The organism is Marinococcus halotolerans DSM 16375, assembly GCF_000420725.1.
GTDB lineage: Bacteria > Bacillota > Bacilli > Bacillales > Marinococcaceae > Marinococcus > Marinococcus halotolerans.
In genome coordinates, this window is record NZ_ATVM01000004.1 from 115,344 (window position 1) to 171,429 (window position 56,086).

59 protein-coding genes and 4 tRNA genes (2 of these 63 only partly in view) are annotated in these 56,086 nt (G+C 47.4%); 49 read left to right on the forward strand and 14 right to left on the reverse strand.

What is annotated here, in order from left to right; all coding sequences use genetic code 11:
• The 6 genes from mnmE to G548_RS0104495 all read left to right on the forward strand — a co-directional run.
• Positions 1-923: the 3' portion of a tRNA uridine-5-carboxymethylaminomethyl(34) synthesis GTPase MnmE gene (gene mnmE / locus G548_RS0104470; RefSeq protein WP_022792949.1), read on the forward strand. It extends 454 nt beyond the left edge of the window; 923 of the gene's 1,377 nt are visible here — the last part of the coding sequence; the start codon falls outside the window, past its left edge; its stop codon occupies positions 921-923.
• A gap of 46 nt (positions 924-969) precedes the next feature.
• Positions 970-2,850: a tRNA uridine-5-carboxymethylaminomethyl(34) synthesis enzyme MnmG gene (gene mnmG / locus G548_RS0104475; protein WP_022792950.1), complete on the forward strand. Its 1,881-nt coding sequence runs from the start codon at positions 970-972 to the stop codon at positions 2,848-2,850.
• Positions 2,851-2,979: 129 nt separating this feature from the next.
• On the forward strand, positions 2,980-3,693 hold the full coding sequence (gene rsmG, locus G548_RS0104480; protein WP_022792951.1) for a 16S rRNA (guanine(527)-N(7))-methyltransferase RsmG: 714 nt from the start codon (positions 2,980-2,982) through the stop codon (positions 3,691-3,693).
• A 117-nt stretch (positions 3,694-3,810) separates the two neighbouring features.
• The gene (gene noc, locus G548_RS0104485; RefSeq protein ID WP_022792952.1) at positions 3,811-4,653 is read left to right on the forward strand and encodes a nucleoid occlusion protein; all 843 of its coding nucleotides are present in this window, start codon (positions 3,811-3,813) and stop codon (positions 4,651-4,653) included.
• Between the two features lie 40 nt (positions 4,654-4,693).
• Positions 4,694-5,467 carry a ParA family protein gene (locus G548_RS0104490; protein ID WP_022792953.1) on the forward strand — a complete coding sequence of 258 codons (774 nt, stop codon included), beginning with the start codon at positions 4,694-4,696 and terminating at the stop codon, positions 5,465-5,467.
• Positions 5,448-6,296: a ParB/RepB/Spo0J family partition protein gene (locus tag G548_RS0104495; protein ID WP_022792954.1), complete on the forward strand. Its 849-nt coding sequence runs from the start codon at positions 5,448-5,450 to the stop codon at positions 6,294-6,296. The genes G548_RS0104490 and G548_RS0104495 overlap by 20 nt, the downstream gene beginning before the upstream one ends.
• A 75-nt stretch (positions 6,297-6,371) precedes the next feature.
• On the opposite strand, the gene G548_RS0104500 is transcribed toward G548_RS0104495, so the two are convergent.
• On the reverse strand, positions 6,372-6,830 hold the full coding sequence (locus G548_RS0104500; RefSeq protein ID WP_022792955.1) for a GNAT family N-acetyltransferase: 459 nt from the start codon (positions 6,828-6,830) through the stop codon (positions 6,372-6,374).
• Positions 6,831-7,196: 366 nt separating this feature from the next.
• Here G548_RS0104500 and G548_RS0104510 point away from each other — a divergent pair, with 366 nt between their 5' ends.
• Positions 7,197-7,907, forward strand: coding sequence for a DUF554 domain-containing protein (locus G548_RS0104510; protein WP_022792957.1), 711 nt, complete (start codon positions 7,197-7,199; stop codon positions 7,905-7,907).
• Here G548_RS0104510 and yyaC read toward each other — a convergent pair.
• Complete coding sequence (yyaC, locus tag G548_RS17365) at positions 7,845-8,567, reverse strand: spore protease YyaC (protein WP_022792958.1); 723 nt, start codon at positions 8,565-8,567, stop codon at positions 7,845-7,847. The genes G548_RS0104510 and yyaC overlap by 63 nt on opposite strands.
• Before the next feature lie 208 nt (positions 8,568-8,775).
• Between yyaC and G548_RS0104520 the strand changes: the two genes are divergently transcribed.
• The 22 genes from G548_RS0104520 to rlmH all read left to right on the forward strand — a co-directional run bounded on the left by G548_RS0104520 (position 8,776) and on the right by rlmH (position 27,211).
• A complete protein-coding gene (locus G548_RS0104520; RefSeq protein ID WP_022792959.1) occupies positions 8,776-8,964 on the forward strand; it encodes a DUF951 domain-containing protein in 189 nt (62 codons plus the stop codon).
• A gap of 154 nt (positions 8,965-9,118) precedes the next feature.
• Positions 9,119-10,219, forward strand: a complete 1,101-nt coding sequence (gene ychF / locus G548_RS0104525) for a redox-regulated ATPase YchF (protein ID WP_022792960.1) — start codon at positions 9,119-9,121, stop codon at positions 10,217-10,219.
• Between the two features lie 138 nt (positions 10,220-10,357).
• Complete coding sequence (rpsF, locus tag G548_RS0104530; RefSeq protein WP_022792961.1) at positions 10,358-10,645, forward strand: 30S ribosomal protein S6; 288 nt, start codon at positions 10,358-10,360, stop codon at positions 10,643-10,645.
• A gap of 27 nt (positions 10,646-10,672) precedes the next feature.
• Positions 10,673-11,161, forward strand: a complete 489-nt coding sequence (gene ssb / locus G548_RS0104535; RefSeq protein ID WP_022792962.1) for a single-stranded DNA-binding protein — start codon at positions 10,673-10,675, stop codon at positions 11,159-11,161.
• 44 nt (positions 11,162-11,205) lie between these two features.
• On the forward strand, positions 11,206-11,442 hold the full coding sequence (rpsR, locus tag G548_RS0104540) for a 30S ribosomal protein S18 (protein WP_022792963.1): 237 nt from the start codon (positions 11,206-11,208) through the stop codon (positions 11,440-11,442).
• A gap of 152 nt (positions 11,443-11,594) precedes the next feature.
• Positions 11,595-11,732 carry a hypothetical protein gene (locus tag G548_RS19130; RefSeq protein WP_022792964.1) on the forward strand — a complete coding sequence of 46 codons (138 nt, stop codon included), beginning with the start codon at positions 11,595-11,597 and terminating at the stop codon, positions 11,730-11,732.
• A 250-nt stretch (positions 11,733-11,982) separates the two neighbouring features.
• Positions 11,983-12,921, forward strand: a complete 939-nt coding sequence (locus G548_RS0104550; RefSeq protein ID WP_022792965.1) for a YybS family protein — start codon at positions 11,983-11,985, stop codon at positions 12,919-12,921.
• A gap of 12 nt (positions 12,922-12,933) precedes the next feature.
• Positions 12,934-14,904, forward strand: a complete 1,971-nt coding sequence (locus G548_RS0104555) for a DHH family phosphoesterase (RefSeq protein ID WP_022792966.1) — start codon at positions 12,934-12,936, stop codon at positions 14,902-14,904.
• A complete protein-coding gene (gene rplI, locus G548_RS0104560; RefSeq protein WP_022792967.1) occupies positions 14,901-15,344 on the forward strand; it encodes a 50S ribosomal protein L9 in 444 nt (147 codons plus the stop codon). Before G548_RS0104555 ends, rplI begins: the two co-directional genes overlap by 4 nt.
• Positions 15,345-15,440: 96 nt before the next feature.
• Positions 15,441-16,805 (forward strand): replicative DNA helicase, encoded by a 1,365-nt coding sequence (dnaB, locus tag G548_RS0104565; RefSeq protein WP_022792968.1) that lies wholly within the window; start codon positions 15,441-15,443, stop codon positions 16,803-16,805.
• Between the two features lie 219 nt (positions 16,806-17,024).
• Positions 17,025-18,317, forward strand: a complete 1,293-nt coding sequence (locus tag G548_RS0104570) for an adenylosuccinate synthase (RefSeq protein ID WP_027847204.1) — start codon at positions 17,025-17,027, stop codon at positions 18,315-18,317.
• A gap of 142 nt (positions 18,318-18,459) precedes the next feature.
• Positions 18,460-18,535 (forward strand) — tRNA-Lys (locus tag G548_RS0104575).
• 5 nt (positions 18,536-18,540) lie between these two features.
• Positions 18,541-18,615 (forward strand) — tRNA-Glu (locus G548_RS0104580).
• 61 nt (positions 18,616-18,676) lie between these two features.
• Positions 18,677-18,752: transfer RNA gene (locus G548_RS0104585), tRNA-Asp, on the forward strand.
• Between the two features lie 208 nt (positions 18,753-18,960).
• Positions 18,961-19,036: transfer RNA gene (locus G548_RS0104590), tRNA-Phe, on the forward strand.
• A 227-nt stretch (positions 19,037-19,263) separates the two neighbouring features.
• Positions 19,264-19,974, forward strand: coding sequence for a response regulator YycF (gene yycF, locus G548_RS0104595; RefSeq protein ID WP_022792970.1), 711 nt, complete (start codon positions 19,264-19,266; stop codon positions 19,972-19,974).
• A 3-nt stretch (positions 19,975-19,977) separates the two neighbouring features.
• A complete protein-coding gene (gene walK, locus G548_RS0104600; protein WP_022792971.1) occupies positions 19,978-21,828 on the forward strand; it encodes a cell wall metabolism sensor histidine kinase WalK in 1,851 nt (616 codons plus the stop codon).
• The gene (locus G548_RS0104605; RefSeq protein ID WP_022792972.1) at positions 21,825-23,177 is read left to right on the forward strand and encodes a YycH family regulatory protein; all 1,353 of its coding nucleotides are present in this window, start codon (positions 21,825-21,827) and stop codon (positions 23,175-23,177) included. Before walK ends, G548_RS0104605 begins: the two co-directional genes overlap by 4 nt.
• A 1-nt stretch (position 23,178) precedes the next feature.
• On the forward strand, positions 23,179-24,102 hold the full coding sequence (gene yycI / locus G548_RS0104610; RefSeq protein ID WP_022792973.1) for a two-component system regulatory protein YycI: 924 nt from the start codon (positions 23,179-23,181) through the stop codon (positions 24,100-24,102).
• 18 nt (positions 24,103-24,120) lie between these two features.
• Positions 24,121-24,915 (forward strand): MBL fold metallo-hydrolase, encoded by a 795-nt coding sequence (locus tag G548_RS0104615; protein WP_022792974.1) that lies wholly within the window; start codon positions 24,121-24,123, stop codon positions 24,913-24,915.
• 213 nt (positions 24,916-25,128) lie between these two features.
• Complete coding sequence (locus tag G548_RS0104620) at positions 25,129-26,376, forward strand: S1C family serine protease (protein ID WP_022792975.1); 1,248 nt, start codon at positions 25,129-25,131, stop codon at positions 26,374-26,376.
• A gap of 355 nt (positions 26,377-26,731) precedes the next feature.
• Positions 26,732-27,211: a 23S rRNA (pseudouridine(1915)-N(3))-methyltransferase RlmH gene (rlmH, locus tag G548_RS0104630; RefSeq protein ID WP_022792977.1), complete on the forward strand. Its 480-nt coding sequence runs from the start codon at positions 26,732-26,734 to the stop codon at positions 27,209-27,211.
• A 51-nt stretch (positions 27,212-27,262) separates the two neighbouring features.
• Here rlmH and G548_RS0104635 read toward each other — a convergent pair whose 3' ends face one another.
• Both G548_RS0104635 and G548_RS0104640 read right to left on the reverse strand, forming a co-directional pair.
• Positions 27,263-27,898 carry an SH3 domain-containing protein gene (locus tag G548_RS0104635; RefSeq protein ID WP_022792978.1) on the reverse strand — a complete coding sequence of 212 codons (636 nt, stop codon included), beginning with the start codon at positions 27,896-27,898 and terminating at the stop codon, positions 27,263-27,265.
• Positions 27,899-28,077: 179 nt separating this feature from the next.
• A complete protein-coding gene (locus G548_RS0104640; RefSeq protein ID WP_022792979.1) occupies positions 28,078-28,344 on the reverse strand; it encodes a DUF4190 domain-containing protein in 267 nt (88 codons plus the stop codon).
• A gap of 200 nt (positions 28,345-28,544) precedes the next feature.
• Between G548_RS0104640 and G548_RS0104645 the strand changes: the two genes are divergently transcribed.
• Together G548_RS0104645 and G548_RS0104650 are read left to right on the forward strand one after the other, a co-directional pair.
• Entirely contained in the window at positions 28,545-29,234 is a 690-nt protein-coding gene (locus G548_RS0104645; protein ID WP_022792980.1) for a uracil-DNA glycosylase, read from the forward strand.
• Positions 29,231-30,073, forward strand: a complete 843-nt coding sequence (locus G548_RS0104650) for an aldo/keto reductase (protein WP_022792981.1) — start codon at positions 29,231-29,233, stop codon at positions 30,071-30,073. Before G548_RS0104645 ends, G548_RS0104650 begins: the two co-directional genes overlap by 4 nt.
• Before the next feature lie 48 nt (positions 30,074-30,121).
• On the opposite strand, the gene G548_RS0104655 is transcribed toward G548_RS0104650, so the two are convergent.
• On the reverse strand, positions 30,122-30,619 hold the full coding sequence (locus G548_RS0104655) for a glutathione peroxidase (RefSeq protein ID WP_027847205.1): 498 nt from the start codon (positions 30,617-30,619) through the stop codon (positions 30,122-30,124).
• A 179-nt stretch (positions 30,620-30,798) separates the two neighbouring features.
• Between G548_RS0104655 and G548_RS17370 the strand changes: the two genes are divergently transcribed.
• From G548_RS17370 to G548_RS0104700, 9 genes are all read left to right on the forward strand, one after another.
• Positions 30,799-31,848 carry an AbrB family transcriptional regulator gene (locus tag G548_RS17370; protein WP_022792983.1) on the forward strand — a complete coding sequence of 350 codons (1,050 nt, stop codon included), beginning with the start codon at positions 30,799-30,801 and terminating at the stop codon, positions 31,846-31,848.
• Positions 31,849-32,185: 337 nt separating this feature from the next.
• A complete protein-coding gene (locus G548_RS0104665) occupies positions 32,186-33,466 on the forward strand; it encodes an ammonium transporter (protein WP_022792984.1) in 1,281 nt (426 codons plus the stop codon).
• 3 nt (positions 33,467-33,469) lie between these two features.
• Complete coding sequence (locus G548_RS0104670) at positions 33,470-34,483, forward strand: DUF294 nucleotidyltransferase-like domain-containing protein (protein WP_022792985.1); 1,014 nt, start codon at positions 33,470-33,472, stop codon at positions 34,481-34,483.
• On the forward strand, positions 34,484-35,191 hold the full coding sequence (locus tag G548_RS0104675; protein ID WP_022792986.1) for an exonuclease domain-containing protein: 708 nt from the start codon (positions 34,484-34,486) through the stop codon (positions 35,189-35,191).
• A gap of 44 nt (positions 35,192-35,235) precedes the next feature.
• On the forward strand, positions 35,236-35,493 hold the full coding sequence (locus G548_RS17375) for a MerR family transcriptional regulator (RefSeq protein WP_022792987.1): 258 nt from the start codon (positions 35,236-35,238) through the stop codon (positions 35,491-35,493).
• A 117-nt stretch (positions 35,494-35,610) separates the two neighbouring features.
• Entirely contained in the window at positions 35,611-35,796 is a 186-nt protein-coding gene (locus tag G548_RS0104685; protein WP_022792988.1) for a hypothetical protein, read from the forward strand.
• A 178-nt stretch (positions 35,797-35,974) separates the two neighbouring features.
• Positions 35,975-37,444: a nicotinate phosphoribosyltransferase gene (locus G548_RS0104690; protein ID WP_022792989.1), complete on the forward strand. Its 1,470-nt coding sequence runs from the start codon at positions 35,975-35,977 to the stop codon at positions 37,442-37,444.
• A 181-nt stretch (positions 37,445-37,625) separates the two neighbouring features.
• Positions 37,626-37,922 carry a DUF5327 family protein gene (locus tag G548_RS0104695; RefSeq protein ID WP_022792990.1) on the forward strand — a complete coding sequence of 99 codons (297 nt, stop codon included), beginning with the start codon at positions 37,626-37,628 and terminating at the stop codon, positions 37,920-37,922.
• Positions 37,923-37,941: 19 nt separating this feature from the next.
• Positions 37,942-38,319 (forward strand): DUF423 domain-containing protein, encoded by a 378-nt coding sequence (locus G548_RS0104700; protein ID WP_022792991.1) that lies wholly within the window; start codon positions 37,942-37,944, stop codon positions 38,317-38,319.
• A gap of 57 nt (positions 38,320-38,376) precedes the next feature.
• Here G548_RS0104700 and G548_RS0104705 read toward each other — a convergent pair whose 3' ends face one another.
• From G548_RS0104705 to G548_RS0104725, 5 genes are all read right to left on the reverse strand, one after another.
• Positions 38,377-39,204, reverse strand: coding sequence for a DUF368 domain-containing protein (locus tag G548_RS0104705; protein WP_022792992.1), 828 nt, complete (start codon positions 39,202-39,204; stop codon positions 38,377-38,379).
• A gap of 144 nt (positions 39,205-39,348) precedes the next feature.
• Positions 39,349-39,663 (reverse strand): DUF3817 domain-containing protein, encoded by a 315-nt coding sequence (locus G548_RS0104710; protein WP_022792993.1) that lies wholly within the window; start codon positions 39,661-39,663, stop codon positions 39,349-39,351.
• A gap of 99 nt (positions 39,664-39,762) precedes the next feature.
• Positions 39,763-40,320, reverse strand: coding sequence for a GNAT family N-acetyltransferase (locus G548_RS0104715; protein WP_084687277.1), 558 nt, complete (start codon positions 40,318-40,320; stop codon positions 39,763-39,765).
• A gap of 12 nt (positions 40,321-40,332) precedes the next feature.
• Positions 40,333-41,382 (reverse strand): NAD(P)/FAD-dependent oxidoreductase, encoded by a 1,050-nt coding sequence (locus G548_RS0104720; RefSeq protein WP_022792995.1) that lies wholly within the window; start codon positions 41,380-41,382, stop codon positions 40,333-40,335.
• Between the two features lie 458 nt (positions 41,383-41,840).
• Positions 41,841-44,021: an ATP-dependent Clp protease ATP-binding subunit gene (locus tag G548_RS0104725; RefSeq protein WP_027847208.1), complete on the reverse strand. Its 2,181-nt coding sequence runs from the start codon at positions 44,019-44,021 to the stop codon at positions 41,841-41,843.
• A 403-nt stretch (positions 44,022-44,424) separates the two neighbouring features.
• On the opposite strand from G548_RS0104725, the gene G548_RS0104730 reads away from it, so the two are divergent.
• The 6 genes from G548_RS0104730 to G548_RS0104755 all read left to right on the forward strand — a co-directional run bounded on the left by G548_RS0104730 (position 44,425) and on the right by G548_RS0104755 (position 49,024).
• Positions 44,425-44,691, forward strand: a complete 267-nt coding sequence (locus tag G548_RS0104730; RefSeq protein WP_022792997.1) for a hypothetical protein — start codon at positions 44,425-44,427, stop codon at positions 44,689-44,691.
• Between the two features lie 149 nt (positions 44,692-44,840).
• Complete coding sequence (locus tag G548_RS0104735) at positions 44,841-46,196, forward strand: aspartate aminotransferase family protein (RefSeq protein WP_022792998.1); 1,356 nt, start codon at positions 44,841-44,843, stop codon at positions 46,194-46,196.
• A 159-nt stretch (positions 46,197-46,355) separates the two neighbouring features.
• The gene (locus tag G548_RS0104740; RefSeq protein ID WP_022792999.1) at positions 46,356-47,156 is read left to right on the forward strand and encodes a helix-turn-helix domain-containing protein; all 801 of its coding nucleotides are present in this window, start codon (positions 46,356-46,358) and stop codon (positions 47,154-47,156) included.
• 57 nt (positions 47,157-47,213) lie between these two features.
• Positions 47,214-47,639 carry a VOC family protein gene (locus G548_RS0104745; protein WP_022793000.1) on the forward strand — a complete coding sequence of 142 codons (426 nt, stop codon included), beginning with the start codon at positions 47,214-47,216 and terminating at the stop codon, positions 47,637-47,639.
• 22 nt (positions 47,640-47,661) lie between these two features.
• Entirely contained in the window at positions 47,662-48,069 is a 408-nt protein-coding gene (locus tag G548_RS0104750; protein WP_022793001.1) for a VOC family protein, read from the forward strand.
• A gap of 55 nt (positions 48,070-48,124) precedes the next feature.
• The gene (locus G548_RS0104755; RefSeq protein ID WP_022793002.1) at positions 48,125-49,024 is read left to right on the forward strand and encodes a DUF5996 family protein; all 900 of its coding nucleotides are present in this window, start codon (positions 48,125-48,127) and stop codon (positions 49,022-49,024) included.
• 38 nt (positions 49,025-49,062) lie between these two features.
• Here the strand turns inward: G548_RS0104755 and G548_RS0104760 are convergent, their stop codons facing one another.
• Both G548_RS0104760 and G548_RS0104765 read right to left on the reverse strand, forming a co-directional pair.
• Entirely contained in the window at positions 49,063-49,383 is a 321-nt protein-coding gene (locus tag G548_RS0104760) for a hypothetical protein (protein WP_022793003.1), read from the reverse strand.
• A 178-nt stretch (positions 49,384-49,561) separates the two neighbouring features.
• Positions 49,562-50,098, reverse strand: coding sequence for a macro domain-containing protein (locus G548_RS0104765; protein WP_022793004.1), 537 nt, complete (start codon positions 50,096-50,098; stop codon positions 49,562-49,564).
• Between the two features lie 137 nt (positions 50,099-50,235).
• Here G548_RS0104765 and G548_RS0104770 point away from each other — a divergent pair, with 137 nt between their 5' ends.
• Positions 50,236-52,257, forward strand: coding sequence for a heavy metal translocating P-type ATPase (locus tag G548_RS0104770; protein ID WP_022793005.1), 2,022 nt, complete (start codon positions 50,236-50,238; stop codon positions 52,255-52,257).
• Between the two features lie 58 nt (positions 52,258-52,315).
• On the opposite strand, the gene rpiA is transcribed toward G548_RS0104770, so the two are convergent.
• Positions 52,316-52,999 carry a ribose-5-phosphate isomerase RpiA gene (gene rpiA / locus G548_RS0104775; protein WP_022793006.1) on the reverse strand — a complete coding sequence of 228 codons (684 nt, stop codon included), beginning with the start codon at positions 52,997-52,999 and terminating at the stop codon, positions 52,316-52,318.
• A 197-nt stretch (positions 53,000-53,196) separates the two neighbouring features.
• On the opposite strand from rpiA, the gene G548_RS0104785 reads away from it, so the two are divergent.
• Positions 53,197-54,255 carry a sulfotransferase gene (locus tag G548_RS0104785; RefSeq protein ID WP_022793008.1) on the forward strand — a complete coding sequence of 353 codons (1,059 nt, stop codon included), beginning with the start codon at positions 53,197-53,199 and terminating at the stop codon, positions 54,253-54,255.
• A 93-nt stretch (positions 54,256-54,348) separates the two neighbouring features.
• The gene (locus G548_RS0104790) at positions 54,349-55,482 is read left to right on the forward strand and encodes an alcohol dehydrogenase catalytic domain-containing protein (protein ID WP_022793009.1); all 1,134 of its coding nucleotides are present in this window, start codon (positions 54,349-54,351) and stop codon (positions 55,480-55,482) included.
• A 135-nt stretch (positions 55,483-55,617) separates the two neighbouring features.
• Here G548_RS0104790 and G548_RS0104795 read toward each other — a convergent pair whose 3' ends face one another.
• A protein-coding gene (locus G548_RS0104795) for a GNAT family N-acetyltransferase (RefSeq protein WP_022793010.1) crosses the window boundary here: on the reverse strand, positions 55,618-56,086 show its 3' portion. The gene runs 80 nt beyond the window's last position; 469 of the gene's 549 nt are visible here — the last part of the coding sequence; the start codon falls outside the window, past its right edge; it ends in the stop codon at positions 55,618-55,620.

The following is a 56,086-nucleotide window of genomic DNA, read 5'->3' on the forward strand; positions in this document are numbered from 1 at the left end:
TGGAAGGAAGACTTTCCGAACGGATCCGTAAGCTTCGCCAAAAGCTTCTCGAAACAGTGGCCAATGTGGAAGTGAATATTGACTACCCTGAATTTGATGCTGATGTTGTGACGACGAATGTTTTAAAGGAAAATGTAGCGTTTGTCGGCGAAGAGATCGACCAGCTGCTCGTAACGGCGAGACAGGGGAAAATTATGCGGGAAGGGCTCGGCACAGCGATTATCGGCCGGCCAAACGTAGGAAAATCCTCCCTGATGAATAATTTGGTACATGAAAATAAAGCAATTGTAACGGAAGTGCCCGGCACTACAAGAGACGTGCTCGAAGAGTATGTAAACGTCCGGGGTGTGCCTCTTCGTTTAATTGATACCGCCGGCATACGTGAAACTGAGGATATTGTGGAAAAGATCGGCGTAGAACGCTCCCGCCAGGTGCTTCAGGAAGCGGAGCTGATCCTTCTTGTCATCAACAGCGCAGAGCCGCTGTCCGATGAAGACCGAGCATTATTTCAGGCAGTTCAGGGCATGAATGTTATTGTTATAATGAATAAAACGGATCTTCCCAAACAGGTGGATGAGGAAGAACTCCGGGAGTATACATCCGGCCGGCCGATTATTGCCGCTTCTTTTCTGAATGATGAAGGCATCGACAGTCTTGAAGAAGCAATCGCCCATCTCTTTTTTGATGAAGGAGTAGAGGCAGCAGACATGAATTATTTGTCCAATGCCCGTCATATTGGGTTGTTGAACCAGGCAAAACGTTCGGTAAATGACGCTTTGGAAGCCGTGGAAATGGGAGTGCCGGTAGACATGGTACAAATTGATATTACCCGGGCCTGGGAACAGCTCGGAGAAATTGTCGGAGAAAACGTGCACGACGGATTAATTGATCAGCTGTTTGCCCAGTTTTGTCTCGGAAAATAGATACGTCCGCTGCAGGCGGAGGGTAATACTAGAAGGAGGAACCGTAATGAGTTACAACGGAGGAAATTATGACACGATTGTCATCGGCGCCGGACATGCGGGCGTAGAAGCAGGGCTTGCTTCTGCACGCATGGGAGCCAGCACATTGATGCTGACGCTGAACCTCGACGCCGTAGCGTTTATGCCGTGCAACCCGTCTGTAGGAGGGCCGGCAAAAGGGATTGTCGTTCGCGAAATTGATGCGCTCGGCGGAGAAATGGCTAAAAATATTGATAAAACGCATATCCAGATGCGGATGCTTAATACAGGAAAGGGACCGGCTGTTCAGGCACTCCGTGCCCAGGCCGATAAATTTCTTTATCAGCAGGAAATGAAGCGGACCCTTGAGAACACAGAAAATTTAACGATCCGCCAGGGTCTGGTGGAGGAGTTGATCGTTGAAGATAACGTATGCAAGGGTGTAGTTACTAACACTGGCGCGAGCTACTACGCTTCATCGGTCGTAGTGACAACAGGAACTTATCTGCGCGGCAAGATTATTCTCGGAGAACTCGCGTATGAAAGCGGCCCGAATAACATGCAGCCTTCCATCAATTTGTCGGACAGCATTAAAGCGCTCGGCCTTGACATGGTCCGGTTCAAAACCGGAACGCCGCCGCGGGTAAACAGTAATTCCATCGATTACAGCAAAACAGAGATTCAGCCCGGTGATGAACAGCCGCGGGCCTTTTCCTATGAAACGGTGGAATTCATTACCGATCAGCTGCCATGCTGGCTCACCTATACCGGCGCAGAAACGCATGAGCTGATCACGAACAATCTGCAGCGTTCCCCAATGTATTCCGGTATGATAGAAGGAACCGGTCCGAGATACTGTCCTTCAATTGAGGACAAAATTGTCCGTTTTAATGACAAGCCGAAGCACCAGATTTTCCTCGAGCCTGAAGGCCGAAATACAGATGAAGTATACGTGCAGGGGCTCTCAACCAGTCTTCCGGAGGACATTCAGTTTGGCATACTCAAAACAATTCCGGGGCTTGAAAACGTAAAAATGATGCGCCCGGGATATGCGATCGAATACGATGCCATCGTACCGACGCAGCTGTGGCCGACCCTTGAAACAAAAACCGTGGAAGGTCTCTTCACGGCCGGTCAGATTAACGGCACGTCCGGATATGAGGAAGCTGCCGGCCAGGGAATTATGGCCGGAATCAACGCAGCCCGCAAAGCACAGGGCAGGGAAGGCGTCATCCTCGACCGTTCGGATGCTTATATCGGGGTATTGATCGACGATCTGGTCACTAAAGGCACTAACGAACCATACCGTCTGTTAACGTCGAGGGCGGAATATCGCCTGCTTCTCCGTCATGATAACGCCGACCTGCGTTTAACCGAAATCGGCCGGGAGATCGGATTGGTTCCGGAGGCCCGCTACGAACGATTTGTGCATAAAAAAGAATCGATCGAGGCCGAGAAAAAACGATTGGAAAGCTTTACCCTGAAGCCGAATGAAGAAATCAATGACATGCTTATTTCCCGTGGCTCGACAGCGATGAAGGAAGCAGCTTCGGCGGCTCACCTGATGAAGCGGCCGGAAATCGGTTATGCTGATGTCGCTCCATTTGCAGACGCACCGTCGTCTATTGCGCCGGATGTAACTGAGCAGGTGGAAATCCAGGTGAAATACGAAGGGTATATTTCCAAACAGCTTGAACAGGTCGAGCGGATGAAGAAAATGGAAGAGAAGAAGATTCCGGAGAGCATCGATTACCATTCCATTTCCGGTATTGCAATTGAAGCGAGACAAAAGCTTTCAGAAGTACGTCCGCTTTCTGTCGGTCAGGCGTCCCGTGTATCCGGGGTAAATCCGTCCGATATATCTATACTGCTTGTGTATATTGAACAGGGCCGTATGGCAACAACGTAACAGTGCGTGATAAAGCCCCTGCTTAGCGAAAGCAGGGGCTTTTTTTCAAGATACGCCGTCTTTCTGCGGTGCAGATACCAGGAGTATGGGCGTGATCGTATTATCCAGTGAAGGGCAGGAAAGACAAGAATGAGTAAAGAAAATTTTCCCGAATGGCTTGAAGCCATACATATCTCTTTGAACACTAAACAGAAAAAGCAGTTCGAGCAGTATTATCAGCTGCTTGTCGAATGGAATGAGCGCATGAACCTGACAGGCATTACTGAAGAACGGGAGGTGTATGAAAAACATTTTTATGATTCCCTTACCGGAGCTTCCCTGGCGGCCTTTAAGGAAGAGGGAAGCCTGATCGATGTCGGTTCAGGAGCCGGCTTCCCGAGTCTGCCTCTTAAGATTTGCTTTCCAGGGCTTCAGGTTACCATTGTCGACTCTTTAAAAAAACGCATCGGTTTTTTAGAGGAAATCGTGAGTGAACTCGGGCTTGAAGGAGTGACTCTCATCCATGACCGGGCCGAGCAGCTCGCGCGTCAAAAGGCATACCGGGATCAGTTTGACGCAGCCAGTGCCCGGGCTGTGGCCAAGCTTCCAGTGCTGCTCGAGCTCTGTTTGCCGTTTGTAAAGCCGGGAGGTGTTTTCATTGCGTGGAAGGGTGCAAGTGGAGAAGAGGAACTGCATGAGGCGGAAAACGCCCTCGTAAAATTAGAAGCAGAAGCAGCAGCCCCGAAGAAAATGAAGCTCCCGGAAGAACAGAGCGAGCGGGTACTTTTAACATTCGAAAAAAAGAAAAAAACCCCAAAAACGTATCCGAGAAAACCAGGAACCCCGGCGAAAAATCCTTTATAATCACTCACGGCTCATTCGACAACCCTTAGAAACGTGATAGAATGAAAATAGCAAATGTACGAACTCAACGAGTGAAGCATCAAGGGCCGCAGTTTTTAAGTGAGGTGATATACGGGTATGAAACAGTCTATTCAAAAATGGTTCGGCCTGGGGGACAACCAGGCCGAAAAAAGCGGCATTAATGAACACGAAGTCAAAATGATTCCTATTCATCAAATCATGGCCAATCCTTTTCAGCCGCGTACGATCTTTTCAGATGAAAAGCTTTCGGAACTAGCCCAGTCGCTGCAGACGCACGGCCTTCTACAGCCAATAACAGTCAGAAAGCAGTCCGGCGGCTATGAAATTATTGCTGGCGAAAGGCGCTGGCGCGCTTCGCAGAAGCTTGGATGGAAAGAGATACCGGCACTGGTGAAAGAATTTAATGACACCCAGACGGCTTCAATTGCGCTCATTGAAAACCTGCAGCGGGAAGCATTAACAGCGCTTGAAGAGGCAGCCGCATATGCCAGGCTGCTGGAAATGAACCAGCTTACACAGGCGAGTCTGGCGCAGCGGCTGGGGAAAAGTCAGTCCACCATTGCTAATAAGCTTCGTCTTTTGCATCTGTCTGAATACGTTCAGGAGAAGCTCTCCGAAAAAGAAATTACCGAACGGCATGCCAGAGCACTTCTGAAGCTGCCGGAGGCGGAGCGTCAGGATCGTATCGTTGATGAAGCCATTGAAAAGGACTGGAACGTAAAACAGACGGAAGATAAGATTGCGGCGTTGCTTGATCCAAAGCCGAAAAAGACAAAGCAGCCGAAAAAACACGTATCCAGGGATACCCGTATTGCCTTAAATACGATCCGGGAGTCGATAGACATGGTGACAAAAAGCGGCATGGCAATTGATACGGATGAAGAAGACTATGATGGTTATTATCAGGTGACCATTCGAATACCAAAATCGAAGCAGTAAACAAGAAGAACAGCAAGGAATTGGGAAAGTAGGTGTATCGATGGCAAAAACTGTTGCTATCGCCAACCAGAAAGGCGGCGTTGGGAAAACAACAACAGCAGTGAACATTAGTGCCTGTCTGGCACATGTGGGTCAGCGGGTGCTTCTCGTAGACATTGACCCGCAGGGCAACGCCACCAGCGGGGCCGGCATTGAAAAAGGGGACGTTGAAAAATGCGTATATAACGTCCTCGTTGAAGATACAGATATTCGTGATATTGTCCGGGGCACAGCTTTGGAACAACTGGACGTAGTACCTGCCACTATACAGCTGTCTGGGGCAGAAATTGAACTGGTCTCCACCATTTCCCGGGAAATAAGGCTGAAAAATGCGTTGGAGGATGTGGCTGCGCAGTACGACTACATAATAATCGATTGCCCGCCCTCCCTTGGACTTTTAACGATCAACGCGCTTTCCGCTTCGGACTCGATTTTAATCCCTGTGCAGTGTGAGTACTACGCCCTGGAGGGATTGAGCCAGCTGCTCAATACGGTCCGGCTCGTCCAAAAGCACTTAAATCATGATCTGGAAATCGAAGGGGTCCTTCTTACAATGCTCGACGCAAGGACCAATCTTGGATTTCAGGTTATAGAAGAAGTGAAAAAATATTTTCAGGAAAAAGTATTCGAAACGATCATTCCCCGGAATATACGTCTTGGGGAAGCTCCAAGCCACGGTCTTCCAATTATTATGTATGACGCAAAGTCTAAGGGTGCCGAGGTCTATTTAGAATTAGCAAAGGAAGTGGTTGCTGGTGGCCAAAGGTCTAGGTAGAGGATTGAACGCTTTTTTCCCGGAAGAAACAGGCGGCAACGAAGATCAAATCACTGCCGTACCAGTACAGGAATTACGGCCGAACCCTTATCAGCCGAGAAAACAATTTGAACAGGAAGCAATTGAAGAGCTGAAGCACTCTGTGGCGGAGTTCGGGGTTTTGCAGCCAATTCTCGTCCGCAAAAGTATTAAAGGGTACGATATTGTTACTGGAGAACGGCGGTTCCGTGCTGCCTCAGCGGCAGGTTTAAAAGAAATTCCGGCGATCGTAAAGGATTTAAGCGATGAGCGGATGATGGAAGTCGCGTTAATTGAAAATCTGCAGCGCGAAGACCTGAATCCATTAGAAGAAGCCCATGCGTATCAGCGTCTGGTGGATTCCCTCAGTATTACGCAGGATGAACTGTCCAAGCGGCTCGGAAAGAGCAGGCCGCACATTGCCAACTATATCCGGCTTCTGCAGCTTCCGACAGAAGTGCAAAAGCTTGTTGAGACCAAGGAGATTTCCATGGGGCACGCCAGAACGCTTCTTGGATTGAAAAAGAAAGAGCTGGCAGTGAAGGTGAGCGAACAAATTGTCAAACAGGCACTCAATGTCAGGCAGACGGAAGCTCTTGTTCAGCAGATGAACGAGGGTGTTCCACGTGAAACAAAGCAAAAACAGCCGGCCTCTCCTTTCCTTGAACAAAAAGCGGAGGAGCTCCAATCGTATTTTGGTACCTCTGTTTCTATTCAGCAGGGAAAAAATAAAGGAAAGATTGAGATCGAATTCTTTTCGGACGAGGACCTGGATCGGATTCTTCAGCTTCTGAGTGAAGAAAAAGAATAGAGCAAGGGCTTCCGGTTCATCAACCGGGAGCCTTTGTAATTTGTTTGGTCCCAAAGATAGAAGCCGGTGAAGATATCAGGAATAGGAGGAATGGCGCTCAAGCACCACTATTGGGTGCCCGTCGGAAAGGCTGAATGTGCGGGTAATGGCAAACCCGAACGAATAGTAAAGGTCGATTGCCGGCTGGTTCTTTTCGCTGGTGCAGGCGTAGATTAAAGTATCGAGATGATGATTTAATAGATATTTCAGCAGATAAGAGGCAAAGCCCCGCCGGAAAAAATCCGGGTGGACGACGAGCCGTGTAATTTGCAGTTTTTTCTCTTGATATTCATAAGCAATAAAAGCGCGTAGCTCGCCTTCCACAAAGTAGCCGATAAAGGTTTCCTTTGATGAACGGATAGCTTCCACGGTTTCATTCAGAGCAGGAATATCAAAATTGTCTATAAGCAAAGCTTCTGTATAATAGGACTGCTGTTGCAAAGCAAGTATACTTTTAGCGGTATCGTATTTGTGATTAGGTAAGAGGATGATCATCATAATCTCTCCTTAAAATGAGAGAAGCGGAATGAACGATAAAAGACATCAGCTATGTAACCTTTGCCGTTTAGGGCAAGCCCGCTCCAGTTCATTTTGTAGTAAAATATTTAAAGCTCACTTGTTACTGAAAAAGGGGAGCGCACATTTTGGCGTTTATGCCATTCTTTGAGCAAAAAGGAAAAAATTTTTATTTAATAAGAATAAAGCGGAAAAATACACAAATAACACCCAAAAGAACAATGGAGGGAAAAAACGAGCGACGCTTTTGGCAGCTGGACAGCTTTTTATCAGCGTACCTTCAAAATCTTTAAAGAGTATACATAGGGAAATAAAGAAACAAACGGGAAAAGGGAGCGGACATTTATGGTGCTGACTGGAACATTGGTCAACGGAGTGACTATTATTATTGGATCGTTAATGGGGTTATTGTTTCACCGCATACCAGAAAGAATGAAAACTACTATTATGCAGGCGCTCGCGCTTGCAGTTGTTCTTCTCGGGATCCAGATGGGGCTGCAGACAGAGCAATTTTTAATTGTCGTAGGCAGTCTGGTGACTGGAGCCTGGGCAGGAGAGCGTCTGCGAATCGAAGACGGGCTGGAATCAATTGGCCAGTGGGTGGAAAAACGAATGGGAAGCCGGGGTACAGAGAATACAGTAGCCAAAGGTTTTGTAACTGCCACGCTGGTATATGTGGTGGGAGCGATGGCAGTACTTGGAGCAATGGACAGCGGTTTGCGCCAGGAGCACGATGTTTTATTTACAAAATCGATGCTCGACGGGTTTTCTGCGCTTATTTTTACAACGACGATGGGGATTGGTGTGCTATTTTCGTTTATTCCGGTTGTTATTTACCAGGGGTCCATTGCTCTTTTTGCTGTCCAGATTGACAGGCTGGTGCCGCAGGAGGCCATGGATACCTTTATTACTGAAATGACGGCTACTGGCGGCGTGATGATTATCGCTATTGGATTAAAGCTGGCAGGCCTTTTAGAAATCCGGGTGGCAAATCTACTTCCGGCGATACCGATGGTGGCTTTTTTTGTGTTTATTATCCGTCTGTTCGGCGGATGAAGCCTCCCGGAGAAAGCGCGCATGGTCGTCGTCATTGTGGAAAGTTACCGGAGGGGTGGTGGCTTCTTCCTCCTGAAAAACATGCTGCTTTGATATAGACTGATCGGCGAGAAGGAAGCTTTCTGCTATTAAAGAAGCCATCGTGTCGATAGTATACAGGCGGGTATTTTGCAGGACAAAGTACTCCATCATTCCACTGACGTTTACTATCCCGTTAATATGCATATCTCCAACCACAGGGAGCTTCTTTTTCATGGCAGCTCCCGGAGTTACTCCCCCTTCATTCAAAGTAACTTTTCCTACATTCTGAAGATAGCCAAGACAGGCGTCCACAGCGATAATAAAAGCATGCGGGTGCTCTGCTTCGATGATGGAGAGCGTCTCTTCCAGATTAACAGCGTGGACCGGGTACTGGAGAGTGCCGTATATATAAAAGTTTTCCAGTTTTTTGTCAAGAAGCTTGCTTCCGGTTAATGGTCCGAGAGAGTCTCCGGTGGAGCGGTCTGTGCCAATACAGACCAGGATGATATCTTCATCTGTGACACGCTCCCGGAGATGGCCGGAGAGGCATTCCGCCAGCTCTCCAGCACTGCCGGGCTCATCCATGCTGACGTGGCAGTGAGTGCGGTAAGCTTCACGTGAAACAGCTTTTTTCCCCATAACAGATAACTCCTTTCCAGAATTCTCCCCAAAAATAATTGTATTAGCCTACTATACCCGCGTTTGGATAAAAATAACTGGCATATTTAAGCAGCAGCCGTCCTGAACAGTAAGATAACAGTTTAATTGAGGTTTTTGACGGATTACGATAGGATAAAAAGTATCGAATCATTCAGGTGAGATGAAAAGAAAGGAGAAAACGGGACTCATGGTGGAAAAGCAGCCTTTTGATATCAATAGTATTGTGGAAATGAAAAAACAGCACCCGTGTGGTGTGAATCGCTGGAGAATTATCCGGATGGGCGCCGATATCCGGATTAAATGCGAAGGATGCGGGCACAGCGTTATGCTTCCAAGAAAAGAGTTCAGTAAAAAGGTAAAAAAGGTGCTCGAATAATTCCCGTAAAGCCGCTCTTGTTGTCGCAAAAGTGAAATTATACTATACTCAAAGCAATATACTAACGATAAAGAGTTGCTTTTCAGGACAGCTGCGGTTGTCCTCTTTGTTATGTTTAGAGAAATATTAATTGAAAGAAAGAAGGAAATAATAAATGGCTTTAACTACAGGTATAGTCGGACTTCCAAACGTTGGGAAGTCAACATTGTTCAACGCGATCACCCAGGCAGGGGCGGAGTCTGCCAACTATCCGTTCTGCACTATCGACCCGAACGTAGGTATTGTGGAAGTTCCGGACAGCAGGCTCGAACAGTTAACAAATATGTTTCAGCCGAAAAAAACAATTCCTACCGCATTTGAGTTTACAGACATCGCCGGCATTGTAGAAGGAGCGAGCAAGGGAGAAGGGCTCGGCAATAAATTCCTTTCGCATATCCGGGAAGTGGATGCGATCTCCCACGTGGTACGCTGCTTTGACAGTGATGACGTCACCCACGTTTCGGGAAAAATAGATCCGATCCATGATATTGAAGTAATTAACCTTGAACTGATTCTTGCAGACCTTGAAACGGCGGAAAAACGGATTGATAAAGTAGCTAAGCTTGCTAAATCCAAGGATAAAGACGCCATGCAGGAGCATGCGGTACTCGAAAAGATTGTCGAAGCATTGAAAGAAGAGCAGCCCGTGCGCAGCCTGGAATGGACTGAGGAAGAGCTGAAAATCGTTAAAGGCTTCCAGCTTCTCACGATGAAGCCGGTGTTATACGTAGCCAACGTCAGCGAAGACGACTTAATGGAAGAAGAAGACAATGAACACGTCTCCCGCGTTAAAGAATTCGCAGCAGCCGAAGGGGCAGGCGTTGTAGTTATTTCCGGGAAAATTGAAGAAGAGCTTGCAGAGCTTGAAGGAGAAGAAAAAAGCGAATTCCTTCAGGACCTCGGCATCGAAGAGCCGGGGCTGGACCAGCTGATCCGGGAAGCTTATTCCCTGCTTGGCCTGCAGACGTACTTTACTGCAGGTGAACCTGAAGTACGAGCATGGACGATCCGCAGGAATACAAAAGCCCCTCAGGCGGCCGGGGTAATTCACAGTGATTTCGAAAAAGGCTTTATCCGTGCTGAGGTTGTCGGATATGAGGACCTGATGCAGGCAGGTGCAATGAACAGCGCCAAGGAAGCAGGCAAAGTAAGGCTTGAAGGCAAGGAATATATCGTTAAGGACGGCGACGTCGTTCACTTCCGCTTCAACGTTTAATTTTTCTGGCTGAAATATTGTAAAATGAAAGTCAAGCTGATATAATTTTAACTTGCGAGTTAAAAACGGATAAGCGTTTTTTGCTCCTTGTTCTTTTCCAGTGGAAAAGAGCCGAAGACCAAAAGGAGGTGACGCAGCATGCGGAATTATGAGGTACTTTACATTATCAGCCCGAATGTTGACGAAGACGGTGTGAAAAACACTATCGAACGGTACAACAAGATCTTAACGGATAACGGCGCTGAAATTGAAAAAGTAGACGAAGTAGGTAAAAAACGTCTCGCATACGAAATCAACGATTTTCGTGACGGGTATTACGTTGTAACCTACATTAAAGGCACCGCGGACGCTACCAACGAATTTGACCGTCTGGTTAAAATCGATGATAACGTAATCCGCCACTTAGTTGTTCGTAACGACGACTAATTTCATTAACAATCAGGAGGGGTTTAAATGATAAATCGTGTCGTGTTAGTCGGTCGGCTGACCGCGGACCCTGATCTGCGTTATACCCCGAACGGCGTAGCAGTCGCTAACTTTCGCATTGCGGTAAATCGTCCATTTACCAACCAGCAGGGCGAACGCGAAGCAGACTTTCTTAACTGCGTCATTTGGCGGAAGCAGGCAGAAAATGTGGCCAATTACTTGAAAAAAGGCAGCCTGGCCGGTGTAGATGGACGTATGCAGAGCCGGAGCTATGAAAATCAGGAAGGCCGTCGTGTAACGGTAGTAGAAGTTCAGGCGGAGAGCGTACAGTTCCTTGAACCGCGCGGAGCATCCGGAGGCGGAGGTTCTTCGCAGGGCGGCGGCTATTCTCAGCAGCAGAACAGCCAGAGCTCAGGTTCAGGCCAGCAAAATCGTGATTCGTCCAATTTAAACGATGATCCGTTTTCGGATAACGGGCAGCCAATCGACATTTCAGATGACGATTTGCCATTTTAAAACCCCTGAGAGCATAAACAATCTTTTATAAAGGAGGATAAACAATGGCAGCAGCAGCACGTCGTAGAGGAAAAAGACGGAAAGTTTGTTACTTCACAGTAAACAAAATTACCCATATTGATTACAAGGATACAGAACTCCTGAAGAAGTTTATTTCAGAAAGAGGAAAGATCCTTCCACGCCGCGTAACTGGTACAAGTGCGAAATATCAGCGTAAGCTGACCCGCGCTATCAAGCGTTCCCGTCACGTAGCCTTGCTTCCTTTTGTGCGCGAGCAGTAAGGACAGCATTAAAACACCCTTTTTCAGGCCGGGCGCCTGGGAAAGGGTATTTTAATGTGTGGAAACTGGCTGCATGTTTAATCAGCACCCTCCCCGGGGTATAAATGAAGTAATCAATGAAGCTTTTTATATACTGGGAAGGAGGTCTTCACATGGACATTCAGTCTTATATTACGAAAATTAATAAACAGCTTGAAGAACTGAAGCAGGATGATATTCAGGCCAAGGATGAAAACATAGAAGCGGAAATACCAAACGATTCTTCTTTCAAGCTGCCAAATGAAGAATAAATAAAAGTTCTGCTGCAGATAAATAAACGAAATAAGGCGCTGACGGAAGTCAGCGTTTTTTAGATATGAACAGCCTTTGACTATTCGGCTGTTCGTCTTTCTTTTTGAAAAGGAATAAGCTAAAATGAACGAATGGAATTTCCATGAATACGAAGGGATGAAGGCAGCACTGGGATGGTGTCAGAGTAAAAGTAATCGGTCGGCTGCTGTACATTTATTTGACTGCCTTTGTAAATGAGGTGAACGTGAAGTGAAAAACGCTAGAAGTGTTGCAGAAGCAGCCGTCTTTAGCGCGGTTTTCCTGGTGCTGGTACTGCTGTTGATCTTTGTGCCGGTCGTGGGCAGTATATTAACGATAGCGATGCCGCTTCCGTTTATTATTTTTGTGGCAAGAAACGGATGGAAGCCGGGCATTTTTATGTTTATCGTCTGTGCGCTGCTTGCTACTCTGTTTACGGGCGGAATTGGTTTTCCGACTGCGTTGATTTTCGGCCTTGGGGGGATTGCGGCAGGCGCGCTTATTCATCAAAGAAAGCCTGCTTTTGCCGTTTTTGCTGCAGGAACTGTGGCATATATAACCGGCCTGGTTTTATTTTATTTGAGTTCGGTACTTCTTTTTAATATTGATCCGGTTCAATTGATCCAGCAAACATTGAATGATTCTATTTCCCAGGCGAGAAGCATGATGGAGAGCATCGATCAAAATACGTCGAATCTGGATGCCTTAGCCGAGATGGTTACGCTGATTCAATATATCGGCCCGGTGCTCCTTATTGGTACAGGCATTATTCTTTCATTTATAACCCAGGTGTTCGCTCATGTCATTTTGAAGCGTGTCCGGATGGACTATCAGCAGTTCCCGGCTTTTCGAAACTGGAACTTTCCGAGATCGCTCATATGGTATTATTTGACGGGTTCTATATTTATTCTGATCGGGCTTGAAGAAGGTACAGCTATGTATATTGTTGTCATGAACCTTTTTCCTCTCCTGGAGCTGGCTGTAGCGATTCAGGGGTTTACTGTGATCTTTTATTTTTTGCATGCTAAATCCTATCCAAAATACTACGGGGTTCTCATTATTGTCGGGAGTATATTATTATCAACAATAGCATTATTTTTAGCCCGCATTTTAGGTATAATAGATTTAGGTCTAAACTTGAAGCAACGCATTCAAACCGACACGAAGTAGGGGTTGAGTTACATGCCGAAGTTTTTAATACGGCGGTGGTACGGCTATCATATCGTCGGATTGTTCATATTAGCCGGAATAGCACTTGCCTTTCTCACCTGGTTTCAATGGGAAATAGGGGCGGTAGGATTTATCCTGCTCGGAGCTTTGGCTATTTACGTTATCCAGGCAGAGCGTTCATTTGAAAAAGAGCTTGAACGGTATATATCTACGCTGACCCACCGTGTGAACAAGGCAGGAGAAGAAGCGGTTACTGAAATGCCTATAGGCATCCTTCTGTATGACAAGAATTATCAAATACAGTGGGCGAACCCCTTTATCCTTTCCTATCTGCCGAAAGAATTCATGGGAAAGCCGATCGGTACTGTATCTGAACGTCTGGCTGCAGCGATCAAGCAGGGGGAAAGCGAAATACACTTAACGATCAGAAATCGTCATTATACCGTGTATATTCACAGCGAAGAGCGGCTGCTGTATTTCTTTGATATGACTGAAACGACAGATATTCAGGCAATGTATCAAAAAGAGAAATCAGTCGTTGCATTTATTTATTTAGATAATTTCACCGAAGTTACCCAGGGCATGGATGATCAGACAAGAAGCCGGCTGATGAGTCATGTGACTACCGCTTTGAATGAGTGGGCGGGGGATCATGACATTTTACTGCGCAGCATCGCTGTAGACCGGTTTATGGCTATCATGAATCAGGATGCTCTCGATCACCTCGAGCAGACGAAATTTGAACTGCTCGATTACGTACGTGATATTACGAGTAAAGAGAAGGTGACCATCACCCTGAGTATCGGTATCGGGGCGGGAGAGCCGTCTTTGCAGGAGCTTGGTTCGCTCGCCCAGTCCAGTCTCGATCTCGCACTCGGACGCGGCGGCGATCAGGTAGCCATCAAGGAGGCGAACGGGAAGGTACGCTTTTACGGCGGGAAGTCCAATGCTGTTGAAAAGCGTACCCGGGTGCGCGCCAGGGTTATTTCCCACGCACTGCGGGATTTTGTTCTCGAAAGCGATCAGGTTATTGTGATGGGCCATAAGAATCCGGATATGGACGCTATTGGCGCTGCGATTGGCGTGCTTAAAATCGCTGAAGTAAATAATACAGATGCGTACGTCGTCGTGGATCCGGATGAAATTAACCCGGACGTGAAAAAGCTGATGGAAGAAATCGAAAACCATGAATACCTGTGGTCTCAATTTATTACGCCGTCAGAAGCAATGGATGAAGTGACAAAGCATACGCTGCTCGTCGTCGTGGATACACATAAACCATCCATGGTTATTGAGCCGCGGCTGATTGACCGCGTGAACCGTACGATTGTTCTTGATCATCACCGCCGGGGAGAAGAGTTCATTGAAGATCCGGTGCTTGTATACATGGAGCCGTATGCTTCATCTACAGCCGAGCTTGTAACGGAGCTTCTGGAGTATCAGCCGAAAAAGCTCAGCATGGATGTGCTTGAAGCAACGGCAATGCTTGCAGGCATTATTGTGGATACGAAAAGCTTCGCCATCCGAACAGGATCGAGAACGTTCGACGCAGCCTCATTTTTAAAAATGCACGGGGCCGATACGACGATGGTACAGATGCTGTTAAAAGAAGACCTCGACCAATATGTGGAGCGGTCGCACCTTATCGAACGGGCGGAGGTCTACCGTGACGGCATGGCTGTTGCCGCCGCTGCGGAAGACGAAATGTACGGGCAGATTTTAATCGCTCAGGCAGCGGACACGCTGCTTACGATGAATGACATCAAAGGTTCGTTTGTGATATCTAAGCGTCAGGATGATAAAATTAGTATTAGCGCCCGTTCGCTTGGCGAAGTGAACGTGCAGTTAATAATGGAAGCTTTAGGCGGAGGCGGTCATTTAACGAACGCGGCCACGCAGCTGACCGATGCTACGATTGAAGAAGCGGAAAAACGCCTGAAGCAGGCCATTGATGAATATTTGCAAGGGGGCACATCCGAATGAAAGTCATACTGAAACAAGACGTAAAGGGCCAGGGAAAAAAAGGTGAAGTTGCAGACGTATCTGAAGGATACGCCAGAAACTATTTATTAAAGAAAAACCTTGCCGTGGAAGCTAGCAAGGGCAATCTGCGGGATCTGGAAGCTACGCAGAAAAAACAAAAAGAACGTGAGCAGGAAGAGCTTGAGCAGGCGAAGAAGTTTAAGGAGCAGCTTGAAAAAACAGACGTGGAGCTTACTGCCAAAGCGGGAGAAGGCGGCCGTTTGTTCGGAGCGGTTTCCACAAAACAGATTGCTGAAAAGCTGAAAAGCATGAATATGAAAGTGGATAAACGCAAAATAGAAATTGACCAGCCAATTCGTTCACTTGGCTACACAAAAGTACCGATTAAGATTCATCCTGAAGTCACAGCTGTCGTAAACGTACACGTGACGGAAGAGTAACAGCTGCGTGGATGAATGAAGAGCCTGTTTCCCCGTCATAAACAGAGGGTAAGAATCAGGCTCTTTTTTTCAACACGTTCTATCGAGGTGAAAGCAATGAATGATATTTTCACAGAACGGGTCCCCCCGCAGAATATTGAAGCAGAACAGGCTGTTTTGGGTGCTGTCTTTTTAGAAGGAGAAGCGCTTATCACTGCTACGGAGCACCTAATGCCGGAAGACTTCTATCGTCAGTCGCATCAGCGTATCTTTAATACAATGATTGAGCTGTCCGAACGGGGAGAGCCGGTTGATCTTATTACGGTCAGCACGGAGCTGCAGGCGAAGCAGGTGCTCGAAGAGATCGGCGGCCTTTCTTATCTAACCGATCTGGCAAATGCTGTGCCGACAGCTGCCAACGTCGGTTATTACAGTCAGGGCGTATACAGCAAGTCCCTGCTGCGGCGGCTGATACGGGCGGCAACTAACATAGTGAATGAAGGCTACAGCGGAGAGCATGATGTAGAGGAAGTACTTAACGAAGCTGAAAAGACTATAATGGAAGTGTCGCAGGAGCGCCGTTCGTCTGCCTTCGTTTCCATTAAAGATGTACTCATTGAGACATACGACAATATTGAAATGCTGCAGAACCGGGAAAATGATGTAACCGGAATCGCAAGCGGCTTTGCCGAGCTCGACCATATGACTGCCGGCTTTCAGCGCAGTGACTTAGTTATTGTGGCTGCCAGGCCCTCCATGGGGAAAACGGCCTTTGCCTTAAACATTGCCCAGAACATTGCGACGAAAACCGAGGAAAATGTGGCGATTTTCAGCCTGGAGATGGGCGCTGCCCAACTCGTGCAGCGGATGCTCTGTGCGGAAGGAAACATTGATGCTAACCGCCTCCGGACCGGCGCACTGCAGGAGGAAGACTGGGAAAAGCTCACGATGGCGATGGGAAGCTTGTCTTCGGCCGGCATTTTTATTGATGATTCCCCAGGCATTCGGGTGAACGACATACGCGCGAAATGTCTTCGTCTGAAGCAGGAACGGGGTATCGGAATGATTTTGATCGACTACCTGCAGCTGATCCAGGGAAGCAGCCGAGGCGGAGAAAGCCGCCAGCAGGAAGTTTCGGAAATCTCGCGTAATTTAAAAGCTCTCGCGCGCGAACTCGATGTCCCGGTAATTGCTCTGTCCCAGCTTTCCCGCGGTGTGGAGTCCAGGCAGGATAAACGACCGATGATGTCTGATTTAAGGGAATCCGGAAGTATTGAGCAGGATGCAGATATTGTCTCGTTTTTATACCGTGATGATTACTATGACCAGGAATCCGAAAACCAGAATATCATTGAAATTATTATTGCCAAGCAGCGTAACGGCCCGGTTGGTACGGCCGAGCTCGCTTTTATTAAAGAATATAATAAATTCGTTAATTTGGACCGGCGACACGATGATAATCAAATTCCGCCCGGAGCTTAGGCTCTGGGCTTTTTGTATAAGCGAACAAATTAAGCAAATAAAACTTTTAATGTTCGTGTTTTATTGACTTTGTGTGCCGTGGTTGATAGACTATCTAAGGGATTTTCTCCATAATAAAATTCGTACATGAAAACTTTAAATGAAGCCAAGTGAACGTTATTGGATAAGCAAAAAAATATGCCTAAGGTGCCGGCAGGAGAGATTGTGGAGGTGGACGCTGTGTCGTCAATAGTAATTGTGGGAACTCAGTGGGGAGACGAAGGAAAAGGAAAAGTAACAGATTACTTATCAGAAAATGCGGAGGTTGTGGCCCGTTACCAGGGTGGAAATAATGCAGGTCATACGATTGTGTTTGGAGGGACTAAATACAAGCTGCATTTAATCCCTTCCGGAATCTTTTATGATAATAAAACTTGCATTATCGGAAACGGAATGGTGATTGATCCGAAAGCGCTCGTCGAAGAACTGGAATATCTGCATGAGCGCGGAGTGGATACAAGCAACCTTCGTATCAGCAACCGCGCCCACGTTATTCTTCCGTACCATCTGCGTCTTGACGCCGTGGAGGAAGACAGCAAGGGAACAAATAAAATTGGAACTACCCGTAAAGGCATTGGCCCGGCTTATATGGACAAGGCTGCGCGCGTTGGAATCCGTATTGCCGACCTTCTGGATAAAGATGAATTCCGGGAGAAGCTGTCGCGGAATTTGAAAGAAAAGAACCGCCTGCTCGAAAGAATGTACGATGCAGAAGGCTTTGAGCTTGAAGATATTCTGAATGAATACTACGACTACGGCCAGTTTTTTGCGAAGTACGTCTGTGATACGTCGGTAGAATTAAATGAAGCGATCGATAAAGGCCGCCGGGTGCTGTTTGAAGGCGCTCAGGGCGTCATGCTTGATATCGATCAGGGGACGTATCCATTTGTCACTTCCTCGAATCCTATCGCCGGCGGCGTGACCATCGGTTCAGGGGTAGGACCTTCCAAAATTCAGCATGTGGTGGGCGTCTCCAAAGCGTATACGACCCGCGTGGGCGACGGCCCGTTCCCAACAGAGCTGTCTGACGAAACTGGAGAGCAGATTCGTGAAGTCGGAAACGAGTACGGGACCACTACCGGCCGGCCCCGCCGTGTTGGCTGGTTCGACAGCGTAGTTGTGCGTCACGCCCGCAGAGTTAGTGGTATTACCGATCTATCTTTAAATTCCATTGATGTGCTGACCGGTATCGAAACACTGAAAATATGCAAGGCCTACAAGTACCGGGGAGAGATTATGGAAGAATTCCCTGCAAGCCTGAAAGTACTCGCGGAGTGTGAGCCGATTTATGAAGAGCTTCCAGGCTGGACAGAAGATATCACCGGTGCTTCGTCGCTCGGCGATCTTCCGGTTAATGCCCGTCATTACATTGAACGTATCTCTCAGCTGACCAATATTCCTATCAGCATTTTCTCGGTAGGACCGGATCGGAATCAGACAAATATGGTCCGTGGTGTATGGGCGATCCAATAAAAACCACTAAGCATCTGCCATAGAGGCGGATGCTTTTTTCAACTAATCATTTTTTTCATATAAAACTAGTTGAAATTGCATCTGTGACGTGATAATATTACTCATGTTGTCGTTATCCATATCGACAATTTCTTCTTGTCAGGAGCCATTAGCTCAGTTGGTAGAGCATCTGACTTTTAATCAGAGGGTCGGAGGTTCGAATCCTCCATGGCTCACCATGAAAGGCCCGTTGGTCAAGTGGTTAAGACACCGCCCTTTCACGGCGGTAACACGGGTTCGAATCCCGTACGGGTCACCATTTTCTTTATCAGACAGAAAATGAACAGGCAAAAAGATTCGCAGTGTATTCTTTTTAAAAAGGGCCTGTGGTGTAGTGGTTAACATGCCTGCCTGTCACGCAGGAGATCGCGGGTTCAAATCCCGTCAGGCCCGCCATTTTATTTTTCCGATTTACGCATGATAAAGCAGCACTCCCTTTCATATGGCCAGGTAGCTCAGTCGGTAGAGCAACAAGCAATACTTCTCCGAATGTTCTGCGAGTTGTCCGTCCCGAATTGCTTCCTCGAATAAGCAAAGCATGAGGGTAAGGACAGTGGCTCCAAAAGTAAGAGCAGCACTCAAGCAAAAGCACTTCTCTTAATATGGCTCGATAGCTCAGTCGGTAGAGCAGTGGACTGAAAATCCTCGTGTCGGCGGTTCGATTCCGTCTCGAGCCACCATTTTTATAAAATAACCAGCGCCTGGACATTGACGTCCAGGCGCTTTTTTCACAGGCTTTAGGCCTCGATAGGAACAGATAAAGAGCTATGTTACAATGTGAAAGAGAATTGTAATCCTCTTAAATAGTTTGCAATAAACATAAAGAGGCATACCTGTGCAGGGTGTTACTACACATAGATGACTGAATTTATGCCTTTTCACATTTGAGGAATGGAGCGGTGGGAACATGGATGAGAAAATACTAGTAGTTGATGACGAACAGCCAATTGCTGATATATTGGAATTTAATCTTCAAAAAGAAGGATTTCAGGTTGTTTGTGCATACGACGGCGATGAAGCTTTAGAAAAGGTGGATAATTTCGGGCCGGACCTGATTCTTCTCGACGTTATGCTTCCAAACAAGGACGGCATGGAAGTATGCAGGGAAGTCCGGAAGCGGTTTGATATGCCAATCATCATGCTAACTGCTAAAGACGGGGAAATCGATAAGGTGCTCGGCCTCGAGCTCGGCGCAGATGACTATGTGACCAAACCGTTCAGCAACCGGGAGCTTCTGGCCAGAGTTAAAGCCAATCTCCGCAGGAAGCAGCCGGCAGCAGAAGAAGGAAGCACCGAGCCGCAGAATGCTATAAAAATCGGTGACCTTCTCGTGGACCCGGATGCGTATTTAGTGACAAAACGCGGTGAGCCGATAGATCTTACGCATCGTGAGTTTGAACTGGTTCTTTATCTCAGTCGCCATATCGGTCAGGTAATGACAAGAGAGCACCTTCTCCAGGCCGTGTGGGGCTATGATTACTTTGGGGACGTACGTACCGTGGACGTAACGGTGCGCCGTTTGAGAGAGAAGGTAGAAGACAATCCGAGCTTCCCTGAGTGGATTGTGACTAGACGTGGTGTTGGGTACTACTTAAAACATCCAGAACAGGAGAAGTAATGTATGAAGATTATCGATTTTTTCAAATCGATTCATTTTAAACTCATTTTGATCTTCGTGCTGCTGATTTTTGTAGCGATGCAGTTCATTACCGTATTTTTCACGAGCGCCCTTGAAGATACGCTCGTGGAAAATTTTAATGATACGCTCGCCGAGCAGACAGATCTTCTGGAGTATAATGTGCAGGAAGAACTGACACAGAGTCGAGGAGAAGACGATAATACGGTTCAGGAGGATATCGACAGTTTATTAAGCCAGTTTGCCAACTCAGGAGCAAACAATGATCCGGGACACTCGAGTCCCGAAGCCAGGGTTATCGGCTCCAACCAAATTATTTTAGGCACGTCGAACATAAACGAACAGGATATCGTCAATAATCAATCGAACGATGACCTTGTGCAGCGGGCGTTATTAGGGAACACGCTTGAAGAGGTACGCTGGGATGCCGACAGCGGCCACAGGGTCAGCTTAATTGTGCGGCCAATCGAAGAAGACGGAGAAATTCTGGGTGTATTGTACGTGCGTTCCGATATGTCGAGCGTGTACAGCCTGGTGAATGACATCAGCAGTATTTTGATTGCAGCGAGCATTATAGTACTGATTTTAAATGCGATCCTGGGGATTCTGCTTGCCCGCACGATTACACGGCCAATCGCAGACATGCAGCGCCAGGCGAAAATTATGGGAGAAGGAGACTTTTCCCGCAGAGTACGCGTATACGGTAACGACGAAATCGGGCAGCTCGCCCATTCCTTTAACCAGCTGACGCTGAAATTAAAAGAAAGCCAGGCAAGCACCGAGGACGAACGGAAGAAATTAAGCTCGGTTCTGACTCATATGACAGATGGTGTTATAGCCACTGACGAGCTTGGGCGCATTATTTTGATGAACAAACGCGCCGAGCAGCTGTTAAACAAAAACAGTGAGGAAATGGAGGGCACCTATATTACGGAAGCCCTGCACCTGTCAGAGACACTGACATCGAGCGATTTATATGATTACAATGAAGCAATCATGCTGGATTTCAGCAGCGAGGAACAGGATTTTCTGCTGCAGGCCAACTTTTCAATCGTGCGAAACGAAGACGGACCGGTTACCGGTCTTATTACCGTGCTTCACGACGTTACGGAGCAGGAAAAGATTGAAAGAGAGCGCCGGGAATTTGTATCAAACGTCTCCCACGAATTAAGAACTCCGCTGACTACGCTGAAAAGCTACATGGAAGCTCTCGAAGACGGGGCGATGCAGGACGAAAATCTGGGGCCCCGCTTTTTACAGGTGACCCAGAACGAGACAGACCGAATGATCCGGCTCGTGAACGACCTGCTTCAGCTTTCGCGGATGGACAGTGACGAAATCAGCTTAGACTTTTTTACTGTAGACCTGTCTGAAATGATCAATCAGGTGATTGAACGGTTTGAAATGATTAACAAGGATAAAAATATTGCTTTTTATAAAGAGGTCCCTTCCTACCCGGTATACGTAGACATGGACAAAGACAGGATTTATCAAGTTTTTGATAACGTGCTTTCGAATGCCGTGAAATATTCGCCGGATGGCGGGGAGATCAGTGTGCAGATGTTTACGCGTGCCGATGCTGTAGATGTTGAAATCAGCGACCAGGGCGTAGGCATCCCGAAAGAAAGCCAGCACCGTATTTTTGACCGGTTTTACCGGGTGGATAAAGCGAGAGCGAGAAATCTCGGCGGCACGGGGCTCGGGCTTGCGATTGCCAAGGAATTTATCCATGCGCATGGTGGAAGGATTGCGGCTGACAGTGAATGGAAAAAAGGAACCACTATATTAATTACGCTGCCATATTCAGTGATTAATAAAGCGGAGGCTGGATCATGAAAGAAACAATCAAATCCTGGGTGTTAACGATTTTAGTAATAGGCAGTCTGCTTCTTACCTGGCAGAACTGGTCGTTTCAGCCCGAATATGATAGCGTCAATTCTTCGGAAACCGTACAGGAAACGACAGAAATAGCTGAGACCCGGGAAGCAGGGGAAGTCGTCAGGCCGAATCAGGGAGTAGTGCGTGCAAATGGCAGGAGTGTTCTCATGACAGAGGATCAGGCTTCAGCCGATCTGGACAAGGTCTTCCGGCAGCTCGAAGAGGCAAGTATTACTGAAACGACAGCGACTGACCTGGAGCATGACGAGCTCTACCAAAATGCAGCTTCAGCAGCATATTCGATGGAACTTGTATTTCCATCGTCAGTATCGTGGTCGATGATCAATGAACTGTTCAGCTTTGAAGATGAAAGCGATGAAGCAGCGAGCATCCTGGATGGCTCGGTTGACCGTATTATATTAACAGCTTCCCCGGGGAGCGAGGAGCTGAATGCTGCGTTTGTTTCCTACGATCAGGGCGTGATCGTAAACAGCAATACAAGCCTCGATAAAAGCGATATAGAGTACGAACGATACCTCTCAGAGCATGAAAACATGCTTACCTACAGTGCTGATGAAGACGGGTACGAGAAGCATATTTATATCCCCGAAGACCCGGGCTCCCGAACGAACTATACCTATGCCTCTACGAGTTTATCAGCCAACAGCTTTCAGCAGGTGTTACTGCCGGAAGGGAACGGACAAAACCTTCAGACCTACAATTATGATTCCTCGGAAGTCATTACAGACGGTACGAGAGAGTTGCGTATAAATGACGCCGGAGATTACCTTCGTTACGCCAACCCGACCTACTCAGAGCAGACAGACGGAAATGATACAAGCAGCCTTGTTTCTTCCTTTGAGTTTGTAAACAATCATGCCGGATGGTCGGATGGTTACCAGTATTATGATTCCAATACTGTGGACGGAGAAACGACGGTTACATTCAGAATGAATAAAGGCGGTCTTCCCGTTTTCCGGGATTCCAATGGCAGCGATTTTGCTTCCATTCAGGTGTCGAACGTAGGAACGCAAACGAGTGGATATTCCCGGCCGCTGTTTGATTTGGAAAACAATCCGATCAGAACCGGGGACGCCGGCGTTTCCACCGACCTATCAACCGGAGAAGAAACGCTCGATGCCGTGCAGGAGCAGTGCAGCTCTTCTTTGATTGAAGATATACAAATCGGCTACAGCATTTCAAGAAACGGGGAGAATTCCGGTTACTATGATATGGAGCCTGGGTGGTTTGTGCGTTGCGATGGCAGCTGGTCTCCGGTAGAGTTTGACGAAGAAGGAGGAGAATAAGATGGACTGGGCGAGAACAAAGACCATTTTTATCGTTGTTTTCCTGCTTCTTAACACGTTTTTGCTTTCCAGCTATTTAGAACAGCAGACGAATTATCAGGAAAGCTCTGCTTCCCAGACTGGCGGGGAAGAATCGCAACAGCGGCTTTACGGTTACTCTGAAGAGGATCTGCCGGACCGGATTGAACAGCTTCATCTTGAAGCGAGCTATGTGGATTTTGAAAGCGGCGGCCGCTCCCAGAAAGTAGAAAACAATTCAAACATTAATGACATTACGTATATATCAAACGAACGATTGATTGGAATGAGCGCCACACTCGAGGAGCCGGTGGAAATATCTGAGGATAACCGGAACGAGGATCTGGCCTCCTTTTTAAACAATTATGTCTGGAATGCAGGGGACTATGAGCAGGGACAGATGGATGAAGAATTAAACAGGCAGTACTATTACCAGACATTTGACGATAAACAAATTTATAAACCGGAAACGTCCGCCCAGCTTGAGCTGGTGTTTAACGAGCAGAACGAGATTGTCGGCTTCCGCCAGTCGTATTTTGAGCTCGACGCTACTCCAGCAGACAGCACTATCCCGGCAGAAGATGCTATCGAAGCCCTGGGGAACCCGAGCAATGGTATTCTGCAGACAAATGATACGGTAAGCGATGTGAGTGTTGGTTACTTTAACCAGGTTACACCTCAGGGAGAAAACGTTTATTTATATACACCGATGTATATTGTGGAAGTAAACGGAGAATCAAGGTACCTGGTGAATGCCAGAACCCAGCGCGTCCAGTCATGGGAGCAGGTAATGGAGGATAACGGCGAAGAGGACATCATGGTCGAACCGGAAGTGCCGGAAAATGGCTCTGACCCGGAAGAAAATGGCTCAGCGGAAAACGGGGAAGAAGCACCGGCTAATGAATAGGGAAAGCAGGAGGATAGAATGACACTGCAGTTCAGCGTACTTGCCAGCGGCAGTACAGGCAATGCTATATACGTACAAACGGGGGAACAGCGTTTGTTGATTGATGCAGGCTTGAGCGGCAAAAAAATAGTAGAAAATTTATATGCTATCGGCGTTGACCCGGCAGCTCTGGACGCACTGATAGTTACTCACGAGCACAGCGACCATATTAAAAGTGTGGGGGTATTAAGCCGGAAATACCAGCTGCCGGTGTATGCCAATTTAAAAACATGGCAGGCCATGGAAGGGCTTATCGGCAAGGTGCCCCTTGAACAGAAATTTCACCTTGACCGCAATCAGCCGGCTGCATTTGGCAATATTGAGCTTGAGCCCTTCCACGTTTCGCACGATGCAGCAGATCCCATGTTTTTTGTGTTTCACCATGAAGGCAAAAAGCTGGCGCTTGCCACAGATATGGGATACGTCAGTGACCAGATTAAAGGCACGGTCAAAAATGCCGATGCGTACATTTTTGAATCAAACCATGATATTAACCTGCTGCGCATGGGCCGCTATCCATGGAATGTCAAAAAGCGTATTCTGGGCGATTCCGGGCACGTGTCGAACGAAGATTCCGCTTATGCGCTTGCTGATATTGTGGGAGACCGGACGAGCAGGATCTATCTCGCACATTTAAGTCGGGACAACAACATGAAGGACCTGGCGCGAATGACAGTAAAGCAGGTCCTGGAAGAAGAGGAAACAGGGATAGGCCATACGTTTCACCTCTACGATACGGATCCGTTTATTCCGACGAGTCTGCACACGCTTTAAACGAAAATATATGGTACACCTGTGGGGTATTCTCTATAAACGTAAAAAATTATCAAAAGCATGCCTTTTACTAGACGAGGTGTGCTTTTTCTTCGTACAATAAATATACATCCCGGCACCCGAGACGGGTATGATAAAGGGTCTTTATTACAACGTGAGTCAAAAGCAATGGAGGAAGTCCCGGTATCTTATGAAAAAAGGAAGTGTCGGAATATGGGTTATTATGATGATCATGCAAGAAAGGAAAGCCAGAGGCATAGAAAAAGTCGCAGAAACGTAGGTATCGCAGGCTTTGTAGGGGCAATTATCGGTGCGGGGGTAATGACAGTATCAGCACCGTTTATATATGATTCGGTTTCAGGGGAAAATAATGAAACGATTGATGGAACGGCGGATGTATCGAACAATGGTTCAGAATCCGACGTTTCTACGGAAGAAGTCAGTGCAGAAGCTGGAACGGTGACGGCAGCAGCAAACGAAGTTTCCGGGGCTGTAGTCGGGGTATTTAATCAGGTTCAGGCAGAAAACGCCGGTATTCAGGGCAGCGAAGGTCAAGAAGGAGATTCTGTCGAACAGGGCACCGGCTCCGGCGTCATTTACAAGAAGGAAAACGGCTCAGCGTTTATTGTTACTAATAACCACGTCGTGGAAGGGGCAAACTCTGTGGAAATCAGCCTCGAGGACGATACCCGGCTTGAAGCAGAGATTGTCGGCACTGACCCTTATACCGATTTGGCCGTATTAAAAGTAGACGGCGGGCAGATAGACACTGTAGCGGATTTTGGCAGCTCCGATGACCTGCAGGTGGGTGATCAGGCAATTGCTATCGGCAATCCGCTCGGCACAGATCTGTCACGAACGGTGACAGAAGGAATCATCAGTGCAAAAGACCGCAGTATTCCGGTAGATTATGACGGAGACGGACAGAACGACTGGGAAGCAGATGTCATGCAGACAGACGCGGCGATTAACCCGGGTAACAGTGGCGGTCCTTTAGTTAATAGCTCCGGTCAGGTAATTGGAATTAATTCCATGAAAATTGCCCAGTCTTCGGTGGAAGGCATCGGGTTTTCGATTCCAACGTCAGTGGCATTGCCGATCATTGAGGATTTAGAAGAAGACGGTGAAGTAGAACGCCCGCAGCTGGGGGTAGCTATTCAGTCTATTTCCGAACTATCGAGCTATAACTGGACAGAAGAACTGGGACTGCCGGAAGATGTGGATCACGGAGTATACGTGACCCAGGTCCAGCCCAATTCTGATGCCCAGGAGGCAGGACTGGAACAAAACGATGTCATCACTCAAATTGACGGTGAAGAAGTTCAGGGAGGCAGTGACCTCCGGAATTATCTCTACAATAGTACGGAGATTGGGGATACAGTTACTGTAACTTATTACCGGAACGGTGAAGAACAGACCACCGAGATAGAATTAACACAGACCGCCTCCACAGGTGAATAAGTCATTTCTTTAAGGGCCTTCTAACGAAGGTCCCTTTTTTGTGGATAAATATAGAGACAATCAGCAGAAAGAAAATCTATGCTACAATAGACTCTGGAAAAATTGTATAGAGAAAGAAGTAGAAGCCTTGACATACTGCTGTAAAGAAGACATAGAAGAAGCATCAGCCGAGCTCTGGAAAAAAGAGAAGAAAAATTTCCATCTGTGGATAAGTTTGTGGATGAAAACCGAAAAGTATCCACGTTCTGTGAATATTGCTCAAATAAATCAGAGTTTACCGTGGGATTTCAGTCTCGTTCACTTGTGAATATGTGGATAATTTCTGTGGAAAAATAAGCTGGAGGGGAAAAGACCTGTGAATATATTGATTGTTGCTGTCGGAAAATGCAAAGAAACATTCATTAATGAAGGAATCGCAGAATATAAAAAAAGACTGAGCAGACAGGGCTCCTTGGAAATTGTTGAAGTAAAAGACGAAAAAACACCGGAGCAGGCCAGTGAGAAGGAAAATGAGCAGGTAAAGAATACAGAGGGCGAACGCATTCTCAAAAAGATTCCCGAACGTGGATACGTGATTGCTCTCGATCCGGGAGGCAGAATGATTTCTTCTGAACAGCTGGCTGCAACCTTCCAGGACCTGGCCGTCCAGGGAACGAGCACCATCGTTTTTGTCATCGGCGGCTCTCTCGGTCTATCTGGAGAAGTGTTAAAACGGGCTGATTTTAAATGGTCGTTTTCCGCATTAACTTTTCCGCACCAATTAATACGCCTGATGCTTACAGAGCAGATCTACCGTGCAGTCCAGATTAATGCTGGGAGTCCTTATCATAAATAAAAGGAATGTAAAAAGCGCTTACTCTTAAAGGAGCAGGCGCTTGTTTAACAGTTAATTATTGTAGGCACTTAACTGTTCTTCATAGGCAAATTCAACCATAACAAAATCATAACCCCAGTCGTCGTAAGCGTTTTGCAGAAGCGTTTCTTTTGTACTGGTGTCGATGGAAAGCTCTAATAAGCTCTGGTAGGCAGCCCTCTGCTCCTCTATGACAAAATCCTGCATGACATAGTCGTCAGGCCAGTCGCTCTCCGCATTTTCTTTAATGCGGGTCTCTGCCTCGTCTTCAGTAATCGAAGCGATAACGTTCGTGTAGCTGCCATTTGTTTCTTCGCTGGATTCAGTTGAAGTTTCTACCTCTTCTTCCTCCTCGTTGAAGGTCTCCACCTCTTCTTTTAATTCTAAATTTTCTTCCTTAAGCTCTTCGTTTTCTTCCAGTAAGACCTGGTTCTCTGTCTTTAAATTTGTTTTCTTTTCTTTTAAATCACTTTTTTTCTCCCGGAGTTCTTCATTTTTTTCCCGAAGATTAGAGATTTTTGTTTTTAGTTTCTCGTTCTTTTCCTTTATTTCCTGCAGTTCTTCTTTCGCAGAAGATCCTGAAGCAGCTTCGGTCTCTAAAGAAGTATTGCAGGCTGAAAGCATGAATAAGGAAACAAGACCTACGACAGGTACAAGCTTTTTATTCATATAACCTCCTGATAAAATGTATTTAATAGTTATATAGTACTGCCAGAGGGAAGGATAAACAAGCATTTGTTTGCCGAAAGCTTCTTTTGGTGAGCGATTCCTTTTTGAAGGAATGCTTTGCTTTATGCAAAAAATTCGGCGCTTTAGGTCTAGAAAGACCTAAAGCGCCGATACTTCTCTCATAATACGAATACATTTAACGTAATAATAGCTCCTATTATCATTCCAATGAAGCTGAAAATCACTCCGGCTAAAGCTGCTTTTCTGCCGCGGTAGTGATAGTTTTTAATATCCTTTAATGCTTTAAGCCCGGTCCACAAACCAATAATACCGAAAATCAGGCTGAAAGGAAAAAGAATTACAAGAAAAATGAATGCATCAAACCCCAGGACCAGGGAAATGATGGCTTTAAGGCTTCTTGGCTGTGTCGCCGCTGTATCATTCATGGGCTGCCGCTCCTTCACTATGCCGAATCACGTTACCGTCTTTTTAATCGTAACGCGGCCGTGCCGCAAAAACAATGAATAGGCGTGGCATTATATTGACAATTCCCGGAGTGTTTACGTTTGATTTTTCTAAAAAAAGGATATTAAGGATTTAGAGCAAGTAGTAAAAGAAATCAGCAGTCGAAGGAGTCGACGCGGCTATGGAAATTCTACAGAACGACTGGGCTCCTGTACTCGATAAGGAATTCGATAAAGAGTATTATCAGGAGCTGCGGAAGTTTTTAAAAAAAGAGTATCAGGAGAAAACCGTCTATCCTGATATGCACGATATCTTTAACGCTCTGCATTATACAGGTTACGAGAATACAAAAGTGGTGATTCTCGGCCAGGATCCGTATCATGGTCCGAAACAGGCTCATGGATTAAGTTTTTCAGTAAATCCTGATGTTTCTATCCCGCCCTCGCTGAAAAATATTCACGCCGAGCTGGAAGAAGATCTGGGCTGTGAAAAACCTCGTCACGGTTCTTTGGTGGCCTGGGCAAAGCAGGGAGTGCTTCTTCTGAATACAGTACTTACGGTGCGAAAAGGAGAAGCCAATTCGCACAAAGGAAAAGGATGGGAAACCTTCACAAATGAAGTGATCCGGCAGACAAATGAAAAAGAGTATCCCGTGGTATTTATTTTGTGGGGACGCCATGCGCAGGCAAAAGAAGAGCTTATTACAAATGAACACCACTTAGTCATTAAATCACCACACCCGAGTCCATTTTCTGCCAATAAAGGATTCTTCGGGAGCCGCCCGTTTTCAAAAACAAATCAGTTTTTAAAAGAAGCAGGGCGTCCCGAAATTGACTGGTGTATTCCAACAGAGGAGGAAGATCGTACATGAGTATTCAAACATCTGTAACAACCTTAGCAAACGGAGTAAAAATGCCGTGGCTGGGCCTTGGCGTCTATCAGGCGGAAAAAGGCGAAGAAGTAAAAAATGCTGTTTTAACTGCTCTTCAGGCAGGCTACCGCTCGATTGACACCGCTTCTTTTTACGACAACGAAGAAAGCGTCGGAGAAGCGATTCAGGAAAGCGGAGTGCCGCGTGATGAATTATTTATTACCACAAAGCTCTGGAATAACGAACATGGCTTTGACGAAGCGCTGGAAGCCTTTGAGCGCTCCCGTAAAAAACTCGGCGTCGATGTAGTGGATCTTTATTTAATCCATTGGCCGGTTCCCGGAAAGTTTAAGGAAACATGGGGAGCGCTCGAGAAGCTTTATAAAGATGGCAAAGTGCGTGCAATAGGTGTCAGTAACTTTACCGACCAGCACCTCGAAGAGCTGCTGAAAACGGCAGAAATTACACCGATGGTCAACCAGGTGGAGTTTCATCCGCGCCTTTTCCAAAAAGCCCTGTTAGAATACTGCCAAAGCCATGATATTCAGCTTGAAGGCTGGAGACCGCTTGGCAAAGGGGACCTTCTTGAACATGATGCGGTGAAGGAAATTGCTGAGAAGCACGGCAAAACGCCGGCGCAGGTTTTGATACGGTGGGCGCTTCAAAATAAGGTTGTATCTATTCCTAAATCCGTTACAGCCGATCGGATCCGCTCCAATGCAGAAGTGTTCGATTTTGAACTCGATACGAAGGATATGGATACGATCAACGGCATGAATGAAAACGCCCGTTACGGTCTGCACCCGGACGAGTTCGATTACGCATCAACGACAAAATAACAACGTAAAGCAGCCGGCATAGCGAATATGCCGGCTGCTTTTTTATGTTTACCATCTTTGCGACTGCTGAAGGCCTGTTTCGATCATGCCCGTTATTTTCGGATCGGTTGGCTTTGTGCTGCTTTTGAAGCTGCCGAGAACTTCGCCGCGGCGGGAAACAAGAAATTTTTCAAAATTCCATTCGATCTCACGATCCGGGCTGGTCTGCTCCAGAAGCCAGTCAAACAGCGGGTGTTTTTCGTTTCCTTTGGCATGGACCTTATCAAAAATGTCGAAGCTGACCCCGTAGTTGGTCTCGCAGAATTCCGTGATATTTTGAATTGTGTCCGGTTCCTGGCCGCCAAAGTCGTTCGAAGGAAAGCCGAGCACCTGAAAACCACGGTTTTTGTAGCGTTGATACAGCTCCTCCAATTCTTCGTACTGCGGTGTGAATCCGCATTCTGAAGCGGTGTTGACAATCAGCAGCACATCTCCCTTGTACTCGTTCAGCGTTTTTTCTGTGCCATCGGCCTGGACGGCGTCGATGTTGTAAATGCCGGCAGTCATATGTTTGTTTCCTCCTTTTAGCAAATGATATTTTTCGTATAACCTTCGCAATTTCTATTTAAACACTTATGCCGTGAATAAAATGCAATTAATGCAGGAAATAACGGGAAGGTTTTTCAATTTCATCAAGATGCTATAATATTAACCGATATGGATGAATGAAGAAAGAAGGCATCATGATGAAGCGGACAAAACTTCTATTATTAGCAGCTGCCTTATTAACAGGCAGCTTGTTTTCCTACTTACAGCTGCCCGCAGGCTGGCTGCTCGGCGGGCTCGTGACGGGAATTGTCTGCGGTATGGCATACAAACGGCTCGTGTTTGATGGCTGGCCGTTTCGTACCGTTCTTGCCCTGATTGGCTGCAACATCGGTTTTATGATGGAGCCCGGCATCTTTGCTCTTCTGGGGCAGTATATTTTTCCGCTGATCCTTACGCTCAGCTTAACGATGGCGCTCGGTGCTGGTCTTGGCTGGCTGATGAACCGCTGGACAGATCTGGATCCGCTGACGGCTTATTTTTGCTGCGTGCCGGGAGGGGCTTCAGAGGTGATCGGCTTAAGCAGCGATTACGGAGCCGATAACCGCATGGTCGCCGCATTTCACACTACGCGAATAACGCTGTTTGTGTTAACAATACCAATTTTTATTGGTCTTACGACCCCGATGGACATTGGCTCGATAGGAAGCGCCGGACCGGTGGTGTCCGAAGTCTCCCCTCTAGTAATGGGAGTGTTCGGTATCTGCGTGGTCGTAACGGTTCTGCTTTATTATTTGTATAAAGTGCCAGCAGGGACGTTATTTTACGGGTTAATTATTGGGTTTATAGCGGGTCACTGGGTGGTGACAACAGACAGCGGGCTGCCGTCTGTCATCGGTGGCAGCGGTCAGGCTCTGCTCGGAGTGATGGTCGGTATTCGTTTTGACCGTCCGACATTTTACAAATTAAAAGAAATAGGACGCCCGAGCGCGGTGCTTCTTGGGTTTTACTTCATTTTCAGCCTGCTGCTCGCTCTGATGTTTCACGCTGCAACCGGTCTGCCGTATGTAACGAGTCTGCTTAGCACAGTACCAGCAGGGGCAGCAGAGATGAGCAGCACAGCGATTGCCTTAAATCTGGAGCCGACTCTTGTGTCGAGTCTTCATATCATAAGGGTTCTCGTTTTATTTATCTGTCTGCCATTTTTTGTACGCCTGCTGCAGAAGCTGATTCAAAAACAGGCCGCGTAGCAGAACCGAATAGAAATAAACAACTGGGACGATAACTAATTTTATCGTCTTTTTTTTTTGTTTTTGCGGGAGAAAGTACTGGCATATAATAGGCTTTTTTAAGGTAACGCTTTCAAAAGCAAAAGAAACAAAAATATTTCGTAAAAAAGTAAACCTTTTGAACCCCTTATATATCACTGGTATTTCGAATTTTTAAATAACAAAGCCGATATTTCTGTGTAAGATTATCTTACACAATACTAGATTCTGAAAATTTAAACGGTAAAATACTATTTAACGCAAGATGTTAACTAAGTTCACATGAATCTTGCACGATAATAACAGAGGGGGAAAAAATGTGGATCCGATAGTATTGCTTGATAACCTTTGGGTTATGATTGGATTTATTTTAGTTATTCTTATGCAGGGTGGATTTATTCTATTGGAAGCAGGTTCGACTCGGATGAAAAACGCGGGGCACATTGCAGGAAAAACAATCTTCACACTGGGAATTTCCTCACTCGTCTTCTGGGCTGTCGGATACGGCTTTATCTACGGCAACGATGTCGGAGGCATTATTGGAACGTCGAACTTCTTTTACGGAGATGCAAGCACTGCAGACGGTTTGACACCTGCCGTTGACTTTATCTTCCAGCTGGCGTTTGCAGCGATTGCCCTTACGATTGCTTTTGGCGGCTTCGCTGAACGTGCAAAGCTTGCTGCTTACGTAGTATTCGCTATTTTATTCTCGGCCATTGTATACCCGTTAGTAGCACACTGGATCTGGGGCGGCGGCTGGATTTCCGGTCTTGGCAAACAGGACTTTGCCGGTTCTACAGTAGTCCACCTGACTGGTGCGATGGGTGCTCTTGCGGCAACGATTTTACTTAAGCCGCGTATTGGGAAATACAATAAAGACGGCTCGGTCAACAATCTTCCCGGCCACAACCAGGTGTTTACTGCTTTAGGTGTACTTTTCCTTTGGGTCGGCTGGTTTGGCTTTAATGGTGCCAGTACCTTCGGTGTAGCAGACGGCTTCTTTGGCTACGTGGCAATGAACACGCAGCTTGCAGCTGCAGCGGGTGCTTTTGCAGCACTTCTGATTGCCTGGGCGGTGCTTGGGAAAGCAGATGTACCAAGCATGCTTAACGGAGCACTTGCAGGGCTTGTAGCAATTACCGCTTCCTGCGCATTTGTAGCTCCATGGGCTTCCGTAGTTATCGGCGCCATTGGCGGTATGATCTGCTTCTTCAGCGTTCGTTTCTTTGAAAAACGCAACATCGACGATCCGATTTTTGCCCTTTCAGTGCACGGTATGGCCGGTGCCTGGGGAACGATTTCGACTGGCTTCTTTGCCACACCACAGCTTGCTGAAATGAACGGCGGCCGCGCCGGGTTGTTCTACGGCGGCGGGTTAACCCAGCTTGGTGTACAAATTATCAGTGTCGTAGCGTGCGGGCTGTTTGCCTTTATTGCTTCCTACATTCTGCTCTTAATTACGAAATCGATTATCGGCGGACTTCGCGTATCGGAGGAAGAAGAAATCATGGGTCTTGATATGAGTGAGCACGGTGCATACGGCTATCCGGAAAACGTGCAGCCTACCACAGACAATCCTTCAGAAAGAACAGGAGCATAAAATATGTCGAATTCTTCATTCTCACAAACACAGGGATTTTCAGCAGAACCTTCCTTTAAGAGCTATGAAGAAATAAAAAAAGACAAAGAAGAGAAGATGGACGATTTGGCGGGAGAGCCAGTAAAGCTTAATGAAGCCCACGACAAGTGGATTTCAGAAACGGTTACTCTTGCTGTTCATCATCATCAGAGTGAGCGGGGAGACCTTCCTGCTCACTTTGCTTTTTTTCTTATGGGAAGCGCCGGAAGACAGGAACAGGCGAAGTTCAGTGACCAGGATCACGGTATTGTTTTTGAAGGGACAGACGACGAACATCAGGATTATTTTCTCGGTCTGGGTGCGGAAATACGTGAAGGGATGGCCATCGTTGGTTACCCGCGCTGTGAAGGGCTGGTTATGGCTTCGCATAAACGCTGGTGCCACGGGGTGGAAGGGTGGAAAAAGCAGGTGGACAGATGGATTGAAGCCGATGAATGGGGACCGTTCCGCCATCTGCTCACCTTTATCGATGCCAGGACACTTGTGGGTGAAGATGAACTTCTTGAGGACGTAAAGGAGCATGTTTTCGAGCAGGCCGGCCGGAGAGAGGTGCTAAAACGGTTATCAGAAAATACCGCCTATCTGCACAAAGGGCTCAATGCTTTCGGGCAGCTTCTCCCGGAAGAAAAAGGACAGTACGCAGGTTCGATGCACATTAAAGATGTCGGGTTTTTTCCATACGTTCATGCCCTGCGCCTGCTGGCCATTTATGAAGGCATTCATGCTTCTTCTACGATAGAACGTATCCGGCAGGTGTCGGAAAAACATTCCTATGTGAAGGGCAAGGATGTGCATTTTAAAAATCTGCTGGAGCTGCGGGCTTCATTTTCCAGGAAACAAAATGTCTATGAAGACGTTCACTACGTGCCGGTGCAAGAGCTTTCGAAAACCCAGAAGTCCGAGCTGAAGTCTGCATTAAAAGAAGGAAAGCACTTGTTTCAGCATACAAAAAAAATCATGGAGTCGGGTGATTTTTAAATGTTCCAATGGATGCGCAGTATTTCAAGTCGGTTTGGCGGTCTGGACTCCGCGAATCCCCAGCATCAGTCTTTTATGCGTCAGCTGCAAAAAGACGTAAAAGCAGAACAGCCTCTGCAGAAATCGCTGTCTTCGCTGAACGTCACCGTCCTTGATCTGGAAACCTCGGGCTTTAACGCGGATGCCGGAGACAGGATATTGTCGATGGGGGCTATTAAAATTAAACACAACCGGCTGGTTCGTGACGATGCCTTTTATACGCTTGTACATGAACCGGAGGCGGTGTCTCCGGAGGTGAGCGAAGTCACCGGCTTAACAGCGGAAGAACTGGAAGCAGACGGTCAGTCGATCAGCGAAGCTCTCGAGCAGTTCTATCAGTTTGCCCAGGCAGACATACTCGTAGCCCATCACGCCTCACATGAACGAAAGTTTCTGCAAAAGTATACGTACCGGACGATGGGGACAAACCTTCAGCATCGCCTGCTTGATACTTCGTTTGTGTTCAGCATTGCTGCGCCGGACTTTGAATTTCGTTCGCTCGATGACTGCTGCAACTATTATGATATTCCGATAAAAGGCAGGCACAATGCCCTCGGGGATGCCATTATGGCTGCCGAGCTCTGGACACGCTCCATCCAGACGGTACAGGAGCTTGGCTATGAAACGCTTCAGGACGTATATGCACATCTCAGTCACCGCCGGAGGTAAGTTCCTGCGACAGGCTGAAAAAATTTATAAAGGAGGAGGGCGCGGTGAAAGGTAATATTCCTCGTAATGCTGCTTGTTTTCCCATTAGCGTGGTACAAGAAATCACATCATTGTCAGCTCGCCAAATCCGTTACTACGAAGAACAGGGGTTGATCAATCCAGAGCGGAATCAGGGGAACCAGCGCCTGTTTTCGATGAATGATATTGATCGGTGTCAGGAAATCAAAGAGCTTATCGACCAGGGGTTAAATATTGCCGGCATTAAAGCTGTGCTCTCCGTCCGGGATAAGAATTCAAGTTGAGGAATTGTGTTTGGGATACGGTTTAATAAAAAAGTCCCTTTTTTAAAAAATTCTTTATGTTTGTTTGAATAAAGAAGTGAACGGGAACACTTTCGATACAACGGAGGTGTTTTATTCATGTCATTTATTATTGTAGAAGATATTCAAGTGCCGGCGAAAAAATTCGACGAGCTTGAGAACGCCCGTGAAGACGCATCGGAAAAGGAAGTCATTGTCCGCAATAACGATGGCCAGTACTGGGTGGTTGACGAAGAAGACTATGCGAAGATCGAAGCCTACGGCTATGAACTTGTAGAGAAGTAAACACACGTATAAGAGTCCGCGCCTGATTTTAGGGCGGGCTCTTTTTTAAATGTAGATGAACCCGGGATAAGATCGGAGCGGAAACGAGTTTCAAAGGAAAGAAGAAGTGAAAAAGTACAGGTAGCGCAAAAACGGCTCAAGGAAGTATAATTATCAGGATGTTTAAGGGGGGATTGGAATGACACGCTATGAAGATGACAGCTTATCGCTGCATACCGATTTGTATCAGGTGAATATGGTGGAAACGTATTGGCGCAGCGGTATGCATACCCGGAAAGCGGTATTTGATCTGTATTTTCGGGAGCTCCCGTTTGGCAATGGGTTTGGCGTATTTGCCGGGCTGGAACGGGTCGTACATTTTTTGGAAAATTTCCGGATGACAGAAGAGGATCTTACTTATCTGCGGGAAGAAGCAGGCTACGGGGAAGATTTTCTTTCCTATTTAGCGGATCTCCGGTTTACCGGCAGCGTTTATGCGATGAAAGAGGGCGAGCTTGTTTTTGGTAACGAGCCGATGATTAAAGTAGAGGCCCCGCTTGGAGAAGCCCAGCTGATTGAAACCGCACTGTTAAACATGGTGAACTACCAGACATTGATTGCTACTAAAGCAGCCCGCATTAAGCAGGTGACGGGCGGGAACGGGCGTGCTATGGATTTCGGACTGCGCCGGGCCCAGGAGCTTGACGCCGGGCTGTGGGGAAGCAGAGCGGCCTTTGTCGGCGGTTTTGAAGTAACGAGTAATGTCAGGGCCGGAAAAGTGTTCGGACTTCCTACAGCGGGCACACATGCGCATTCCATGGTACAGGCATGTGAAACGGAATATGAAGCCTTTAAAATGTATGCCGAGCACCACACAAACTGTGTATTTTTAGTGGATACGTATGACACCCTGCGCTCCGGAGTGCCTAATGCTATCAAGGTCGCAAAAGAGATGGGGGAAAATATTCGTTTTAAAGGCGTGCGCCTTGATAGCGGAGACCTGGCCTACCTGTCCAAAGAAGCAAGAAGAATGCTCGATGAGGCCGGCTTTACCGACACCCGGATTATCGCCTCCGGAGACCTGGATGAATATACAATTACCAATTTAAAATCCCAGGGAGCAGAAATTGATACGTGGGGCATCGGTACAAAGCTTATCACCGGGTATGACCAGCCTGCCCTCGGAGCGGTATACAAGCTTGTGGCGATTGAAAACAATAATGGCGGCATGCGCGACACGATGAAAATCGGAGCAAAAAAATCCGGCAATCTGGAGAAAATGACTACCCCGGGTGTGAAAAACGTCTACCGGATTATAAATACTGAAAACGAACGCTCGGAAGGGGATTACATTACGCTTTCTGGTGAAGAGCCAAACAAGCAGGAGGAGCTGCATATGTTCCACCCTGTTCACACGTACATCAGCAAAAAAGTCCAGAACTTCAAAGCGGTGAATCTTCATGAAACAATATTTCAAGACGGAAAGCTTGTATACAGTCTGCCATCCGTAGCAGATATCCAGGCTTATATGCAATCGAACCTGCCGCTCTTATGGGAGGAATATAAACGCTCGTTAAATCCCGAAGAATATCCAGTCGATTTAAGCCCGAAATGTTGGGAAAATAAAGTACAGAAGATGCATGAAATTCAAAATGAGTTCAGTCAATAAAAGAAGCTTCCTGCCGTACCGGACTTTCCGGTGCGGCAGTTTTTTTGTGCTGCGCTTCAGCAAATTGCGAAAGTCTCGTGACAATAAAGGAAAACGTAGGGCATCGGGCTGTACATATGATATAATTTGACGGGATTCCACGTGTGAATGCTTTGAAGCAGAGAAAGGGAGGGCAGAGCTTATGCACATATCTGTTCAGACCGTGATTGAAAAAATGGAAGAAGAATTGCTCCAGCTCGCAGAGCAGGGAGAAAAGGGAGACGAACGGGCGCTGCAGGAGCATGCAAGAACGCTTCGAAACTATTGTGATATTCTGCTTTCCTCAAAGGCCGGGGAAGCGAAGAGAGCGGCTGCAGAATCTCCGCAGCCAAAACCGTCAGCTTCTCCAGAAACGCCTGCGGCACCGAAGCCGCGACGGACAGCGGATGAGGAGGAAAAAGAAATCCCGTCCACCGAAGGTAATTTACTGGATTTTTAATTAAGAAGGAGACTTGGGCATGCTGTGGAAAGTACTCGTTGTATTAGGGGCAGTAAACGCTGCTCTGGCAGTAGGAATTGGGGCGTTTGGCGCCCATGGTCTGGAGGGCCGGCTGTCGAACCGGATGATTGAAACGTATAATACCGGAGCGCAGTATCATATGTATCACTCCCTGGGACTGATCGCTATCGGCGCTGTAGCAGCTTATACCGGCGGGGGATCAGCGCTGTTGGGATGGTCCGGGGGGCTTTTATTTGCGGGCATCATTTTATTTTCCGGGAGCCTGTATGTGCTGTCGCTTTCCGGTATCTCCTGGCTGGGAGCCGTAACTCCTTTAGGCGGAGTGGCTTTTATTGCCGGCTGGATTTGTTTAATTATTTATGTGCTGAAAGCCTGACAAAGGGCCGGCTGCGGAATTCTACCGCAGCCGGCCCTTCTCTTTTGTTTATAGGAATTACACTGCTCTTGTACGATCAATCCGGCCGAGGAAAAGTGCCAGCATGAGGCCGGCAGCAAACATCACCAGACTGATAATAAAAGCAATCACGCCGTCATTTAAGCCGGGGAATATAACGTAAAGCGACCCAAGAAGCAGGCCGGTAATCACTGCGTACGTTCCGACAGTATGAGCACGCAGCAGGTAACGCAGCAGCTTGCTCATAATAGCGATCCCTACGAGCACCCCGATGCCGAAGGTGAACAGCACGGGCAGATTAAATTCTGTTAAAGCGTTGATAACGGTCTGATAAACGCCAATGATCACGAGCACAAACGAACCGCTGATGCCGGGAAGAATCATCGCAGTACTCGCAAGCCATCCTGAAAAAAATAAGGTGGCAAAGCTTCCTGCGCTGCCGGTGGCAATTACGGCTGCTTCCTCGTCCCCCTGGAACAGACCCGAGAGGAGGACAATCACAGCGGCGATAAGTAAAATGACGTAATGGTGCTTTTTAAAGTTGGTTTTGTAATTCACTTTGTATAAAATAAAAGGAATTGTACCAAGAATTAATCCAAAAAAGAAAAAAAACGTCGGCTGCGGGTGTTCGGCAAGCAGCCACTCAAGCAGATGGGCAAGTGACAGGACAGCTGTGCCCATCCCTACACCAAGAGGGATTAAAAAGCCAAGCTGCTGCTTCCACTGGCGTGAAAAGAGCAGGCTGATAGCAGACAGCAGCCTGTAGTAAATACCAAGGATTAATGCCAGAGTACCACCGCTTACGCCCGGGATAACGTCACTTGCTCCCATGGCCATACCTCGTAAAATATTTTTCCATTCAATCATGTACATCGAGACTCCTCGTCCATCAGAAATTGGTTTATGTAAAAACTGCAAATTTTTCACAGCATCAATTCTTTATATCACGTTTTGAAAGAAATTACTATAAGCGGACGACAGCCCACAAAAAAACCGAACGAAAGGTTCGGTTTAAAAAACGGCGCCGGGCTCAAGCTCTTCATTTTCTTCACGCCGCAGGCTGCGTTCAAACACAAACGGGCCAAACGGAATGACGGATACAATCACGGCAATAAGCATACGCAGAAACGGCCAGCGTTTCTGTACCCAGACAAATAAAGCAATAGCTACATACAGGATGAACAATCCGCCGTGAGCAGCGCCTACGACGGTGACAGCCATGTCAAAGCCCGCCCCGTATTTTAACGGCATAGCAATAAAGAGCAGAAGCAAAAATGAGATGCCTTCAATGATTCCGGCCCATCTAAGCGATTGGAGAGAATTCATGCACGGCCTTCCTTTCTAATGTCAAAATCACGATAAGAATATATCGTTAACATAGCATAGGGAAAGGTCCGGTACAATGGACGAATTGTGACAGTTGGTTTAGGAACGGGCCGCAGCATACAAGCTGAAGGAACGGTTCCATCGTTTTACAGGACGCTGGTAAGACATCCCGATATTTTCAGCCACTTTGATAGAAGGGGTGTTCTCAGGGTCGATAATTGATATAAGTGTGGGAATAGAAAGTGAATAAAACGCGAAATCCCGGACCATAGCAGCGGATTCAGACGCATAGCCGCATCCCCAGTTTTCCGGTGTAAGCAGATACCCAAGTTCAATAGAAACGCTGCCTTCTATTTTTTCGGGGACAAGTCCACACTGGCCGATAAAGCGTTGGGTTTGCCGGTCTTCCACAATCCACATTCCGACCCCGTACGATAGATAGTGACTTTTATTCCAGTGAATCCATTCGTCGATCTCTTTTTCGGACTTTAATGCGGCGTAATAGCGCATAACGTCTTTATCCTGGAAAATGTTTTGCAGCAGCCGATGGTCTTTATGCTGCATTGAACGAAATGAAAGACGTTCTGTGGAGCGGGGGAGTCGCAACGCTTTCACCTCTTTGATTAATTGATGTTCGTCAGTTTTTCCATGAAGCATTCACACGGCTGTTTACAGCTGTTTGGAAAGAAGATTCTTTTGAATTTCCTGATTTTTTTCTGCGAACCGCTCGTTGTGGGAAGATACCATAGCTTTTGCCCCGGCTCCGGGCTCAAGAAACTGCTTGACGCTGTTCGCAGCTGAAGCGCCTTCTACAAACGCACCGGCAATCAAATGGACTTTCCCCTGGTGGTTGGTAATATCACCAGCAGCAAATAACCCTTCTATATTTGTCCGCATCTGCTCGTTTACGAGGATTTTATTTTCTTCTGTCTGCAGCTGCAGGTTTTCAAGAAGCTCGAACTCCATCTGGAAACCGTGGTTCACGATGACAGCGTCCACTTCTTTCTCTATGCTTTCGTTAGTCTCAAGGTTTGTGCAGAGCACCCTTTCGATAGCAGTGCCTTCGTCGTTGCCGTGAAGTTCCGAAAGAGCAAAAGGCGTCTGTACATTTACCTCGGAGTCCTTCATTTCCTGAACGTGCCGCTCATGACCGCCGAACTCATCGCGCCGGTGCACGACGGTGACCTCGCTTGCGATCGGGCAGAGAGCGTTAGCCCAATCGACAGCAGAGTTGCCGCCTCCGGAAATGATGACCTTCTGGTCCCGGAAACGCTCAAGCTGCTGAACGGTATAGTGCAGATTCGAAAGCTCAAATTTTTCTGCGCCTTCGATGTCGAGCTTTTGGGCATGAAGAATGCCGTGGCCGACAGCAATAATAACCGCACGGGAATAATAGATACCGCCTGTTTCTGCCTCAAGACGGAAAAGTCCGGCCTCATCCTTTCCCACGTGAATAATTTTTTCATTTGTAGTAATTGCCGGGTGGAACGTTTCTGCCTGTGCCACCAGCTGATCCATCAGCTGTTTTCCGGAGGAAGGAGGCAGGCCGCCGACATCCCAGACAATTTTTTCAGGGTAGGCGTGAATTTTTCCGCCCAGATCAGGCTGTGCTTCGATTATATGGGTGTCGAGCGCCCGCATTCCGCAGTAAAAAGCAGTGTATAAACCAGCAGGGCCGCCGCCGATAATGGTAACATCATGTATGTGAAAGTCAGACAAGGTGTCCAGCTCCTTTAGTGATAATCGTTATCAATTACATTGTACGCTCTTTTTGTACAAAAGTAAAAGGAAGATGGTAAATAGCTTCACAAACAAAAAATGTTCCACGTGGAACATTTAGGGCTTCGGCGGAGAGAGCTTATAATAGGTGCCCGCTGCTGTACTTAATAAAACGAGTAAGAAAATTAAATAAGTCAGGAAGTTCCATTCTCCGGTTCGAATTCCCGCTGCAACAAAAAGAACCGTGAGTATTATAAATAATGCCCATAAAAAACAAATCATATTTTTTCTCATTCAACCATCCTTTCTGGCAAAGCAGCTCTACAGAAAAAAGGTTTTTTACTTGGTACGTGTTTTAGGAAAGGAATAACATAAAATAAGTAAGCGGTTCATATTAGATGTTCTTAAGTATAAGAAAGCCCTGCAGCAGCTGCCGCAGGGCTTTCCTTTTATTAGAGTTATTCTTTGGCGGAGGCGGATGTTTGTGCATTGGCTACTTGGATATCATTGTCGTTCACCGTGATATTAATGCTTTGCACGTCTTCTTCTTCAAGCATGAGATCAGCAATGCCGTCTTCTACTTTTTCTTCGATTACCCGGCGAAGAGGGCGGGCACCGAACGAAGGATCATAGCCCTGATCGGCCAGCATGCGTTTTGCATCTTCAGACACGGTAACATTCAGTCCCTGCTCACTGGCTGCTTCTAAGATGTCTTTGAGCATGAGATCTACGATGGTAACAAGGTCTTCGCGAGCCAGTTCTTTGAAGCTTACAATGCTGTCGAAACGGTTCAGGAATTCCGGACGGAAATAATCGCTGAGGGATTCCATGATTTTTGGTTCTACCTGGTCTTTGTCTCCAAAGCCTACTGTAACACGCTTCATTTGCGAGCCGGCGTTTGAAGTCATAATAATGACTGTATCCTTAAAGCTGACCGTACGTCCCTGACTGTCAGTCAGACGGCCGTCTTCCATGATCTGCAGGAACATATGCTGCACATCAGGGTGCGCTTTTTCAATTTCATCCAGAAGAATGATGCTGTACGGCTTCCGGCGCACTTTTTCTGTCAGCTGTCCTGCTTCATCGTGTCCGACATATCCTGGTGGCGAACCTATAAGCTTGGACACAGAGTGTTTTTCCATATATTCACTCATGTCGAGGCGGATCATTGCTTCAGGATCGCCAAACATTTCAGAAGCGAGTGTTTTGGAAAGCTCCGTTTTCCCGACGCCGGTTGGACCGACAAATAGGAAGGATCCAATTGGACGGCTGCCGCGGCGAAGGCCGGCACGATTTCTGCGAATCGAGCGCGCGACTTTACTTACTGCTTCTTCCTGTCCGATCACATTGGCATTCAGACGTTCAGGCAGATCGCGCATTTTCTTTTGTTCATCGCGCTGGAGGCGGCGAACCGGAATGCTGGTTTTATTTTCCACGATCATCTGGATCGTTTCTACATCAACGGTTGGCGTTTCCTTTTGAATATTGCCGTTTTGTTCGGCTTCTTTAACCTGCTCCTGCAGCTTGGCCTCTTCATCACGAAGCTTAGCTGCGCGTTCGTAATCCTCCTGCTGAGTAGCACGCTCTTTTTCCGCAGCAATCTGTTCGAGGCGGCTTTGCAGGGATTCGCTGTCATCATCGCTGTGGGCGAGATTTATTTTGGAGCCTGCTTCATCCATTAAATCAATTGCTTTGTCCGGCAGGAACCGGTCCTGTACGTAGCGGTTGGATAAATTAACGCAGGCTTCAAGGGCTTCATCAGTAAAAGCCACATGATGGAATTTTTCATAGTTTGCCTGCAGCCCTTTTAGGATCGCTACGCTGTCTTCGAGATTTGGTTCGTTAACCATAACCGGCTGAAAACGGCGTTCGAGTGCTGCGTCTTTTTCAATTTTACGGTATTCCGCAAGCGTAGTTGCACCGATCAATTGAATTTCTCCGCGGGCCAGTGCCGGTTTCATAATATTGCCGGCGTCTGAAGAACCTTCTGCCGAACCTGCGCCAACGATTTGGTGAACCTCATCAATAAAGACGATGACATCCTGGCGTTCCTGCAGCTCTTTTAGCAGCTGTTTCATGCGTTCTTCAAACTGTCCGCGCACCCCGGTATTTGCTACGAGGGAAGTGACGTCGAGCAGATAGATGCTCTTGTTTTTCAGTTTGTTCGGTACATCGCCTTCTGAAATGCGGAGGGCCAGGCCTTCGGCAATGGCTGTCTTACCGACACCCGGTTCACCGATAAGAACCGGATTGTTTTTATTGCGGCGGTTCAATGTTTCAATGACTCGTTCGACTTCTTTATCGCGGCCGATGACTGGATCGATGAGTCCGGCGCGTGCAACGTCAGACAGGTTTTTACCTAAATCGTCAAGAAGACCGCCACCCTGGCCACCGCCAGACTGAGCCTGTTCCTGACTCTGGCCGGAGCCTTGTTCTGCTCCGCCGCCCATCATATTGTTGAAGAATTGGTCAAATGGGGACTGGGAACCGCCGAAGCCGCCCTGTCCGGATGGCTGATTCATGCTTTGGCGGATTTCTCTATAGCACCGTTCACAAAGGTGCATTTTTTGATGACTTCCATTAACATTCATGTTCAGTTCAATGCGTGCTGGACGCTGTTCGCAATGTTCACATCTCATCATACTGAACCGAACCTCCTTATTTTAAAGTAGTATTATTGACGTGTGCATTGTTCAATTTTCATCTTCGTAAGATCAGAATTATTTTGTTGACTTTGACTATCTTTGACCTTGTAACAGTATTATATACTCGCTTTACGTATAATGCAAGAAATAAATCTGATTTTCTTTGACCAATTGATTTACACCACCATAGTAGGAAATGGAGAAGAGAAATTCAAGAAATATGCTTGAACAATAACTGTGAAAAACGGTAGAGAATGTATTAACGTTATTGCGAAAGTCTAAACATTTCTGACCAATAAAAATATCGAATGGGAGAAAAGGTGAAAGCAGTGAAAGATTTTCAGGGAAAAAGGGAAAGGAAAAAGAAACAGAGCTGTTTTAGAAAGGACGGAGCCAAATGAAAAATAAGGAAAAGAACTCAGCCGCTAAAACATACAGGCTGTCAGAACCCCGTCATTTGTTTGGTGAAAGCCATCCGGTGCCCAGAAATACGTTTCCTGTTCAAAACGGATCTTCAGTAGAAGTGAAACGAAAAATTGAAAACGAGAATCCGGTGGAAGCAGTGACCGTGGCCGGAGAGCTAAAGGTAAAACTCTTCCGGTGGACATTGCTCCGCGTGGATATCCCTTCGCTGACAGTCCATCTGCACCGGCCGAAAAAATGAGCAGATCTATGTATCGAAAAACATAAAAACCAGGCACTCTGACTATAAACTCTTTCCCGCTGAGTCTTTTCTTTTCAGGGCGGACGTGAGAAGATCACGGTAGACAGCATTTTGTATGCGCTGACATTTTAGTGGAAAGGGTGACTGTAATGGCCTGGGAACCGGAAGAGATGAAGAAAAGAGATGAGGAGAGCATTTGGCATGCCATGAGACCTTACAGCCCGGGAGGAGGCATGGTTATAGAGAAAGCGGACGGTTCGTGGGTAACAGACGTGGACGGCAGGGAGTACCTTGATGGCATGGCCGGTCTCTGGTGTGTGAATGTCGGATACGGGCGAAAAGAAATTGCCGACGCTGCCTATGAACAGATGCTGAAGCTTCCATTCTATCCTTTAACGCAAAGCCATACTCCGGCCGTTCAATTAACAGCAAAGCTTGATGAATGGCTCGGCGACGGCTATATGTACTTTTTTTCCAACAGTGGATCGGAAGCTAATGAAACGGCCTTGAAGCTGGTGCGTCAATATTTTCAGCAAATTGGTGAAGGCAGCCGTTATAAAACCATTTCCCGCTACCGCACCTACCACGGGAGCACACTCGCCACAATGGCAGCAGGTGGCCAGACGCAGCGAAAATACCGGTACGAGCCGCTGCCGCCGGGATTTGTGCATGTAACACCGCCGGACCCGTACCGGAAGCCGGAAGGCCAGAGCGATGAGGAGTACAGCCTGGCTTGTGCAGATGAAATTGAACAGGCCATTTTATGGGAGGCAGAAGAATCTATAGCGGCTGTTATTATGGAGCCAATTATTACCGGGGGCGGAGTGCTTATTCCCGAAGCTTCCTATATGAAACGGGTCCGGGACATCTGTGACCGCTACGGCGTTCTTTTAATCAGCGATGAAGTTATTTGTGGTTTTGGACGGACCGGAAAGCGCTTTGGATTTATGCATGCAGACGTGAAGCCGGATATTGTAACAATGGCGAAGGGGATAACGAGCGGATATATGCCGTTGTCTGTAACCGCCGTTCGAAAGGATATGTACCAGGCGTTTACCGGCAGTGAAGCCTATGACCATTTCCGCCACGTAAATACCTTCGGGGGCCATCCAGCGGCCTGCGCAGCCGCTGTGAAAAACCTGGAAGTAATGGAGCGGGAAAAGCTGGTGGAACGCTCGGAGAAAAAAGGCAGGGAGCTCCTGGAGGCGTTAAAGGAACTGGAAGGGCTCCCCCACGTAGGTCAGGTACGGGGCCGCGGGCTTCTGGCCGGCATTGAATTTGTCGAAGACAAAACGACTAAAAAGGCGGCGCCGGAAAAATTCGTGAAGCAAATTCTTGCAAGCTGCAAAAAGGACGGAGTCATTGTCGGCAAAACGTCTGATATTGCCAGGCACCATAATAATATTTTAACCCTCTCCCCGCCGCTGAACATCGAAGATAAAGATTTCCAACTGCTCATTACAACCCTGAAAAAGCATGTAAAAGCCGCGGTATACCCGGCATAAAATACAGACTTGCCCCTGCCTTTAGGCGGGGGCACTTTTGCAGCCGGATTTCAATTTTTACCCCTTTATGAAAGCGCTTTCTGTTATAATTAATATCAGGAATCTTTTGGTTCAACTGGAATGTATTTAATAACGGGCCGAAGGGCAGGAGGTAAGGTAATGGAACAATCATATTCACCGGTTGTTCATGACGCTATTACGTATATGCAGGAACATCTTCACGAACCGCTGGATCTTGCCGGGCTGGCCGCGCAGGCTGCTTACAGTCCGTATCACTTCTCACGTCTGTTTAAAAAGAATGTCGGGGTGCCGCCGCTGTATTACCTGTCTGCTCTACGGCTTCAGAGGGCAAAGGAGCTGCTGCTCGAAACAGCTCTTCCTGTACGGGACATTGGGATGGAGATCGGCCAGCAGAGCGTGGGGACATTCACAACAAGCTTTATGTCGAGGGTAGGAATGACGCCGGGAGTTTTTCGTGCCTCAGCTGTCTCCACAGAGGAATCTTTATCCTTGTTAAGACAGGCTCGTCACTGGACAGAGCCGGTTTTTCCTTCGACGGGGACGTGTGTCAAAGGCCGTATCTATAGTGAAATGCCTTTTGAAGGGTTTGTGTTGATCGGCCTTTTCCCACGGCCGATGCCGGAGGGCGTGCCGCTGTACGGCACGCTGTGCGATGCGTCGGAAGAATACTGTATCTCCGGGGTGAAGCCGGGTGTGTATTATGTGATGGCGACATCGGTCGCCTGGAAAATGAAGGCGACCGATATTCTTCTCCCTCATCACACGCTTCGCACACGGTCAAAAGAGCCGTTTCATGTGGATGAAGCCTTTGTGGAAGAAAAGAGAAACGTTCATTTGTATCCGCCGCGCCTCGATGACCCTCCCATCCTCGTTTCACTGTCGCTGTTGATGAATAATTTTCTAAAGCGCCAGGCCGGGACCGCAATCGAAAAGAAATAGGGTGGAGATCCCCGTGCTATAGTGAAGGTAATTATGAAATAGAGGAGGGCGTGTACGATGATTACCGGAATGAATCCGTACCTCACTTTTAACGGAAAAGCACGGGAGGCGGCCGCTTTTTACGAAAAAGCCCTGGAGGCAAGAGTTATCGAAAGCCAGACCTATGCAGAGGTTGAAGGCATGGAAATACCACCTGGAGCTGAAGAGCTTATTATGCATGCTTATTTAAAAATCGGCGAGATGGAGCTGATGCTCTCAGATGCCTTCCCTGACAGCCCCGATCTGGAAGCGCCGGGAAGTCTGGTGTCGATCGCACTCAGCATGAGTGACGCTTCCTCGGCGGCAAAAACATTTCACGCTCTTGAAGCCGGCGGGGAAGTAATCATGCCTATGGCAGAAACGTTTTTCAGCCCGGCTTACGGGCAGTTGAAGGACCAGTTTGGTGTGCTGTGGCACGTGGTCGCTTACGAAGAAGGACAATGACAAAGAAGAAGGTGGAAATGCAATGGCTATGCAGACAAAGCAAATATTTGTAAATATTCCGGTTAAAAACCTTGAGGATTCGATGGACTTTTTTCAAACGATCGGCTTTTCATTTGATCAGCGCTTCACGGATGAAAATGCCGGTTGCATGATACTGGGAAGCGGTATGTACGTCATGCTGCTCCAGGAAGCATTTTTTCAAACCTTTACCAACAAAAATATCGCGGATACCAGCAGGGAGGCAGAAGCGATTCTGGCCATTTCTGCAGACAGCAAAGAAGAAGTCAATGAGATTGTCCAAAAGGCGCTGGATGCAGGAGGCAGTCCATCTAATGAGCCGATGGACGGAGGCTTTATGTACGGGTGGAGCTTTCAGGATATTGACGGTCATCTCTGGGAAGTAATGTATATGGAGGAAAACGCAGTGTAGCAGGGAGGCCTCATTAACAACAACAGCTTCCTCCGGAAGAAAGGAGCAGTATTCAATGGAAATCATGCCTTTTCAGGAATGGAAGGAAACAAAACTGACCCTTCAGCTTCTCTCCCAGATTCTCGGGAAGATACGGCTTGAAACAGCTCCGCAGGAGCCGCAGTGGGAGCATGTGATGCTTGAAGTTACGCGCAATGGCTTCTCTACAGGCGTGCTGGTTAAGGAGCGTAAAGCATTTGAGCTCGAAATAGACATTAGAAGCAGCCGGCTTTTGGTAGCAGTAGAAGATACTGTGGAAACCAAAAGGCTTGAAGACGGCACCTCCATTCAAACGTATTACGAATGGATTTTCAGCTGTCTTCACCAGGCAGGAGTTCACGTGCGCATCCATCCCAAACCCCAGGAAATGCCGGTGACGACATGGTTTTCGGAAGACCAGGTGCATAAACGGTACGATGCAGAGGCAGCCGTGAAGGGGCTCAAAATGATGCAGGCAGCGTATCAGGAGGAATTGGCTTTTATCGGACCGCTGCGCTGCCGCAAAATCAAACCGGGTTTATTCTGGGGTACCTTCGACGTCTCGACACTCATTGTGGAAAATATTCCGGAGCCTTTTCCAGAAGACAAAACGATTGAAAAAGCTGCTTTTGACGAACAGTTTATCGAATTTGGATTTTGGCCCGGTGATGACGATACAGCGATGCCTGCTTTTTTCGTTCTGCCATACCCTTTTCAGCAAAAGGATTTAAACAGTTCAGCGCTTGAGCCTGAAGACGCTTATTATGATCAAAACGCAAGCGAATACTTTCTGCCTCTTACAGATAAATTTGATGAAAAGGCCATACAGCGGTTTTTCCATACAACATTTGCTTTACTGCATGAAGAACTCGGATGGAAGGACCGGGAATACTTTTACCGTCCGCTTTTAATGAAAAAGCCTCCAACCATTCAATAAAGAAACCCCGTGCGGCTTCTGCTGCACGGGGTTGACGTTTATACGGCGAGAACGCGTCCGTCTTCATACACATGGTACGTTTGGAGCAGCCCGTCGTCGCCCTGTTCAATAAGGGAAAGGTCGAGTGCCTGCACCTGGTAGTAAGCCTGGCCGCTTTCGCTGATCGAAGGGTATTGATCGATTTTTAATTCCGCATCTGTGCCTTCCTGATCGCGTACTGTCTGGAGTGCTTCATAAGGGGTGAATTCCTGCTTCTGTTCCTGCTGAACAGTCGTTGAAGTTTCAGCAGCCTGTGCCGGGACAGCCGATCCTGCTACAAATAAAGCTGCGACACCGATGATGGAAAAGAATTTTTTCATAGATGATCTCCTTTCAGTTGAAGGTATGGTTCTACAATTCCCTCCATGAAATGAACCTTAACCAGCAGTGGCAAATTCAAATCAAAAGTTGGATCTCTGCCTGTGCAGTTGAATAGTCGTGAGTCATAAGCCCGACAGAAGAGGCATCTACCACTGCCGTTCTTGGGTCCTGGCCGGGTTAAGAGGAAAGAGCCTCCTGAATATATTTTTCGTAAGAAGCAGCATCTTTATCGCTAAACAGTACAAACCGGACATGCTGAACAGAAGCAGCCCGCGAAAGCTGATCCAAAAGGGCAGGCATAAAGTCTTCAAGCGCCTGTTCAAGTGGGTAGCCAAAGGCTCCGGTGGACAGGGCAGGAAACCCGATACTTGGAATATCTTTGTCTTCGGCCAGCTGCAGGGCGTTAAGATAGCAGGCACGAAGAAGTTCGTCAGAAGGCTTGTCGACCCCGTAAACGGGCCCGAGGCAGTGAATAATATAATCGTTTGGCATTTGAAATCCCTTTGTAATCACAGCATCTCCGGGAGAAATAGGGGCCAGCGGTCTGCAGGCTTCTTCGAGCTCCGGGCCGGCAGCCCGGTGAATGGCACCGGCAACCCCTCCACCGGTTAAAAGCTGGGCGTTGGCGGCATTGATCACAGCTTCGAGGTCGTCCTGCTTTGTAATATCACCTTTGACAGATTCGATGGTGATACCCTGGTATTCTGTCTGCATAAACGATTTCGCCTCCCATACATTATTTGTAGAGCCTTTTCCCTTATCCCTGCTCTTTTATGCGGAGAGTCTTTTGTTTATTAATTTTTATACAGGGGTAGGGTATTTGAAGGAATAATTTTAAAGGAGGCGGGTTAATGGCACACGAACACGGAGCTCATGGACAAGAGCAGCATGAAGAGCACGAAGGCCACGGCGGGGGACATGATCATCATGAACACCACAGCGCTATGATTGCTGACTTTAAACGAAGGTTTTTCGTATCCCTTATTTTAACCGTTCCTATTTTGCTTTTGACCCCAGTGATCCAGGGCTTTCTTGGCCTTGAATGGGCTTTTCCCTCTGATCAGTGGGTGCTTTTCGGGCTCGCAACAGTCGTATTCTTTTACGGCGGCTGGCCGTTTTTAACCGGAGCAGTAGACGAATTGAAGCAAAAAAGTCCGGGAATGATGACGCTGATCGGGCTTGCTGTCGTCGTAGCGTACGGATACAGCACTATGGTGGTGTTTGGCTGGGAAGGCACTCAGTTTTTCTGGGAGCTCGCTACGTTGATCGACATCATGCTCCTCGGACACTGGATCGAAATGCGCTCGATTATGGGGGCCTCAAACGCTCTGCAGGAGCTGATTAAGCTCATGCCTCATGAAGCCCGCCGGGTGAAAGCAGACGGAGATACAGAAGAGGTAAGCGTGGACGCACTTCAGCAGGGGGACCATGTTCTTATTAAACCGGGAGAAAAAGTGCCGGTGGACGGGACGATTATTAAAGGAAAATCTTCGGTAGATGAATCCATGCTGACCGGAGAGTCGCTCCCGGTGGAAAAGAACGAGCAGGACGAGGCCATTGGAGGAGCAGTCAACCAGGACGGAAGCTTAACCATTGAAGTAACAAAAACCGGTGATCAGACGTATCTTTCGCAGGTTGTTACGCTTGTACAGGAAGCCCAGGAATCCAAGTCGCGGGCTCAGGACCTGGCAAACCGGGCAGCTAAATGGCTGTTTTATGCTGCACTCGGCTCGGGCATCGTGACGTTTATTATCTGGCGGCTGGTAAGCGGTTCGACAGACAGTGCAGTAGAACGGGCGGTTACTGTAATGGTGATCAGCTGTCCCCACGCTCTCGGTCTCGCAGCGCCGCTCGTCGTGTCTGTTTCTACGGCTTTATCCGCAAAACAGGGACTGCTGATTCGTAACCGGCCGCCGTTTGAAAGTGCCCGGAAGCTCGATGCGGTCATTTTTGACAAAACAGGGACTTTGACCCAGGGAAGCTTTGGCGTAACCGACGTTGTTCCAGGTGGCAGTTATTCTGAAGAGCAGGTGCTTGAATTTGCCGGCTCCGTGGAGCAGGAATCGGAGCATCCGCTCGCAGAAGGAATTGTTAATGAAGCTAAGGCTCGCAAAATCAGGCTGTATGAGGTAGAAGACTTTCAAACGATGACCGGCCAGGGGCTCGAAGGATCTGTGAACGGATCTTCGGTGAAAATTGTCAGTCCCGGCTATATGAAAGACCATCAGCTGACGTATGATGAGAAAACCTTCGGGGAGAAAGCAGAAGAAGGAAAAACGGTCGTGTTTGTGCTGGTTGATGGAGAGCTAATCGGAATGGTGGCGCTCGCTGATATGGTAAGAGAATCCGCCAAAGAAGCTGTGGAGCGCTTAAACGAGCAGGGAATCAAACCGATAATGCTCACGGGGGACAATCAGCGCGTGGCAGACTGGGTAGCTGCCCAGCTTGGCATTGAAGAAGTTTACGCGGAAGTGCTGCCGGATCATAAAGCAGAGCAGGTAAAGAAAGTACAGCAATCCGGCAGAAAGGTTGCGATGACCGGCGACGGTATCAATGATGCCCCGGCGCTTGCGACAGCGGATGTTGGTATTGCGATTGGCAGCGGCACGGATGTTGCAATGGAAACCGCCGATATTGTCCTTGTACAGAGCAACCCGCTCGATGTGCTTTCTGTTATTGAGCTGTCCGGGAAAACGTACCGGAAAATGGTTCAGAATCTCTGGTGGGCTGCCGGCTATAACATTGCTGCTATACCGCTTGCAGCCGGTGTGCTGGCACCGGTCGGCATTCTGCTGAGTCCGGCTGTTGGAGCGCTGTTGATGAGTATCAGTACGGTAGTAGTAGCTGTCAACGCGCAGCTGCTGCGAACGTAGAAAAAATCCGGGAGGCAGAAAGCCTTCCGGATTTTTTAATGAAATTATAAGGGTAGTTTTACCGTTTATTTTTGAACGTTTCAGCTCCACCGTCTGTTCCTGCAATAATGATATCTGCCATATCAGCAAATAAACCTGTTTCCACGACGCCGACCAGCTGAATCAGCTGGTGATGCAGCTCATCCGGCCGTTCGATCAGCTGAAAATCGCAATCGATCACGTAGTTGCCGTTATCTGTTTTAAATGGGTCGCCGCGGTCGCGGCGAAGCACAGGATCACAGCCCAGCGATTGGATATCGCGTGCAGTTTTCTGCCACCCAAAGGGGGTGATTTCGACCGGCAGTGGAAAGGAGCCGAGCTGTTGCACAATTTTGCTTTGATCCACAGCAATAATCAGCTTATCTGCTGCGTCGGCAATAATTTTTTCTCTTAATAGGGAACCGCCCCCTCCCTTGGTCATATGAAAGTCAGGGTCGACCTCGTCTGCCCCGTCAATGGCCACATCTGCTTTCGTCATGTCGCTCGAGAAGTATACGAGCGGCACATTAAATTCCTTTGCCCACTGCTCTGTAGCAGGGGAGGAAGGAATGCCCTGGATGTGCATCCCCTGCTGGACAAGTTCTCCAAGCTTCTGCATGACCCAGTACATAGTGGATCCCGAGCCCAGGCCGACAATAGAATTATCTGAAATATATTCGACAGCCTTTGCTGCTGCATCTTGTTTTTGCTGTTCCCTGGACATAAAAAAAGCTCCTTTAGGATGTATTTAAGCAGGCTATTTCCTTTTCGGTCTCTCGCCAAACCTGAGGCACAACTTCAACTGCTCGTCCCAATTCTTTTATTGTACCAAAATAATCCAAAAGAAAAACCAGACGTCATAATTACGATGAAAAAGGGTAGAGAAAAACGAATGTATCACGCTAAAAAGGAGTGTATTCAATGACGGAACCAGTATTTATTATTTCTACCGGGAGGAGCGGATCCACAGCTTTGTCCAGCTGTATTAATCTCCATCCTAAACTTGTAAGCCTGTCTGAAATGATTCTTTCTGTTCATTATAATTTTGGGATCAGCGGTGAAGAATGGAAGGGGTTCGAAAAACAAATATGGACAGGAAGCGAATTCTGGGAGCTTCTCGCTCAAAAGGAACCAATACGACTGGCTCCATATGAAAAGAAAGGATTATACAATAAGGAAATACTCTATGAGAGAACGGAAAATACTTTATTTAACGAAAAAACGGGGCTGCCGGCTATTGCTTCCATCACCCTTCCTCACCTGACCGATGAACCGGATAAGCTGTATCAGGAGCTTGAAGAAAACGTGCCGGCGTTTCCGGAAGGCTCGCTGCCGCAACAATACAGCCGCCTGTTTGAGTGGATGCAGCAACGGTTTGATGGCGACACGTGTGTGGAGCGTTCCGGCTTTTCTACAGACGCAGTCGAATACTTAATAGACATGTTCCCAAAGGCCAAATTTGTTTTTTTATACCGGGACCCCCGGGAAATTGCTGTGGCTTTTAACCGCTTTCAGACGATGAAGATGGGAAAAGCTATTTTAAGGGCGATGGAAGAAATAGGCGCTGATCCCTCGGACCCGTCCACGGAGGCTGAAAAGCTTGGCTCCTACCGGTGGCTGCACCCGGATTATTTTGAACTTGAACAGCTGCACCAGATGGACATGTCGTACACGGAACTCGGGTCCTGGATTTCAAACTCACTGCTGCACGCAGGCCGTGTGATCGAAGGCCTGCCGGAGACTCAGCAGCACTGGCTTCGGTATGAAGACCTGTTGAAAACACCGGAAAGAGAGCTCGAGCGCCTGATTACATTTATAAATCCGCCGTCTGCGTCAAAGGAAGCAAACGAACAATGGATAAAAAAAAGTGTCGTACAAATTAATCCCAAGCCGGACACGTGGCCGGAGCTCCCGGAAGAGAAGCGATCTGCGCTGGAAGAAGCGGCAGGGCCGGCACTTCGTTATTTAGGCTATGCGTAACCAGGCGTTTACAAATGCGCATAATCGGAAAAGAGTATTTTAAACCAGTAACTCCAGGCACAGATTAAAATACAGAAAGGCTGGTCTAAAATAATGAAGGCAGTAACGATTCAAGGCAAAGAACACATGGAAGTCAAAGAAGTTGCAGACCCGAAAATTGAACGTAGCGATGACATGATTGTACGCATTACAGCCAGTGGTATTTGTGGATCGGACTTGCATTTATATAAAGGCGGTATTCCGACGCCGGAGGATTACGTTGTCGGCCATGAGCCGATGGGAATCGTAGAAGAGGTCGGTCCCGATGTAAAAACGCTGAAAAAAGGAGACCGCGTTGTTATTCCATTTAACATTGGATGCGGTGAGTGCTATTACTGCAATCATCAAATGGAAAGCCAGTGCGACAATTCCAACCCGCACGCTGAAATGGGCGGGCTATTCGGCTTCTCTGAGGATTTCGGGAACTTCCCGGGCGGTCAGGCGGAGTATCTGCGTGTACCGTATGCTGACTTTACTTCCTTTAAAGTGCCGGAAGATAGTGAATTGAAGGACGAAAGCGTATTGTTCCTTTCGGACGTCGTGCCTACTGCATTCTGGAGCATTGAAAATAGCGGGGCCACTTATGGAGATACAATTATTATTTTAGGCTGCGGTCCTATTGGATTAATGGCCCAGAAATTTGCATGGATGAAAGGGGCGTCCCGCGTCATTGCCGTCGATCAGGTGCCGCACCGTCTCGAGCATGCAAGAAGAACAAACAACGTGGAGACGTATAACTTCAGTGATACAAAAGAAATAGGCAAGCTGCTTCATGAAGACACGAAAGGCGGCGCAGATGTAGTCGTTGATTGTGTAGGCATGGATGGCACCGTGCCACCGGATACAACATTCGGTTCTGAAAGCGACAATCAGTTTGGCACTATCAGCCCAATTGTGACAGCTTCTCAGTCTGTGAAGAAGAACGGAGTCGTGCAGCTGACTGGTGTTTACGGCACCGAAGCCAACAGCTTCCCAATCGGTGATTTCTTTACAAGAAACGTTGCGCTTACGATGGGGCAGGCGCCGGTCATTCATATGATGCCAAGCCTTTACCGGATGATTGAAAACAAACTATTCGATCCGACGGATATTATTACGCACCCAATTCCTTTAGAGGATGCAGCTGAAGGCTACCGCATCTTTGATGAAAAAGAAGACGGCAATATTAAAGTAATTTTGAAGCCATAAAACAATTCTAATATAACAAATGCGGAACCTTGTAATTTTTACAGGTTCCGCATTTATTATGTTAAAAAAGTGATATATGACTCGATTAGAACTGCTGGCAGAATAAAAATAAAATGTTCCACGTGAAACACTGTATTAAGCATTTTTATAGTAGACCAGGTTATCTGTCCATGCACCGTTTTCGTAAATGAATCTCTTGCGCGCACATTCGTATTCCATTCCGACTTTTTCTGCAAGAGAAATGGATGGGTGATTATCAACATTAATGTGAACTTCTATCCGGTGAAAATGCAGATCATCAAAAGAAGCACATAGAACCTCCTGTACGGCTTCTTTCCCAAAGCCCCGGTTCCAGTGCTGGTTATGAATCATATAGCCGAGCATGCCCCATTGAAACTCTTCACGTATTAACGTAGTAATATCAGCATGCCCAAGGTGATTTCCGTCCTTATGAAAAATATCATATACATAGGTGCTGTCCTCTTCTTTCATCACTTTTCTCTGCTGAATCATATCTATAAATTTTGTTTTAGTTAAACGGCTGATTTCCGGACGCCCGGGATCGTATAAATGCTGGGAGGGTTTTCGTTCCGATAGTGCCTGC

What these genes read in the sequence shown, in the direction of transcription:
- G548_RS0104710 (WP_022792993.1), bottom strand. Translation starts at nt 39,663, where the DNA reads ATGAATTCTCTCCAATCGCTTAGATGGGCCGGAATCATTGAAGGCATC.
- mnmG (WP_022792950.1), top strand. Translation starts at nt 970, where the DNA reads ATGAGTTACAACGGAGGAAATTATGACACGATTGTCATCGGCGCCGGA.
- G548_RS0104785 (WP_022793008.1), top strand. Translation starts at nt 53,197, where the DNA reads ATGACGGAACCAGTATTTATTATTTCTACCGGGAGGAGCGGATCCACA.
- G548_RS0104605 (WP_022792972.1), top strand. Translation starts at nt 21,825, where the DNA reads ATGAAAGAAACAATCAAATCCTGGGTGTTAACGATTTTAGTAATAGGC.
- G548_RS0104645 (WP_022792980.1), top strand. Translation starts at nt 28,545, where the DNA reads ATGGAAATTCTACAGAACGACTGGGCTCCTGTACTCGATAAGGAATTC.
- rpsF (WP_022792961.1), top strand. Translation starts at nt 10,358, where the DNA reads ATGCGGAATTATGAGGTACTTTACATTATCAGCCCGAATGTTGACGAA.
- G548_RS0104735 (WP_022792998.1), top strand. Translation starts at nt 44,841, where the DNA reads ATGGCCTGGGAACCGGAAGAGATGAAGAAAAGAGATGAGGAGAGCATT.
- G548_RS0104745 (WP_022793000.1), top strand. Translation starts at nt 47,214, where the DNA reads ATGATTACCGGAATGAATCCGTACCTCACTTTTAACGGAAAAGCACGG.
- G548_RS0104655 (WP_027847205.1), bottom strand. Translation starts at nt 30,619, where the DNA reads ATGACTGCCGGCATTTACAACATCGACGCCGTCCAGGCCGATGGCACA.
- G548_RS0104755 (WP_022793002.1), top strand. Translation starts at nt 48,125, where the DNA reads ATGGAAATCATGCCTTTTCAGGAATGGAAGGAAACAAAACTGACCCTT.
- G548_RS0104675 (WP_022792986.1), top strand. Translation starts at nt 34,484, where the DNA reads ATGTTCCAATGGATGCGCAGTATTTCAAGTCGGTTTGGCGGTCTGGAC.
- G548_RS0104490 (WP_022792953.1), top strand. Translation starts at nt 4,694, where the DNA reads ATGGCAAAAACTGTTGCTATCGCCAACCAGAAAGGCGGCGTTGGGAAA.
- G548_RS0104695 (WP_022792990.1), top strand. Translation starts at nt 37,626, where the DNA reads ATGCACATATCTGTTCAGACCGTGATTGAAAAAATGGAAGAAGAATTG.
- yycI (WP_022792973.1), top strand. Translation starts at nt 23,179, where the DNA reads ATGGACTGGGCGAGAACAAAGACCATTTTTATCGTTGTTTTCCTGCTT.
- G548_RS0104500 (WP_022792955.1), bottom strand. Translation starts at nt 6,830, where the DNA reads ATGATCATCCTCTTACCTAATCACAAATACGATACCGCTAAAAGTATA.
- rpiA (WP_022793006.1), bottom strand. Translation starts at nt 52,999, where the DNA reads ATGTCCAGGGAACAGCAAAAACAAGATGCAGCAGCAAAGGCTGTCGAA.
- G548_RS0104750 (WP_022793001.1), top strand. Translation starts at nt 47,662, where the DNA reads ATGGCTATGCAGACAAAGCAAATATTTGTAAATATTCCGGTTAAAAAC.
- G548_RS0104650 (WP_022792981.1), top strand. Translation starts at nt 29,231, where the DNA reads ATGAGTATTCAAACATCTGTAACAACCTTAGCAAACGGAGTAAAAATG.
- G548_RS0104620 (WP_022792975.1), top strand. Translation starts at nt 25,129, where the DNA reads ATGGGTTATTATGATGATCATGCAAGAAAGGAAAGCCAGAGGCATAGA.
- G548_RS0104510 (WP_022792957.1), top strand. Translation starts at nt 7,197, where the DNA reads ATGGTGCTGACTGGAACATTGGTCAACGGAGTGACTATTATTATTGGA.
- G548_RS0104685 (WP_022792988.1), top strand. Translation starts at nt 35,611, where the DNA reads ATGTCATTTATTATTGTAGAAGATATTCAAGTGCCGGCGAAAAAATTC.
- G548_RS0104635 (WP_022792978.1), bottom strand. Translation starts at nt 27,898, where the DNA reads ATGAATAAAAAGCTTGTACCTGTCGTAGGTCTTGTTTCCTTATTCATG.
- G548_RS0104555 (WP_022792966.1), top strand. Translation starts at nt 12,934, where the DNA reads ATGCCGAAGTTTTTAATACGGCGGTGGTACGGCTATCATATCGTCGGA.
- rsmG (WP_022792951.1), top strand. Translation starts at nt 2,980, where the DNA reads ATGAGTAAAGAAAATTTTCCCGAATGGCTTGAAGCCATACATATCTCT.
- G548_RS0104700 (WP_022792991.1), top strand. Translation starts at nt 37,942, where the DNA reads ATGCTGTGGAAAGTACTCGTTGTATTAGGGGCAGTAAACGCTGCTCTG.
- G548_RS0104765 (WP_022793004.1), bottom strand. Translation starts at nt 50,098, where the DNA reads ATGCAGACAGAATACCAGGGTATCACCATCGAATCTGTCAAAGGTGAT.
- G548_RS0104690 (WP_022792989.1), top strand. Translation starts at nt 35,975, where the DNA reads ATGACACGCTATGAAGATGACAGCTTATCGCTGCATACCGATTTGTAT.
- noc (WP_022792952.1), top strand. Translation starts at nt 3,811, where the DNA reads ATGAAACAGTCTATTCAAAAATGGTTCGGCCTGGGGGACAACCAGGCC.
- G548_RS0104760 (WP_022793003.1), bottom strand. Translation starts at nt 49,383, where the DNA reads ATGAAAAAATTCTTTTCCATCATCGGTGTCGCAGCTTTATTTGTAGCA.
- ssb (WP_022792962.1), top strand. Translation starts at nt 10,673, where the DNA reads ATGATAAATCGTGTCGTGTTAGTCGGTCGGCTGACCGCGGACCCTGAT.
- G548_RS0104640 (WP_022792979.1), bottom strand. Translation starts at nt 28,344, where the DNA reads ATGAATGATACAGCGGCGACACAGCCAAGAAGCCTTAAAGCCATCATT.
- G548_RS0104740 (WP_022792999.1), top strand. Translation starts at nt 46,356, where the DNA reads ATGGAACAATCATATTCACCGGTTGTTCATGACGCTATTACGTATATG.
- yyaC (WP_022792958.1), bottom strand. Translation starts at nt 8,567, where the DNA reads ATGGGGAAAAAAGCTGTTTCACGTGAAGCTTACCGCACTCACTGCCAC.
- G548_RS0104705 (WP_022792992.1), bottom strand. Translation starts at nt 39,204, where the DNA reads ATGATTGAATGGAAAAATATTTTACGAGGTATGGCCATGGGAGCAAGT.
- G548_RS19130 (WP_022792964.1), top strand. Translation starts at nt 11,595, where the DNA reads ATGGACATTCAGTCTTATATTACGAAAATTAATAAACAGCTTGAAGAA.
- G548_RS0104725 (WP_027847208.1), bottom strand. Translation starts at nt 44,021, where the DNA reads ATGAGATGTGAACATTGCGAACAGCGTCCAGCACGCATTGAACTGAAC.
- ychF (WP_022792960.1), top strand. Translation starts at nt 9,119, where the DNA reads ATGGCTTTAACTACAGGTATAGTCGGACTTCCAAACGTTGGGAAGTCA.
- G548_RS0104670 (WP_022792985.1), top strand. Translation starts at nt 33,470, where the DNA reads ATGTCGAATTCTTCATTCTCACAAACACAGGGATTTTCAGCAGAACCT.
- G548_RS0104715 (WP_084687277.1), bottom strand. Translation starts at nt 40,320, where the DNA reads ATGCTTCATGGAAAAACTGACGAACATCAATTAATCAAAGAGGTGAAA.
- walK (WP_022792971.1), top strand. Translation starts at nt 19,978, where the DNA reads ATGAAGATTATCGATTTTTTCAAATCGATTCATTTTAAACTCATTTTG.
- G548_RS0104770 (WP_022793005.1), top strand. Translation starts at nt 50,236, where the DNA reads ATGGCACACGAACACGGAGCTCATGGACAAGAGCAGCATGAAGAGCAC.
- dnaB (WP_022792968.1), top strand. Translation starts at nt 15,441, where the DNA reads ATGAATGATATTTTCACAGAACGGGTCCCCCCGCAGAATATTGAAGCA.
- rplI (WP_022792967.1), top strand. Translation starts at nt 14,901, where the DNA reads ATGAAAGTCATACTGAAACAAGACGTAAAGGGCCAGGGAAAAAAAGGT.
- G548_RS0104520 (WP_022792959.1), top strand. Translation starts at nt 8,776, where the DNA reads ATGGTGGAAAAGCAGCCTTTTGATATCAATAGTATTGTGGAAATGAAA.
- G548_RS0104790 (WP_022793009.1), top strand. Translation starts at nt 54,349, where the DNA reads ATGAAGGCAGTAACGATTCAAGGCAAAGAACACATGGAAGTCAAAGAA.
- G548_RS17370 (WP_022792983.1), top strand. Translation starts at nt 30,799, where the DNA reads ATGAAGCGGACAAAACTTCTATTATTAGCAGCTGCCTTATTAACAGGC.
- G548_RS0104730 (WP_022792997.1), top strand. Translation starts at nt 44,425, where the DNA reads ATGAAAAATAAGGAAAAGAACTCAGCCGCTAAAACATACAGGCTGTCA.
- yycF (WP_022792970.1), top strand. Translation starts at nt 19,264, where the DNA reads ATGGATGAGAAAATACTAGTAGTTGATGACGAACAGCCAATTGCTGAT.
- rpsR (WP_022792963.1), top strand. Translation starts at nt 11,206, where the DNA reads ATGGCAGCAGCAGCACGTCGTAGAGGAAAAAGACGGAAAGTTTGTTAC.
- G548_RS0104615 (WP_022792974.1), top strand. Translation starts at nt 24,121, where the DNA reads ATGACACTGCAGTTCAGCGTACTTGCCAGCGGCAGTACAGGCAATGCT.